A 45,894-nucleotide genomic window follows, 5' to 3' on the forward strand; every position below is an offset into this window, starting at 1 on the left:
TTTTAAATACCCGTCAGCGCTGCCCTTTGCCACACGATACCCATTTATACCCGTTATCTTTCAAGTTGCCTCTTTGTTGGCTGCACTCGCTCACTCCGGCCACATCGTTATCTATGCTCCCGGGGATTCGCTCCCTTGCCGCCGCGATGCATCTTGAAATCCATAGGGTATATGTCAGTAATAATAGAAGGTGCTGATGGATAATTTTATGTTTAATAAGGCGTCATTTCGCTCCCTATAAATAAGAACAAAAATGCCGATCTTGAATATCGGCATTTTGCTGTAAAAGAGAAGATTAATTTAATGCTTTAACATTTCAATTTTATCCCGGCTCAGTCCGGTACTGGTGACAATAATGTCCAAACTCACGCCATGCCGTAATAAGGCACGAGCCGTTTCCAGTTTACCTTCCTCTCGGCCTTCCTCTCGGCCTTCTTCTCGACCTAGCTCAATACCTTGCTTGATACCTCGCTCAAGCCCTTTTTGTTCAAGCTCTTCTGCAATAGTCATCAGCATCGTTTCATGCTCCGGAGATTGTTCAATCAGTTGATGGACAAAGTGTGAGAGATCCAGCGTATGTCCATTCAGTAAAATATAGAGTAACACCACATTGCGCTGCTCAGTTGTATTATACCCCGCATTCAAGAGTTCCACCAATTGGAGGAGCCATTCCTGCATATCCCGGCAGCGAATATGTTTTTGCACCAGTTCCATCAGGGCTACCCCTTTATGTGTCAGGATCTCTTCATCGCTGAGCACACTGACGTCCACCAACGGAAACGCCTGACGGTATAAGCGAGCAGCCTGTTCAGGGAGCGTAAAACAATCCAGCCACCGGTTTGAGTAAGGATACGGCCGAATCTCACCATGATAAAACAGCAGAGGTGCCACCAACGGGAGTTCAGTATGGCCTTTTTTCAGGTGAGCCGCCATGGCTAACATGGCATAATACATCAGCCGCCAGGCCATTAACGGGTCAGGGGTGGACTGATGTTCAATCAGGCAATAGATATAGCCCTGTCCCCGGGCCGTTTCGACCGAGTACAACACATCACTGTGCAGTTGACGTAAATGCTCATCCACAAAACTGCCGGGCTCCAGTTTCAATGTGGCTAAATCACACAACAACTGGATTTCTTCGGGCAGATAAAGGGATAGAAACTCTCTGGCCATTTCAGGCTGCGTTAAAAAATATTTGAATAATCCGTCATGGTGAGGCCGTTTTTCTTTCTTTGCCACAATCTGTTTCTCTGTCTTATTTAGTTAGTCATTACCACTCATAGTATCTCTGGAAGACCCACAACCAAGTTACAAAAAACATTGTCTCAGATTTCCTCAGGCAAATCTTTACCGAATGCATTAATAGAAGAGCCTAAAGAATCAAATACCAGAAAAGAAAAAAAGAGAAAACATTATATTTACAACAATTACTTTATGAAAGCCATTCATTTAAATGAGTTTTTAACTTGCATTCGCATAATGATAATCCCTTTATCAAAATATCGATTATTTATATTTCCGTTAATCTTGGATGTTCAGATCGCAAAAATTGGACTGAGTTCCATCCAGATGATCTATTAGATATAAATGTTATTTATATCAAAGTATCAATTTATTAGAGTTGTATCCTTCGTGTCAATAACAATTAAGTTTTTATTTTTCTATCGTTATTAAATCAAGAGGTATAATGAGATTTCTCCACAGTTCAAGATAGAAATATAGTAAATTAAATGAAAGTGATTTTAGTGATATATTCATTGTCAGAAGCAAGAAACAAATTCTCTGTCTTTCTTCGACAGCCATTAATGTTCATACTTAATCAAATCGGGAATTAATTACTATTTTTAGGATTACAGAAAAGTTGAGAATTTATATTATTTTAATAACCTATTATGATGTAATTCATAAAATAATAATAAGGTAATTGAACTAGGGTAATTTTAGTATCATTTTCATTGTTAAAAATAAGCTACTAATCTTTAAGGATAAATTATGGCTGATATACTTAAATATGGCGATACAGTAAGAATATTAAATGGTTACAATAATTGGAATGGAGGATATCTCAGTACACATGGCAGTAATGACATCCCAGGCGCAAAACATAACGTATTAACTGTAGCTCCCTCCTTTTCTGATCTAGGGGTAATATGGCGAATACAGTCAGGAACAGGAAAAGCTACCGGCAGTGAAATAATTAATGATGATATTATTTTACTTCATAATCTGGCTTTCTGCGATGGTGGTTATTTGGGATATTATGATGGTCCAAATCAACCGGTACCAAGTGGAGAAATATATCCGGTAATCACATCAGATATAAATACTTATTCTCCAAAAACATTAGAGTGGATTATTTATTGCGAAACACCTCATTCTATAAAGGGAAATATCATAGAAGGAGCAATTATCACCCTACATAATCGATGGGGAAATAAAGGTTTCCTTAATAGTTATGGTAATGCCAACAAACCAAGCACGTTATATGGTGTATCTCTTTCTGGTAATAGCACTCGTAAAGTACAGAAGGTAGACCAGTGGAAAATGGAAAAAATCAATGATCCTTGTCTACCTACCAAACCATCCAATTGTGGTGGAGAATGTGGTACTAGCGACACCGGTAAACACTGTTTACAGTTGCCTCAAAGTATTCGATTTGGCTTGACAGCTTATAATAATACGAACATTCAGCAAACAGTAAAAGTGTATATTGACGACCTTCTGGTAGATACATTAACCAACAAAGGAAAAAATAATCCGATGGCGACTAAAATCTACACATCAGGTACAGGAAAAGTTTGCATTGAAATTGAAGGAGATGGCAAACCTAGCAAGCTGCGTTATTTCGATAACACCCTTGATGGAAAACCGGGAACAGCGATTATCGGCGCTGAAAATGGCACTAATGATAATTACAATGACTGCGTAGTCATGTTAAATTGGCCGCTGGTGTAAATTAAAAATACTTTGGTAAATTGCACCATAAACAAAAATAATTTTTCTATATTACAACGATATATGGGGCTAAGAAGAAAGCCCCTTTGTATATATCACACAAAATGGTTAAATAACCAGATTCCATATTAGAAATCTTGAAAAAATATCGCTCGATCAAATGGTGTTCTATAAAGAGAATTTTGTTGATCTATTGTGGTGGCATTAGAAGACATGCCAGAAATAATCCCTGTCTGACCAGACGTAAGATTTCCCGTCATCAGCGTGTTCATATTATATTGGCAAAGTTCTACTTTCCATTTATCTGCCACAGTATTATACCACTCGACAATTAATGTACCGTTATTTGCCGCAAGCAATCCAATTCGCCAGCGTGACCAAGTATTTTTTGGCCATTCATAACTCAGTGGAACACCAGAAGGAGTACTACCTAGTGTCGGTTGTCCTTTATAAATACCATCCGTTTGTTTACCAACAAAATTGACTGACTCAATCAAATTAGCCTGAAGATTCCAAACCATGATATAAGGCGTTGCAGTGTCAATCGAAGTACCTAACGAAATATTTGATGGCATCCATTGAGTCTTACCTTTATACCCGCCAGTCAAATGAATCGCCATATAGCCGTAACCAATATTTTGATATGTACCGCTTGCATTGGTTTTCTTGGATAGCACACACAGTGTAATGTCAGGGTATGGATTACAAAACAGGTCAAGCTCACAATAGCAATGTCTGGCATCAACAGGTGTATCTGTCGCAATTCCGAAACAGTGGCTACCGACATTGCCAAATTTAGACAAAGTTTGTGCCTTGAAAGCTTTCCTTCCCCCAATATTGACGATATCCCAAGCGCTAGTCCCATAGGCTGAGTCCTTAAACAACACGCCAGCTCGCGGTGTTGTCGCATCTATCCATCGACCTTCAGGATATAAATTGGGTTCCCATACCGTTATTGGAACAGAATGGGAATTAGATGAACTTTCAATTGAAATTTGATGTTCATGCTGTTCTAATTTCATGACTAAAATATCTCCTATAAAAAATACAATGACACATTAATCTTGTATTTTATATCTCAATTCAAGTTTATCTTTCATTCTTAAATAAAGTAAGTCACACAAAATACAGTAATATTAAATCCATTACTGAGTTATTAATATATAGTCTTGCTTATCACTCATTAATAGCATTAATTTCTCTGCGCACTAACACAGGCAATAAATATGGAAACATTAAAGCGAAACAATATTAATATCTCTTTTACTCTATTTTAGTTGTAAAAAACAAATTTAAACAACATATTAAACCAAAATCACCAACAAGGATATATATAAATGAATACATCAAGTTATCTTTTCCTTGGTTCAGAAAATATTAGACACAATCAGAAATCGTATGAGGCAGACATTGGTTATCCCCGGCCTATAAATAATGATTGGCCTGATCTTCCTATTGAATTTCAAAGACATATTGATGACGTCATTAATTTAAATGGCTTTTTGTATTTTTTTAAAGGCTCACAATATCTTAAATTTAATATCGCAAAAGCACAAGTGATTGACGGACCAAAACCTATTATAGAAGGATGGCCTGGATTAGCAGGAACGGAATTTGAAAACGGGATAGACGCCGCCACAGAATGGCCTTATTTAGAAAAGGCGAGTATGACAGATGTCGTCTGTTTCTTTAAAGGCAGTGATTGTATTGATTATACGGTGAGTTCACATACTATTAGCAAAAAAACTATCGCAGACCGATGGGGAATAACAGAGCAATACTCAGAATTTAGTGAAAATCTGGATGCCGCTATTCTATGGAAAAATATTGGCAGCCCTTTTCTTTTCCTGTTCAAAGATAATTCGAACATCAGGATTCATCTGAAATCGAATACTATTGATGGCCAAGCCCCCATTGGCGCTAATTGGCGTGGCGTGACCTTCGAAAGAGTTCAAGCTGCGGCGCCAATTGATATGGATTTATTAGGCAGCCATATAGGCGATGACAGTAATACAAACACCTATTTCTTTCTTAACACAGAAAATATTAAATATAATGACCCACTAAATAACATAGATATAGGTTATCCTCAACCTATCCGTAACAATTGGCCTAATCTTCCTATTGAGTTTCAAAGGCATATCGATGATGTAATTAATTTAAATGGTGCTTTGTATTTCTTTAAAGGCTCGCAATATCTTAAATTCGATATTGCAAAAGCGCAAGTGATCGATGGACCAAAACCTATTATTGAAGGATGGCCGGGATTAGCAGGAACGGAATTTGAAAACGGGATAGACGCCGCCACAGAGTGGATAGATGCAAAAAAAGATATCGTTTGTTTTTTTAAAGGCAAAGAGTGTATCAATTATACCGTTAGTTCACATACCATTGATAAAAAAACCATTACAGAAAGATGGAGAATTACCGGGGAATATGCGAAATTTAGCGCGAATTTAGATGCCGCTATTTTATGGCGGAATACCGGTTATTTTATTTATCTTTTCAAAGGCAATGAATATCTCCGCTTACATCTAATGTTGAATAGTATGTATGGTGAACCCGACCTTATTCAAACTAAATGGAAAGGCATCACTTTCAATAAAATTCAAGCGGCAGTGTCAGTTGATCCAAATGCATTAGGTAGTGATATCAATATAAAATGCGGCGGAACATGTGGAATTAATAACACTGGTAAACACTGTTTCCAATTACCCCAAAGTATTCGATTTGGCCTGACTGCCTACGTAAATACTGATATTCATCAGCAAACAATAAATGTATATATTGACGATCTATTAGTCGATACGTTAACCGGCAAGAAGATAAGTCACATAATAAATGTCAAAACTTACACATCAGGCACAGGAAAAGTCTGCATCGAGGTTATAGGAGATGGTAAACCATGCAAACTCCGTTATGCCTACAACACGCTCGAAGCAAAACCGGGAACCGCCATTATCGGCGCCAGCAATGGTGCCAATAATAATTACGACGATAGTGTGATAGTGTTGAATTGGCCTTTGTTATAAGATAACAAACGTATCGACCATAATTATCAATAAAAAGAGAATAATTTAACAAATAAATCAAAAGAACATTCACTTTAACGCTTATTAAGGATATATCTCAATGAATTCAAACACCTATTTATTTCTTAACTCGGAAAACATTAGATATAACGACTCAAAAAATCAAGCCGGTACGGGTTATCCCCAATCTATCAGTAGCGATTGGCCTAGCCTCCCTATAGCATTCCAGAGAGACATTGACGACGTAGTCAATTTAAACGGCTCATTATATTTTTTTAAAGGTTCTCAATACCTTAAATTCGATATAGCTAAGGCTCTGGTGGTGGATGGGCCAAAACCCATTATAGAGGGGTGGCCGGGATTGCAAGGTACTGGATTTGAAAACGGGATAGACGCAGCCACAGAATGGGTGGATACCAAACAAGATATTGTCTGTTTCTTTAAAGGCAGAGATTGCATCGATTACACTGTCAGTTCACATACAATCAATAAAAAAACTATTTCAGACCGATGGGGCGCTACCGGGAAATATGCAGGATTCAGTGAAGATCTCGATGCTGCTATTTTATGGAAGAATACTACCGGTTCTACTATTTACTTTTTCAAAGATAGTTATTACATCCAATACAATACAAAATCTCAGGTTATCGATGGTGAACCCTCCTTCATTCAAGCTTACTGGAATGGAGTCACCTTCAAAAAGGTTCAAGCCGCTGTATCGGTTGATATAGATTCGTTAGGTAGTGAGCATAGAAACTGTGGCGGAATATGCGGCAGCAATAACACCGGTAAACACTGTTTCCAGTTACCTCATAATATAAAGCTTAGCCTGTCAGCCTACGGTAATACGACTCATCAACAAATGATAAAAGTGTATATTGATGATCAGCTAGTCGATACATTAATCAGCCAAGGAGTCAATAGTGTGTTGGGCTTTAAAACTTATTCATCAGGAACAGGCAAAGTCTGCATTGAAATTATCGGCGACGGCAAACCCTGCAAGCTCCGTTACGCCTATAACACCCTTGACGAAAAGCCGGGAACCGCCATTATCGGCGCCAGCAATGAGGGCAATAATAATTACCATGACAGCATAGTCGTGTTAATTTGGTCACAGGCGTGAATCAAAAACTAAAATACACCACTCTGGCAACGCCAGTAGAGATAACATCTATCAGTAAATTAAAGCGGTAATATGCCGCTTTTTTCTGTACATCACAACAGATATGTCAAAAAGCTAAATACAGAAATTATACAATTTCAATCTACAAGTAACATAATAAAGGCCAAACCAGACCATTCTCAAAATAATCCACCATCCGATAAAAATTAATTTTTTAATCTTTTCTTTTCCTATCTCCCGTTGCTATCAATATTCATCAGTACAGGAATTCGTACCTGTTTTAAGTCCACCCGGGATTACATAAAAGGCGAAATAACCTGTTAATTACGATAGCCGAATCCTGAAATGACGTCAGGCGTTATGCAGCAATAGCATAATTGGATGAAGAGTAATTTCAGAATGGTATCAATTGTTCGAAGAAAGATAATACATTTGTCGAGGAAACGATGGATAATGTACTTAAATATGGCGATACCGTGACAATATTAAATAGCTACAAGAACTGGAGCGGTGGGTATCTCAGCGTATTTGGCAACGGTAATAAACCGGGTACAAAATACAGTGTGGTAACCGTAGACGCATCTTTAGCTATTTATGGCGGCGCCTGGAGAATTGAGTCAGCAACAGGAAAATCTGTCGGAAGTGAAATAATCAACAATGATATTATTTTACTTCACAATCTGTATTACTGTGATGGTGGTTACTTGCGATATTATGATGTAGTGGATCAAAATGAGCAATTAACGGAAATACATCAAGTCTACACTTCAGATATCCGCAAAAGAGCGACATTAGAATGGATTATTTATTGTGAAACCACACCGCCAAATGAAAATATCAGAGAAGGCGATAGTATTTCTCTCTATAATCGATGGGGAAATAAAGGCTTTCTTGATACCCATAATCATGCCGGCGATACAGGCTCGTTATATCAAGTTTTTATGTCAAATAATGCTGCCCGTAAAAGCCATACCGGTTTATGGAAAATGGCAAAGGTCAATGATCCTTGCCCTCCCCCTGATGTGTTAACCAATATCATGCCATTGTGGCGCAAGATGCGATAATAACCAGCCTCTCTATCGCTCAAATGAAGCTGGCAAAAGCAAACAAAACAGGTTGTTGTGTGTTTTAGCCAGCAAATATATGTGGAAGGAATCTATTCACCCAACACAACCAAAAATGACCGACAAATTAACCGGTAAAGACCACCAGAAATATCCCGATAGATGCAAGTCTGATTATTTTCAGACTGAAACTGTTACGCAACTTCCTTACCGCCATGATTAAATTAATTTTTTATTCCTACATTAATAAAAATTAAGCTTAACATAATAAGCTTCCGCGCTATAAAGTCATGCATCCATCAATTAACAACTCTTACCAAATAGTGAAAATGATTCTAAATACCTAAGATAAATGATGTGCCAGCCTATTATCATAAATTATTTTTCATTTTTATAACACTTTTGCTATCAGCACCTTGGATGAAATTTCTCATACTGGTTGTTTTGTTTATCTCTGTATCACCTTAATTGAACCAGCAATAAACAAACAGAAATAAAAGGAATGTTTATGAATTGTTACACCAAGAAAGCTAGCTCGATTTTCGAAACTAACCCTCCAAGATGTTCTAATTCTAAACCATGTAATGGTGACTGTTATGCAAAATAAAATATCATTTTTATCAGGCACATCCGAACAGCCCCTGCTTGATGCTGGTTATCAAAACGTATTTGACATCGCATCAATCAGCCGGGCTGCTTTCGTTCAGTCCGTTCCTACCCTATCCGCCAAAGAAGCTCGTACAGTCTATCGTCAGGCGCGGCAACGCGCAGAAAATCTTAAGTCCCTCTACCGAGCCTGGCAATTACGTCAGGAACCGGTCATTAACGGACTGACTAAACTTAACGCACAATCCAACCTATCTGTGCTTAAAGATGCTTTGGTGGAAAATATCGGCGGTGATGGGGATTTCAGCGATTTAATGAATCGCGCCAGTCAATATGCCGACGCGGCCTCTATTCAATCCCTGTTTTCACCGGGTCGTTATGCCACCGCGCTCTACAAGGTTGCTAAAGATCTGCATAAACCAGATTCCAGTTTGCATATTGATAATCGCCGAGCTGATCTGAAAGACTTGATATTAAGCGAAACGACGATGAATAAAGAGGTCACTTCCCTCGATATCCTGCTGGATGTGCTACAAAAAGGCGGTAAAGGCATTGCTGAACTGTCCAACGCGTTCTTCCCAATGACGTTACCTTATGACGATCACCTGTCGCAAATCGATTCCGCTTTATCGGCACAAGCCAGAACTTTGAACGGTGTATGGAATACGTTGGCAGATACCACGGCACAAGCAGTTTCAGAGCAGTCTGATCAGGCTAATACACGCAAACTTTTCGCCGCTCAAAATGATAATAAAGACACATTTTTTGCCGGCGAAAAGTTTTATTTCAAAGCGGTAGGATTCAGCGGGCAACCAATGGTTTACCTGTCACAGTACACCAGCGGGAGTGGTATTGTCGGCGCACAATTGATTGCAGGTAATCCAGATCAAGCTGCCGCCGCCATCGTCGCACCGTTAAAACTCACTTGGTCAATGGCAAAACAGTGTTACTACCTGGGAGCTCCCGATGATACAAAGATGGGCGACGGTAATGTTATAACCGGCTGTTTCTTAAGAGGTAACAGCCCAACCAACCCGGATAAAAACGGTATTTTTGCCCAAGTAGCCAATAAATCAGGCAGTACTCAGCCTTTACCAAACTTCCATCTGCCAGTCACACTGGAACGCAGCGAGGATAAGGATAAGTACTATCTGAAAACAGAGCAGGGTTATATCGCGGTAGATAGTTCCGGTCAGTCAAACTGGAAAAATGCGCTGGTCATCAATGGGACAAAAGACAATGGGCTGTTATTAACGTTTTGCAGCGATAGTTCAGGTACCCCGACAAACCCAGATGATGTTATTCCTCCCGCTATTAACGATATTCCATCGCCACCAGCCCGCGAAACCTTGTCACTGACGCCGGTGAGTTATCAATTGATGACCAATCCGGCACCGACAGAAGGTGATATTACTAACCATTACGGCCTTGGCGGCAGTAGCTTACAGGAAACGACATCTTCGGCCTCCGCGTTAACTACGGCATTAAATTCTATCGAAACCTTCTGTGAAAAAACCCGGTTAAACTTCAATCAGCTAATGGCTCTAACCGCTCAGCAATCTTATAGTCAAAACAGCTCTGATGCGAAAGCCGCCAGCCGCTATGTTCGTTTTGGGGAAACCGCCCCTACCCGCGTCAATGTCTACGGTGCCGCCTATCTGAACAGCACACTAGGAGCAGAGGCTGATAGTCAATATCTGTGGATAAAAACCGATGGCAAGAGCCTGAATTTCACTGACGATACGGTAGTCGCCTTAGCCGGCCGCGCTGAAAAGCTGGTGCGTTTATCATCCCAGACCGGGCTGTCGTTTGAAGAATTGGACTGGCTGATTGTCAATGCCAGCCGTAGTGCGCCGGACCACCACGACAAAATTGTGCTGGATAAGCCGGTTCTTGAAGCACTGGCAGAGTATGTCAGCCTGAAAAAACGTTATGGGCTTGATGCCAATACCTTTGTGACGTTCATTAGCGCAGTGAATCCCTACACGCCAGACCAAACACCCAGTTTCTATGAAACCGCTTTCCGCTCTGCCGATGGTAATCACGTCATTGCGCTAGGTACAGCAGTGAAATATGCAGAAAATGAGCAAGATGAACTATCCACAATATGCTGCAAAGCATTGGGTGTCACCAGTGATGAATTTTTCCGTATTGGTCGCTATTGTTTCGGTAATGCAGGCAGTTTTACCTTGGATGAATATACCGCCAGTCAGTTGTATCGCTTCGGCACCATTCCCCGTTTGTTTGGGCTGACATTTGCCCAAGCCGAAATTTTATGGCGCTTGATGGAAGGCGGAAAAGATATCGTGTTGCAACAGTTAGGTCAGGCAAAATCCCTGCAACCGCTGGCGATTTTACGCCGTACCGAGCAGGTACTGGATTGGATGTCATCTGTGAACTTAAGTCTGACTTATTTGCAAGGGATGGTGAGTACGCAATGGAGCGGCACCGCCACCGCTGAGATGTTCAATTTCTTGGAAAACGTTTGTGGCAGTGTGAATAGTCAAACTGCCGCTAAAGAAACAATGGATTCAGCGTTACAGCAGAAAGTGCTGCGTGCTCTAAGTGCCGGTTTCGGCATTAAGAGCAATGTGATGGGTATCGTCACCTTCTGGCTGGAGAAAATCACAGCCAGTAGTGGCAATCCTTTTACACTGGCAAACTACTGGCATGATATTCAAACCCTGTTTAGCCATAACAATGCCACACTGGATAACTTGCAAACCGACACTTCTCTAGTCATTGCTACTCAGCAACTTAGCCAGCTAGTGTTAATTGTGAAATGGCTGAGCCTGACCGAGCAGGATCTGCAATTACTGACAACCTATCCTGAACGTTTACTCAACGGTATCACTCATGTTCCTGCTCCCAATCTGGAACTATTACTCACGCTATCGCGTTTTAAACAGTGGCAAACTCAGGTCACCGTTTCCCGTGATGAAGCGATGCGCTGTTTCGATCAATTAAATGCCAAAGGTATGACGACTGAAAATGCAGCTTCACTTATCGCCACATTGCATGAGATGGATAAAGGTACGGTAGCGCAAGTCAATACCTTGCTATTAGGGGAAAATAACTGGCCGAAAAGTTTTACATCACTCTGGCAACTTCTGACCTGGTTACGCGTCGGACAAAGCTTGAATGTCGGTAGTACCACTCTGGGCAATCTGTTGGCCATGATGCAAGCAGATCCTGCCGCCGAGAGTAGCGCCTTACTGGCATCGGTAGCCCAAAACTTAAGTGCCGCAATCAGCAACCATCAGTAACCGGATAAGAAGGAATTGATTATGTCTGAATCTTTATTTACACAAACGTTAAAAGAAGCGCGCCGTGATGCATTGGTTGCTCATTATATTGCTACCCAAGTACCCGCAGATTTAAAAGAGAGTATCCAGACCGCTGATGATCTGTATGAATATCTGTTGCTGGATACCAAAATTAGCGATCTGGTTACCACTTCACCGTTGTCCGAGGCAATTGGCAGTCTGCAACTGTTTATCCATCGTGCGATAGAAGGCTATGACGGCACACTGGCTGACTCAGCAAAACCCTATTTTGCCGATGAGCAGTTTTTATATAACTGGGATAGTTTTAACCACCGTTATAGCACTTGGGCTGGCAAGGAGCGGTTGAAATTCTATGCCGGGGATTATATTGATCCAACATTGCGATTGAATAAGACCGAAATATTTACCGCATTTGAACAGGGTATTTCTCAAGGGAAATTAAAAAGTGAATTGGTCGAATCTAAGTTGCGTGATTATCTCATTAGTTATGACACTTTGGTTACCCTTGACTATATTACTGCCTGCCAAGGTAAGGATAATAAAACTATCTTCTTTATTGGCCGTACACAAAATGCCCCCTATGCATTTTATTGGCGGAAATTAACTTTAGTCTCTGATAGCGGTAAGCTGAAACCGGATCAATGGTCAGAGTGGCGAGCAATTAATGCTGGGATTAGCGAGCCCTATTTAGATACGGTAGAATCCTTTTGGGAAAATAATAAGCTGCATATCCGCTGGTTTAATATTACTAACGAAAATGATCACCTATCTAAAACTGAAAATGTCTGGGTTATGAATAGTGACTATAACTGGACTTCAAAGAAAAAGGAAAAAAGCACTCAGCTTATTTTTACCAATTACACTAGACAGGGAGCAACCGGTTCATCAAGCACAACTGAAGTAAGCTCACAATATGGTTCTGATGCCCAGTTAAATATTTCAGAAGATGGAAAAGTTCTTACTTTACAAAATACTGGTGGAGCTACCCCAACAACCGGAGTAACATTATGTTATGACTCATCACAGGCGGTAATTAAGAGTCTGACTAATACAGGAAGTGCAGATTTACCTTCAAAAGATTATTTAGACATTAAGTTACGCATGTGTCATGGCATAAGCTATAACAATAGCCATTATTGTAGTTTTAATCTTACGGCATATATATTTACCTCCTATGGCACATTCTCATCAGACGGCAAGCAATTTACACCACCTTCTGGTTCCGCCATTGATTTACACCTTCCTAATTATGTAGATCTCAACGCGCTATTAGATATTAGCCTTGATGCACTACTTAATTATGACGTTCAGAAACAATCTGGCGGATCTAATCCGGTCGATAATTTCAGTGGCCCCTATGGTATTTATCTGTGGGAAATCTTCTTCCATATTCCGTTCCTGATTGCGGTCCGTATGCAAACCGAGCAGCGTTACGAAGACGCGGACACTTGGTACAAATATATTTTCCGCAGCGCCGGTTACCGTGATGCTAACGGCGAGCTCATTATGGATGGCAGTAAACCACGTTATTGGAATGTGATGCCATTAGAACTGGATACCGCATGGGATACCACACAGCCTGCCACCACTGATCCAGATGTGATCGCAATGGCAGATCCAATGCATTACAAGCTGGCGATATTCCTGCATACCCTTGACCTGTTGATTGCCCGCGGCGACAGTGCTTACCGTCAGCTTGAGCGTGATACTTTAGTCGAAGCCAAAATGTACTACATTCAGGCACAACAGCTACTGGGAGCGCGTCCTGATATCCATACCACCAATACCTGGCCAAATCCGACGCTGAGTGTAGAAGCAAACGCCATTGCCACGCCAGCATTACTTAGTTCACCGGAAGTGATGACGTTTGCCGCTTGGCTAAGCGCAGGCGATACCGCCGATATTGGCGACGGCAATTTCCTGCCACCGTACAATGATGTGCTGCTCGGTTACTGGGATAAGCTTGACTTACGTCTGTACAACCTGCGCCACAATTTAAGTCTGGATGGTCAACCGCTAAATTTACCCCTGTATGCCACTCCGGTAGATCCGAAAACCCTGCAACGTCAACAAGCCGGAGGAGATGGTACAGGCAGCAGTCCGGCTGGCGGTCAAGGCAGTGTTCAAGGCTGGCGCTATCCATTATTGGTAGAACGCGCCCGCACTGCCGCCAGTTTATTGACTCAGTTCGGCAGCAACTTACAGGCAACATTAGAACGTCAAGATAACGAAAAAATGACGCTATTGTTGCAGACTCAACAGCAAGCCATCCTGAAACAACAGCACGATATACAGCAAAATAATCTGAAAGGATTGCAACACAGCCTGACCGCATTACAGGCCAGCCGTGATGGCGCGTCACTGCGCCAGAAACACTACAGCGACCTGATTAACGGCGGCTTGTCAGCAGCAGAAATCGCCGGTCTGACACTACGCAGCACCGCTATGATCACCAATGGCGTTGCGACAGGATTACTGATTGCCGGCGGAATCGCCAACGCTGTACCTAATGTCTTCGGACTGGCTAACGGTGGATCTGAATGGGGAGCGCCATTAATTGGCTCCGGGCAAGCAACCCAAGTGGGTGCCGGTATCCAAGATCAGAGCGCCGGCATTTCGGAAGTGACAGCAGGTTATCAGCGTCGTCAGGAAGAATGGACGCTGCAACGGGATGTTGCTGACAACGAAATAACCCAACTGGATGCCCAGATACAAAGCCTGCAAGAGCAGATTACGATGGCACAAAAACAGATCACGCTCTCTGAAACCGAACAAGCGAATGCTCAGGCGATTTATGACCTGCAAACCACCCGCTTTACCGGACAGGCGTTATATAACTGGATGGCTGGTCGTCTCTCCGCGCTCTATTACCAAATGTATGATTCCACTTTGCCAATATGTCTCCAGGCAAAAGCCGCATTAGTACAGGAGTTAGGCGAAAAAGACAGCGACAGTCTATTCCAAGTTCCGATGTGGAATGATCTATGGCAAGGGTTGCTAGCGGGAGAAGGTTTAAGCTCAGAGCTACAGAAACTGGATGCCATCTGGCTTGCACGTGGCGGCATCGGTCTGGAAGCCATCCGCACCGTGTCGCTGGATACCCTGTTTGGTACAGGGACGTTAAGCGAGAATATTAATAAAGTGCTTAACGGCGAGAAAGTACCTGAATCCGGTGGCGTCACTCTGACGCTAACAGGGGATATCTTCCAGGCAACACTGGATTTGAGTCAGCTAGGTTTGGAGAACTCTTACAACCTGGGTAACGAGAAGAAACGTCGCATTAAACGTATCGCCGTCACCCTGCCAACACTTCTGGGACCCTATCAAGATATTGAAGCCACGCTGGCAATGGGCGCGGAAATCGCCGCCTTATCACACGGTGTGAATGACGGAGGCCGGTTTGTTACCGACTTTAACGATAGCCGTTTTCTGCCTTTTGAAGGTCGAGATGCGACAACCGGTACGCTGGCGCTAAACATTTTCCATGCAGGTAAAGAGGGATCGCAACACGAGTTGGCTGCTAATTTGAGTGACATCATTGTGCATCTGAATTACATCATTCGAGACGCATAAATTTCTTTTCTTTTTCGATTACAGGTCCCTATTAGGGGCCTGTTATTAAGGAGTACTTTATGCAGGATTCACCAGAAGTATCGATTACAACGCTGTCACTTCCCAAAGGTGGCGGCGCTATCAATGGCATGGGAGAAGCACTGAATGCTGCCGGCCCTGATGGAATGGCCACCCTGTCTCTGCCGTTGCCCCTTTCGACCGGCAGAGGGACTGCTCCTGGATTATCGCTGATTTACAGCAACAGTGCAGGTAACGGGCCTTTCGGTATCGGCTGGCAATGTGGTGTCATGACCATTAGCCGACGTACTCAACATAGCATTCCACAATACGGTAATGACGACACATTCTTATCCCCACAAGGCGAGGTCATGAATATCGCCCTGAATGACCAAGGGCAACCTGATATTCGTCAAGACGTTAAGACGCTGCAAGGCGTTACCTTGCCAATCTCCTATACCGTGACCCGCTATCAAGCCCGTCAGATCCTGGATTTCAGTAAAATCGAATTCTGGCAACCTGCCTCCGGTCAAGAAGGACGCGCTTTCTGGCTGATATCATCACCGGACGGCCAACTGCACATCTTAGGGAAAACCGCACAGGCTTGTCTGGCAAACCCGCAAAATGACCAACAAATCGCCCAGTGGTTGTTGGAAGAAACCGTGACGCCAACCGGTGAACATGTCAGCTATCAATACCGAGCCGAAGATGAAGCCCATTGTGACGACAATGAAAAAACAGCTCATCCTAATGCTACCGCACAGCGTTATCTGGTACAGGTGAACTACGGTAACATCAAACCTCAAACCAGCTTGTTCGTACTGGATAACGCCCCTCCGGCACCGGAAGAGTGGCTGTTTCATCTGGTTTTTGACCACGGTGAGCGAGATACTTCACTTCATACCGTACCGGCATGGGATACAGGTACAGCGCAATGGTCGGTACGTCCAGATAGCTTCTCTCGCTATGAATACGGTTTTGAAGTGCGTACTCGCCGCTTATGTCAGCAGGTGCTGATGTTTCACCGTACCGCGCTCATGGCCGGAGAAACCGGCGCTAATGACACGCCGGAATTGGTCGGACGATTGATACTGGAATATGACAAAAACGCCAGCGTCACCACATTGATTACCATCCGTCAATTAAGCCATGAACCGGATGGTAGCCCAGTCACCTTGCCGCCACTGGAATTAGCCTGGCAGCGGTTTGATCTGGAAAAGATGCCGACATGGCAACGTTTTGATGCATTAGATAATTTTAACTCGCAGCAACGTTATCAATTGGTTGATCTGCGGGGAGAAGGGTTACCGGGTATGCTGTATCAGGATCGCAGCGCCTGGTGGTATAAAGCTCCGCAACGTCAGGAAGGCGGAAACAGTAATGCCGTCACTTACGACAAAATCGCCCCACTGCCTACCCTACCCAGTTTGCAGGATAATGCATCATTGATGGATATCAACGGAGACGGTCAACTGGATTGGGTCGTCACCGCCTCCGGTATTCGCGGATACCATAGCCAGCAGCCCAATGGAAAATGGACGCACTTTACACCAATCAATGCTTTGCCCGTGGAATATTTTCATCCAAACATCCAGTTTGCTGACCTTACCGGGGCAGGCTTATCCGATTTAGTGTTAATCGGGCCGAAAAGCGTGCGTCTGTATGCCAACCAACGAAACGGCTGGCATAAAGGACAAGATGTGCCCCAATCCACAGGTATCACCCTGCCCGTCACTGGGACCGACGCCCGCAAATTGGTGGCTTTCAGTGATATGCTCGGTTCCGGTCAACAACATCTGGTGGAAATCAGCGCTAATCGCGTCACCTGTTGGCCTAATCTGGGACATGGCCGTTTCGGTCAACCACTAAACCTGCCAGGATTTAGCCAGCCCGAAAATAGCTTCAATCCCGAACGGCTGTTTCTGGCGGATATCGACGGTTCCGGCACCACCGACCTTATCTATGCGCAATCCAGCTCTTTGCTTATTTATCTCAATCAAAGTGGTAATCAGTTTGATGCCCCACTGACATTAGCATTGCCAGAAGGCGTACAATTTGACAACACTTGCCAACTTCAAGTCGCCGATATTCAGGGATTAGGGATAGCCAGCCTGATTTTGACTGTGCCGCATATAGCGCCACATCACTGGCGTTGCGACCTGTCACTGACCAAACCTTGGTTGCTGAATGTGATGAACAATAACCGCGGCGCACATCACACCCTGCATTATCGCAGTTCCGCGCAATTCTGGTTGGATGAGAAATTACAGATCGCCAAAGCGGGCAAATCCCCGGCTTGTTACTTACCGTTTCCAATGCATCTGCTATGGCATACCGAAATTCAGGATGAAATTAGCGGTAACCGGCTTACTAGCGAAGTCAGCTACAGCCACGGCGTCTGGGATGGTAAAGAACGGGAATTCAGAGGATTTGGTTGTGTTAAACAGACCGATACCACAACGTTTTCCCACGGCACCGCCCCCGAACAGGCGGCGCCGTCACTGAGTATTAGCTGGTTTGCCACCGGGATAGATGAAGTAGATAGCCAATTAGCCACGGAATATTGGCAAGCAGACACTCAAGCTTATAGCGGATTTGAAACCCGTTATACCGTCTGGGACAACGCCAGCCAGACAGACCAAGTATTTACCCCCAATGAGACACAACGTAACTGGCTGACGCGGGCACTTAAAGGCCAACTGTTACGCAGTGAGCTCTACGGTCTGGACGGAACGGATAAGCAAACAGTGCCTTATACCGTCAGTGAATCACGCTATCAGGTACGCTCTATTCCGGTAGATAAAGCAACCGAATTATCTGCCTGGGTGACCGCCATTGAAAATCGCAGCTATCACTATGAACGTATCATCACTGATCCACAGTTCAGCCAGAGTATCCGGTTGCAACACGATATCTTTGGTCAATCACTGCAAAGTGTCGATGTTGCCTGGCCGCGCCGCGAAAAACCGGCAGTAAATCCCTACCCGCCTACCCTGCCGGAAACCCTGTTTGACAGCAGCTATGATGACCAACAACAACTATTACGTCTGGTGAGACAAAAAAATAGTTGGCATCACCTGACTGACGGAGAAAACTGGCGATTAGGCTTACCAAATGCACAACGCCGTGATGTTTATACTTACGATCGAAGCAAAATTCCGGCCGAAGGGATCTCTCTTGAAGTCTTGCTGAAAGCCGACGGCTTGCTCGCGGATGAAAAAGCCGCCGTTTATCTGGGGCAACAACAGACGTTTTATACCGCCGGTCAATCGGAAGTCACACTAGAAAAGCCCACACTACAGGCACTGGCGGCGTTCCAAGAAACCGCCATGATGGACGACATCTCATTAAAAGCTTATGAAGGGGTGATTGAGGAGCAGGAACTGAATACCGTACTGACACAGGCCGGTTATCAGCAAGTCGCACGGTTGTTCAATACTGGTTCAGAAAACCCAGTATGGGTAGCACGGCAAAGCTATGCCGATTACGGTGATGCCACACAATTCTGGCGGCCTCAGACTCAGCGTAACTCGTTGCTGACAGGGAAAACCACACTGACCTGGGATACCCATCATTGTGTAATAATACGGACTCAGGATGCCGCTGGATTAACGACACAAGCCAGTTACGATTATCGTTTTCTAACCCCGGTACAACTGACAGATATCAATGATAATCAACATATTGTGACACTGGATGCGCTAGGTCGCGTGACCACCAGCCGGTTTTGGGGTACAGAAGCCGGACAAGCCACAGGTTATTCGAACCAGCCCTTTACCCCACCGGACTCCGTAGATAAGGCGCTGGCATTAACTGGCGCACTCCCCATTGCTCAATGTTTAGTCTATGCCGTGGATAGCTGGATGCCGTCGTTATCTTTGTCTCAGCTTTCTCAGTCACAAGAAGAGGCAGCAGCGCTATGGGCACAACTGCGTGCCGCTCATATGATTACCGAAGATGGGAGAGTATGTGCGCTGAGCGGGAAACGGGGAGTTGGTCATCAGAATCTAACGATTCAACTCATCTCGCTATTGGCAAGTATTCCCCGTTTACCTCCACATGTATTGGGGATCACCACTGACCGCTACGATAACGATCCGCAACAACAGCACCAACAGACGGTGAGTTTTAGTGACGGTTTTGGCCGGTTACTCCAGAGTTCAGTTCGTCATGAACCCGGTGATGCCTGGCAACGTAAAGAAGACGGCGGATTGGTTGTGGATGCAAATGGCGTTCTGGTCAGTGCCCTTACAGACACCCGATGGGCCGTTTCCGGTCGCACAGAATATGACGACAAAGGCCAACCGGTGCGTACTTACCAGCCCTATTTTCTGAATGACTGGCGCTACGTTAGTGATGACAGCGCCCGAGATGATCTGTTTGCCGATACCCACCTTTATGATCCATTGGGACGGGAATATAAGGTCATCACCGCTAAGAAATATTTGCGAGAAAAACTGTACACCCCGTGGTTTATCGTCAGCGAGGATGAAAACGATACAGCATCAAGAACCCCATAGTTTTACCTATTTTATCTGTTGCCCCGCAGTATATTGCGGGGCAGTATCTAATCAACTATGAAAATTCAATATTTCCGGTAAGTTCCAACGTTCTCTTTAAATATTAACGTCAATGTTCTCTCTTGGTAAAAGCCGGATCAGGTGTCGGGACAGAGCTATCGCAATTATAATGCTCTCCTGTCAGCCCTATTTTTTTGCAAGCCGTCGACAAAAGATAATTAGGTGTTGCCCACTCATCTTTCCAGTTACTACCGTCATAACGTTCATTCTTAAATAGATCCCACATAATGAGACCCGTTTTACCATATTTGATCGTACCATCTAATATGCTGTTGAGAGCTTTCTTGGTGAGCGGTAAATTACCGGTTGCGGGTTTACCAACTTCAAACCCAACCGTAATAGGCGGCAAAACCAATAATTTTTGCGGTTGAATTGATGCCTGAGCGTAGTTACGCGCCCCTTTCAGTTTGACATGGAAGGTAACAACTTCATTGCCTGATTTAAGCCAGTTAATATATTGACCATAATAATACTTAACTTGCCCAGGAAGGTCACAAGGAATATATGTTTCACCTCCGCCAATAAATCCACAATCTTTTTCACTTAAATCATAGGTCATTACACCAATATAACTGAGTCGGTTGATTAAATCGGGATAATTAAGAGCGGTATTATAAATCAAACCATAAAGATTGCCTCCCCACCAAGCGCCGCCATAAATATCACTATTCCTCGCATTGGTTCCCCAGTTAGCGGACATATTCGGGATACCTCCCGTTGCAGGACCTGCGGTACTTAGCTTAAGCGATGGTTTAACTGCATTAATTGAAGTGTAAAAAGATTTTAAAATAGCGGCGAATTTATCCACGGTTGCCGGCATTGCACGGGGAATTTTTTCTGCGCCAGGAACAATATTCATTGATGCATCATAAACATAACCGCCTAGTCCCTTTGTTATTAAAGTTGATGTAATAAGCGTTTCACTGTTATTAGGGGGAACCCTGATTGAGTCAGGGGTTAATTTCCAGCTTTTTGCATTAATATCAGCATGCCAGAATTCTTCATAATCAACATCAATTCCCTCTACCCCCAAATCAGCAGCTAAATTGACAATATTTCTATATGCCTTATCTGCTTCTTTACCCGTAATAGTACTGTCAAATCGAGGAATTTTGGTCAGGGGATTAGGGAAGATATCATAAACCGCACCGGGTTCATTACCACAGGCATCTTTTTTGCCCGCGGTTATATCATAAATTTTCGGATAACAACTAAAGTTCCATCCACCTACGGCAATATAAGTACTTATTCCATGAGATTTTAAATCAGCGATAGCACTTTTTAATGCCACAAAATCAGCCCTGGCATTTTCAGCTTCTTTTATGCTAATACTTTGACCAGAAGTACAAATATGACCAAACAGTCCTGAACATTTCAGACTGTTTTTTTCATAGTTAACAAAACCAGGCTGAACAAAAGACAATACCAACGTATTAAAGTTACTCTTGTTCTTAGAAATATCTCTACTTAATTTTTTAAAGTTATCAAGGCTGGCATAATATTCTTTTGTATCAACCTGCGCAGCAGGCCCACTCAGATAATATGCAGATATTTTAGGATTGGCGGCAATAACATTTCCTGATATGAAAAAACACAATACAGAACTCGCTAATAAATATCGGTTTAATTTGTATTTAGACATATATCTATCTCCACTTGGTTAACATTACTTTTCCGATTACAGCCAATGAGTTATCATGACAGCTCATTGCCTTTTCATCATGAACGGTATAAGTTTTTCCCTAATAGAGCGTTAATATGTTCAGTCTGTTATTATAGACTGTGATGTAGTTACTAAACTGTTATACCCGTTATCTTTCAAGTTGCCTCTTTGTTGGCTGCACTCACTCACCCCGGTCACATAGTTCTCTATGCTCCCGAGGATTCGCTCCCTTGCCGTCGCGATGCATCTTAAAATCCATTGGGTATATATCGGCATTAATTATTTCAATGCGCCAATTTCATAATAGTGTAGTTTTCACCGTTGTCCACAAAAGACCTAGAAATTAGTTTTAATAATATTTCTCTCTAATCTATCTAAATAAAAAACAATATTATTATATGATAATTCCACTAGATTATACTTATGTTAATTAATTACTACAGGTGTAACGCTTTAAAGATAATTATTCCCTTCTGAAATTGAATGAAAATTACCATCAAATATAACTTACAACCTCCACCTAATATATATCCAGAGCCTCAGAAAGATTATTTTAATGAATATAATTGAAATTAAACAAATAAATCATTTCACCAAAAACATAAATAAATTACGTTTATTTTATTTTCATTAAGAACATCATTAGTTCCTATAAGCTATAAATAGTATACAAGCAGACTCGCAATAATAATTAATTACAGCTTGTGCAAGCCTGCTTATGAATGAATAGTGAACACGAACAACGCGCCAAACCCGGAGTATACATGTTAATAGAAAACCCATTGCTTTAAATAAACGCTCTCTATTATCAGGCAAATTATGCCCAAAAACTTCAACGGTTCTTCAACGAATTATAAAAACCTATAAAAAGGCATTATCTTAAATTGCTGAATTAATGATCAAGCCCGTATACTCACTGTGCGTTAAGACAGATCTGGAATAACACGTAGCTTAGTTAGTTGCTCAAAATGTATTCCAGCAAATGAAACAAAGTTAAAACACAGGAAAATTATCATGACACGTTTAGGCTTATCTATAACTGTATTATCACTGTTATTCTCTGGCGCAGTATTGGCTGCACCTAGCACCCCCGTAACCCAATCTTCGGATACCAAAGTGACTTCTTCCCATACGGCAAATACCAAAGCAGAGAAGAAATCGGGTAAAACTACAGCTAAACAGCACTCACACCAGAAGGCAGCAAGCAAAGAAGCAAAGAAAGCTCACTGAGTTTTTCAGCATGAAGCCACTACACGCAGCAATAGTTATGACACAAGTTTGACAGCGTCATAAACTGTAAATTCAGGGGGGAAATCCCCCCCTCAACATATTAAAGTGAAAAGCTTAACAAGTGCCTTCTGTATCTTCATCACCATAATATTTAACACCAATCCTGATAATATCCCGCGCCTGAGATTTACGGTGTTTATTCGTATCACGCAATGAATAGATACAACCACAATATTCCTGCTGATAAAATCTTTCCCGTTTGCTAATTTCAATCATCCGGGCTGAGCCACCTTGCTTACGCCAGTTGTAATCCCAGTATTGAATTCCCGGATACTGACTTGCCGCTCGTTTTCCACAATCATTTATCTGCTGCATGTTTTTCCAACGGGAAATACCCAACGAGCTTGAAATAACGCTGAAATTATTTTCATAAGCATACAAAGCAGTACGCTCAAAACGCATATCAAAGCACATGGTGCAACGAACCCCTCTTTCTGGCTCCCATTCCATACCTTTAGCGCGTTCAAACCAGTTATCGCTGTCATAATCCGCATCCACAAACGGCACATTATGTTGCTCCGCAAAGCGAATGTTCTCTTCTTTGCGAATTAAATATTCCCGTTTTGGATGAATATTCGGATTATAGAAAAAGACGGTGTAGTCAATTCCAGAGGCATGCAGCGCTTCCATCACTTCACCAGAGCAAGGAGCGCAACAAGAGTGCAATAATAACCGTTCCGCATTATCCGGTAGCGTTAAAACAGGGCGAACATAGTTTTCCATTTAGCAGGCTCCATATAATTATAAGAATTAATTATAGAATATAGTTATTTTTAGCTTCAAATTTTTCGAATGAAATTCATCATGACTGACTTGTTTTTACGATCCTTGTCTTTGTGATCCTTACCTTTGTAATCCTTACCTTTGCAATCCTTACCTTTGCAATCATAGTAAATTACTTGAAATTCTGGCAGGTTTTACCGTCATATTGTCGTCATCAAAGTTTGTACGAGGAAGTTCACTACAGATAAATTTGTTTTACGCTGATAGTTAACTAAATTATAGCCAAATTCAGATGCTTTTAACCAAAATAATTTAAATGGAGACCACGATGCGCCATGCAATTTCCCTGAGTGACCTCTCTTTTCCGGCCATCACCGCCGGATTTGTCGCTGTTTTAGTTGGATATACCAGTTCCGCAGCCATTATCTTTCAAGCCGCTGAAGCTGCCGGCGCCACCCCCCTACAAATCGGCGGCTGGCTAAGTATGCTAGGATTTGGGATGGGTATCAGCTCGCTGGGACTATCGCTTTATTACCGCATACCCGTCCTGACCGCATGGTCAACACCGGGCGCGGCGCTCCTAGCGACAACGCTGCCAGGAACATCAATCAACGAAGCCATTGGTATCTTTATCTTTGCTTCTGCACTGATCTTACTGTGTGGTATCACCGGCCTGTTTGCCCGGTTGATAAACTATATTCCACAAGCACTTTCCGCCGCTATGGTGGCCGGCATTCTATTACGCTTTGGTTTGGATGCCTTTTCCTCATTTTCAATCAACTTCGTACTGACCGCCGGCATGTGTTTAACTTACCTTCTGACACGCAGATATTTATCCCGCTATGCCATTATCTTAACACTATTATCAGGGCTGATTATCGCCGCTTTACAGGGAGATATTCACTTTGAACAACAATCCACAGTCACATTTGCCACCCCTGAATTTATTGCCCCCAGCTTCACACTCTCTTCGCTATTGAGTATCGGTATCCCATTTTTTATCGTCACGATGGCATCTCAAAACGCGCCCGGCATCGCCACGCTGAAAGCCGCAGGGTATCCCGTTTCTGTTTCATCATTGCTAAGCTGGACTGCGCTCATTTCACTCATTTTGTCACCTTTTGGTGGTTTTTCCGTCTGTATTGCCGCTATTACAGCCGCAATTTGTATGAGTCCGGAAATCCACTCTGACCCAAATCGCCGTTATATGGCCGCTGCCGTGGCAGGCGTGTTTTACCTGATAGCGGGCCTGTTCGGCGGCTCAATCAGTATGTTATTCAGCGCTCTACCGACTGCGCTTATTCATGTTATCGCCGGATTAGCATTGCTTGGAACCATTTCTGGCAGCCTGCTACAAGCATTACAGAATGAAAAGCAACGAGACGCAGCAGTAATCACATTTTTGATCACCGCTTCCGGCGTGACGTTACTTGGCGTAGGCGCTGCATTCTGGGGATTAATAGGTGGCGTAATAACCATGATGCTTCTATCTTTGCCTGAGAAAAACAAAGCTGCTCATTAAACATACAGCAAAATTATACTTTTCAGCATCTTATGATATTTCTTATCTATAAGAGTTGTGCTAATTTGCCGAGTTTGTTGCGCTTTAAATATTACGGTGAGAAATCAATAGCCTTAAATGAAAACTTTAATTTCCCTACTAGCAAAACCGAGCTTCCTATTATGAAATTTTTTGACATAAAATTTTCTGATATTAGCAAGTTAGCTGTTCTTTCATCATGCTTGGCAATCCCTTATAGCTACGCTGATGACCGCCCAATTCTTTCTCTCTCTGTCAGCCAGTCCGGCGGAAACCAAACGACTGCTGATGGTAGTTTATCCAGAAAACCGAATAAGCAAGAATCACGGGTACTCCCAATTTGGGGTGATGAAGCCAGAGCTAAAGGTTATGACCTACCGGAACCCTTTGGCGCCAGTTATGGTTATATGAATATGCGGCAGAATATCATTGTAGATGATATTAAAATTTTTATACCAGACAACCCTGGCTTTGAAAAAATGTTAGATATCCAGACAGGGAAAACCAGAGAAAAAAATGAATCACATATGCTTAAGCTGGATACCTGGATTCTGCCTTTTCTGAATGTTTACGGCGTTTATGGCTGGACAAAAGGCACATCCCAAACCAACATCGAAGGTATCAACATTAACTTTGGTTCTGTTCCTGTTCCTTTTCCTATAAAAGACGCCCCTTTCAAATTGGATTTTAAAGGAAATACCTATGGCGGCGGTTTTACCCTAGCCGGAGGCTACAACCAGTTCTTTGGTACGTTTGATACCAATTATACCTACACCAGCTTAGATATTTTAGATGGTAAAATCAGTGCGTTAGTCGTCACTCCACGAGTAGGTTATGAATTTATATTCCAACCAATCATCCCAGGGCAGGGAAATACCAAATTACAGATCTGGACTGGTGGTATGTACCAGAAAATTACTCAGGAATTTGAAGGTGATATCGATAGCCTGAATTTATCGCCTGAGTTCGCTAGGTTAAGAAATGAATTAGACGAACCAGTTCTGAAATTCAAAGTAAAACAGCATGTTGCATCTCGCTGGAATAATACCGTTGGCGCAAGGCTGGAAGTCACACGCAACTTCAATATGCTGACCGAAGTTGGCTTTAACAAACGTAACAGCTTCTATATTTCAGGTGAGTTCCGTTTCTAATGAACATCCGCTGTACCTTACATGGGCTGGCTCTAGTCAGCCTTTTTATTTCTGATTCCTCATATGGCGAAGCACTACTCAGCAGGGAAAAAATCGATGGCTGGCTAGAAAAACTAGGTGGCAGTAATACCTATGACAGCAGTAAAGCGATTGACTGGGGCGTTTTACCCGGCCCTTTTTATACGCCAGAGTTAGGTGCCGGTCTCGGCGTTGCTGTCGTTGGTCTTTATCGACCAGATGATAATGATCATACCAGCCAAATCTCTTCCCTTTCCCTGAATGGATTTGCCTCTTCAACGGGTGCTTTTGGCTTCACATTTGATAACTACAGTTTCTTTGCTGATGATCAATGGCGGTTTTTTCTTTCCGGTACCTTGAACAACGTTCCCACCTATTATTGGGGAACAGGATATCAAGCAGGTAAAGTAAATGATCACAAAGAAAAATATCACTCGCAAGAACTTCGCCTGCAACCCAGAGTTCTCTATCGAGTTGCTGATTCTACCTATTTAGGCGCTGGCTGGAATTTTTCATCATTACACGCCAAAGACCCTGATAACGGCGCTAAAAAACTTTTCGCAGCGGAAAACGATGGACAATCCATATTGAGTTCGGGCGTCAGTGCCTATTTCAGCTACGACACCCGGGATTTTCTGCCTAATGCTCATCAGGGGAATGTTCTTGATATTACCTATACCCATTTTTCTCCGGCATTAGGTAGCGACCGTCGGTTTAACACCGTTGATATGCAATACAGCACCTATTATCAATTAGATGAAAAGTCCGTACTGGCATTTGAGAGTTATGGTCGTTTCACTGACGGACAAGTGCCTTGGAATATGCTGTCGATGCTAGGTAATAGCAACCGGATGCGCGGATATTATGAAGGTAGATACCGGGACAAAAATGTTATCAGCACCCAATTGGAATATCGGCGCAAATTGAATTGGCGACATGGATTTGTTCTATGGGCAGGAGCGGGAACCCTAAGCCATTATGCAGAAGATATTGGCTCAAAAAACTGGTTACCCACAATCGGCGCCGGCTATCGTTTTGAATTCAAACCTAAAATGAATGTCAGACTGGACTTTGGTATTGGTAAAAAAAGCAATGGATTTTATTTTCAGGTGGGAGAGGCGTTTTGAAATTGCGTTTATGGATTGCTGCTTTAACGTTAGTTGCAGGATGCCAAGGAACTTTTTCTTCAATCGCACCGGTACAACCTGACTTAAATAGTGAAACAACCGCCGAAGCAACCCGCGCATGGCCGGTTCTTACTCCGATTCCCTCTCCCGAAGGATTAAGGGCTTGCTGTGCTTTTGGCTATAATTTAAAAACTGAATTACTGACCATTCCAGTACCTTTTTATCACATAAGTAATGTGCTGGATGCCGATAATCTTGGCACACATAATTATAACAACAGTTTTTTCGGTACCGTTGCTTCATTAACAGGGATCAGTAATGAAAAAGTGGGGATGATATATACCCGCCGGGGCGGATTTATTGATATTTCCCATGTACGGGATACCGCCGATAATGCGGTTTTTCTGTTCAGTCAAATCTGGCCTCGTCTTGGAGAAGAGTGGCAAATAGAACTCAGTAGCGAATTGGCATTACGCCGTATCCAATTCTATCAATTCACACCACCAGCAACGATGGAACAACGCTATACCCTAAGTGCTTATCTAGCCGTAAAATTGGCTTTTGAACTTGCTGCATGGCATGAAATCGCCCAATGGTATGGTTATCAATCTGTACCGGGATTTTCTGAAAAAGTATCTGCGTTCTCTCCTGAAGATCTCTACTCTAATCTATTAGGCGCTCGCCTTTCCCTCTCTTTAATACTGGCAGGGCAAGTGCCGTCAATGAAACAATATCGTCTATCAATGCAAGCCATTCTGCCTCCGGCACTACGTGAACTGGAAGCCTTATCCCCCGATGAAACGCGGAAAATGTTTGAACAGGTTGATGGTATCTGGTGGGACAGCAAACGCCGTATACCTGATAAACGCTTAATCCTTCAACGTGATTTCCATATTCACAGCGATCGCACACCTAATATGGCGCCAACAGAACAGCAATTTCCACTCAGGCTTACCCTGCCACAACAATATATTGGCTACAAATTATCTGAATTGGCCGAATTACAATTGTGGCCTAGCCGCCAAATGAAAGATCTTCCTGTACCAGAAAGTTACTGGATTGCCCTTGATTTTCCGCAGTTGGCAGAAAAAGCGAAAGAACAACAGGAGAATTATTGATTCATATATTTTCAATGAAAGAATGAATATAACACTATGAGTTAAAGTATATAAGAGACTTTAAATTACTATTTCCCAAATAATAATCCAATTGAAATATCATCAATTATTATTTATTATTCCCGCAATGTTACATTATAATATAAACTCAACATTACCTATAATAAAACTAAACTATACCGACTGTACTTAAATTAAATCATAAAGATAAAGTCACATTATCAAGGCATTATTTCACCGGATAAAAAATTTGTATTAAAATATTTACAAAGATAAAAAACCAATAAACAACTGATATAAAATAATTAATATTACACAACATATAAAAAATAAATCAAAAAGTCACAAAAACATTAATCAACCAAACAGACTAAAAAAGAAATAAAATCTCAAAAAGACAAAAAAATCAGAATATAATTCCAAACTATACTCATAAACTGTGTATTTCACTTATTTTTATCGAAAAGACAGACATTCACTCTTAATTTAACTTAAATAATAAAAATCCCTTCTTAAATAGGTTTAATCGTCTATAATATATGTTTCCAAGTTATAAACATGTATAAACAATAACACCTTTATCTAAGTGAAAAAATAATAACTTATATTGGCAATAATTAGATTTATTCAACCAAAACTCAAGTTACTAAAATACTTTCAATTGTATAATATATTGATTTTTATTTTAAATTTACAATATCAAATCAATTTTGAAGATAAAAACTAACATTGTTTTTTAATTTTTATGATGTATCGGGGGATTCAGGGCCCCTATCTTTACCCCCCTGATAAAGCCAATTAAGATATCCCTACTCCTGGAGAGGAAAAATGAATAAACTAGCGTTATCAACCACCGCCGCACTTATTTTTGCCACAGGCTCTGCTGTTGCAGTAGATAAGTCTGCTGGCGGCACATTACATTTCTCTGGCGCTGTTACTGATGCCACTTGTACTATTAACGGCGGTTCTTCAGCGAATCTGTCGATTATATTGGAACCGATCTCAGTCACTCAAGCCGGTCAAAAGGAAGGCTTAATTGATCATGGTAAGAAATCATTTTCACTGGAATTTTCTAACTGCCAGTCCAATGCCGCCGGTTTTGACCCGGCAACCTCGATGTTGAAAATCCAGTTCTCATCATCACACACCATTTCCAATGATGCGAAATATCTTATAAACCAAGAGCTTCATGCAAATGGCAAGCCGAAAAACGTCGGTATCGCGATTGTTAAACACACCGACGAAAACACGCCGATTATGCTGAATAAAGCGTTTGATACAGGAATCAAAGGCTCTACGCCAACAACTGAACTTGTTGATTTCTACGCCAAATACTACAAAGTAGGCACTGCTGATGCAGATCCAGGTAAAGTAATAACGATGGTTACTTATCACGTTACTTATCTATAATTACTTACTACAATAAACAAAGCCTATTTATTTAAATAGGCTTATTTAATTTGGCAAAAATAACGTTATGAAGAAATTATTTTTAACTATATTATTAGGGATAACGACTTTATCGGCTCATGCCAACATCGTTATTAATACAACACGTGTTATTTATCCAGCCAATAATAAAGAGGTATCGGTTCAATTATTAAATGCAGGAGACCAACCCTCTCTGGTACAATCCTGGATAGATGATGGCGATCCTAATTCAACGCCTGAAACAGCTAAAGTCCCCTTTTTACTCACCCCCCCAGTTGTCAAAATTGATGGCAATAACGGGCAACAATTAAGAATTAAGTACATCAACAGCAACCTACCTGCTGATCGTGAATCGCTATTTTATTTAAATGTTCTGGATATTCCGCCCGTTGCAGAAAACATTGGCGACAAAAACATTATGCAGATTGCTATTCGTACCCGGATAAAATTTTTCTACCGGCCTGATAAGCTGTCTATTTCGCCGAAACAGATCCAACAACATATTGCATTAAAACGTGAGGGTAACCAATTAAAATTGGAGAATTCATCCCCCTATTTTATGAATGTCGTCGGCCTTAAATCTGCTGACACTCAACCTAACTTACTAAATGAAGGAACAATTATAAAACCGTTCTCTTCTCATTCATTCAGTACCAATGAAAAAGTAAAAGCCGGGGACAAATTAACTCTGGCTATTGTTGATGATTTTGGTGCTATAAATAAATTAACTTTACCACTTCAATAGTGAAATTATTGGCATAGCATAGAACATGATAAAAGAAAAAGTTAGTCCGTTAATTCTGATAATAGGCATAATTCTGTATACAGATTGTTTATGCTATGCCGCAACATTTAATACCGATTTTCTGGTCGGCGAATCGGCAAAAGCGGATTTATCCCGATTTTATTCCACGTCAGAACTGCCCACCGGCCGTTACGATATTGACATATATCTGAATAATGACTGGAAAGGAAGATTTGATATTAATATCCAGAACGATGGCAGAGATATCTACCTGCTCAATGAAGATCTTCCCAGGTTAGGTATAAAAATTGATAAAAACCAATTATCAGAATCAAACTTATCCAAAGATGAGATTCTTCTTACTAAAATAATACATGAAGGAACCGCCAATCTCGATGTTCCTAAACTTAGTCTGCATCTGGTTGTCCCACAAGCGTATATCAAAAACGAACTAAAAGGCTATATCGATCCTGCATTCTGGGACAGAGGTATCCCCGGCGCTATGCTGTCTTATAATGCCAACTATTACCGTACTCAAAATAGAAATAAACAGAACCGCGACCGTGAAAATGAAGATAATGCTTACGTGTCACTCAATAGCGGTTTGAATCTATTTGGCTGGCAATTACGCGATCAATCCTCTTATCATTACACACGTTCAAATGGTAATAAATGGAGTAACAATACCCGTTATCTGCAACGGGGAATTTCATCAATTAATTCAGAACTTCGCATTGGCGATAGTTATACATCAAGCGATTTATTCGACTCTTTCCGCTTTCGAGGTATCAATCTGAAAACAGATATGCGCATGTACCCCGATGCCTGGCAAGGGTTTTCCCCTATCGTCAGGGGAGTTGCGCAGACTAACGCCCTGGTAAAAATTATCCAAAATAATGTTGTTATTTATCAAGGTAATGTACCTCCGGGGCCGTTTGCCATTGATACTATTTTACCAACAGGTTCAGGTGGTGATTTGCTCGTTGAAGTGACGGAAGCAGACAGACGTATTAACAGCTTTATCGTCCCCTTTTCATCCGTCCCTAATATGATGAAAGAAGGTCTTGGCAAATATGATATCAGTGCTGGCAAAACACATATTGCCAACAGTCGTTATAAACCAAACTTTTTTCAAGCCAGCTATCAATATGGTTTTAATAATATCCTGACCGGCTATACAGGCACCACTATCAGTAAAGATTATTACTCGCTACTGTTAGGCAGTGGTTTTAATCTACCCATTGGCGCTATCTCAATTGACGTTTCACAGTCCAGCGCCAAATTTGATAATAGCCCCACCATGAAAGGCCAAAGCTACAAATTAGCTTATAGCCGCTATGTTCCACAAACAAAAACAAATTTCTCTCTGGCGGCTTATCGTTATTCAACTAAAAATTATCTTACCCTAATTGATGCGATTGATCTGCATGACTGGATAAGCAACGGATATAATCAACAATACTATTCTCATCAAAAAAACACTTTCAATATCAATTTGAACCAACATCTTGGCAGTCGTGCAGGTTCGCTTTTTCTTTCGGGAACATTCCGTGATTACTGGGGAACCCAGAATAAAAGTAGAGAGTATCAAATGGGGTATTCCAACAGTCTGGGTAAAATCAATTATTCCCTGACAGCAAGCCGTGTTCGGTACAATATCAATGAAAAAGAGAGTAAAGAGGAGCAGCGCTATTATCTGATGTTATCTATTCCTTTTGAGTTGTTTGACTACCCTGCCTATCTGACCAGTAATGTCTCAATCAATGAAAGTCACTATAACAACAGTGACTTGGGATTAAGCGGTAGCGCAGGTCCAAACAACCGTTTGAATTACCACTTCAATATTTCAGATCAGAAAAGCGGGTCGACAACAACTAGTGCAAATTTGACCTATAAGACATCCGTTTCCACATTGAGTAGCTCTTATAGCCAATCCAAGGAATACCGCCAAATCGGGCTTGGCGCAACCGGTAGTTTAGTTGCTTATCAAGGCGGAATTTTGGCTGCTAATCAGATTGGAGAAACTTTCGCCATCATTGATGCGCCAGGCACAGCAAACGCTTCTGTGAATGGTGATAAAAGCATGGTGACAAACAACAGCGGTAAGTTGCTGATACCTTATCTTTCTCCTTACCGTAAAAACGCCATCATGCTAGATACCAGCGAAGTGCCGGAAGATGCCGCTGAACTTATCGGTAACATCAGAGATGTTGCGCCATATTCCGGTGCAATTACCCATCTCGGATTTAAAACAGACCAGCGGAAGACCTTTATTTTCTACGCTGCTCAAGCTGATGGTAAACCTTTACCTTTCGGTACTGAAATTGTCGATTCAAAAGGTAACAGCTTGGGATACGTTGGTCAGGGCAGTATGGTTTTCCTACGAGCAGAAAAATTACCATCGCAAGTTTATGTCCGCATCGGTCAGCTAGGCGAAAAGAACTGCATAATAAACAATCCACAACCTGAAATGGGCTCAACCGCCAATATTTGCCGTTAAGGGAGAAGATAATGAAACTTAAGCCATTTTATCTTAAATCATTGTATCTGGCGGCTATAATTAGTCTGAGCAGCAGCCTAGCTTATGCAGATTGCCAGCCCAAATACGCGATAACGGCACCGGCAATCACGGTTGATATGACAGATAATCTCACCCTGAACAGTAATGCAACTTGGATACTCAACACCCAATATTCCGGCTACTTTACATGCACAAGAAATTCATTATGGAAACAAAACTCTGTTGCCAACGGTTCGCCGTTTACCAAAAACAAAGTCGTCTTAGGATTCAATGGCGGCAAAGATTATGCCGAAGTGACTATTACGAATCTTTCTCCCGGCAACACTATTAATCTGGGAAACAGTAACGACACATATCCTGCCAGCAAATTGCAAGCCCAATTTACGCTTAATGTAAAGCTACTGAGCGGCAGACCCGGCGGTAGTAATATTCATGTCTTTTCCGGCAATTCTGCAACATTAAAAACCGCTGTCATTGCAATGGATACCACCAACTTAGGACTCCTTGATGCCATTCTCCGTTTCGCTACCGATTTCCTAACTTTTGTTCTTACCTGGGAGTGGCCGACGCATTCTGAAGATATCTATTACCAACCCGTCACAATGATTTTTAATCACAGAGATACAACTTGTCACTTCTTAAATGATGGATTAACTGTGAATCTACCAAAAGTCAACCGCATTAGATTGCTTAACGGAACAGATAGAGGAGAAACACCTTTTACCCTCAACTTTGAATGCAAATATCTCCAAAACGGTAAAACTTCACGTTCAGTTAAAGCTTACCTGAGCAGTAATAATTTGCTGCCAAATGACAATCGAACTTTAATTGATAACAAAGCTGGCGCCGCTAAAGGCGTTGGTATCCGTGTCTCTCAGTCAGGTAATTCAACACCTATAGTTTTCAGTGCTTCGCAATCCTCATCCCACGGTGCGACACTGTTATTTAGCAAAAACTCCGGGAATGTCATCGATAAAAACTTTGCCATTGACCTTAATGCTTACTACCACGTTTATGCTCCCCAAAGCATCGTAACAGGGGAACTGAAAGCAACTTCCGTTCTGAACTTTGAATACAATTAACCAATAGGAAAATTAACCAATAGGAAAATTAACCAAGAGGCAAAGGAGATGCCTCTTATTTTCTCCATCCGAATTAAGAATTTATGTTTCAATAAGTAATAATTTGTAATAAAGTGTTTCTGGAGAAAAATTCATTTACATTTATAGCCTACCCTGAATTGGCGTAACACAATGATAATCCTAGCATTAAGTAATTACGCAAACTCAATTAATTTCTTAATAAAATAGTGTAATTCTACGAAAAATAGAAAAAACATACTTACACTTATCAATAAAATTAAGAAAACAATATCAACAAGAATATTAAAAAACCTTATTAAATAATAAACAAAAACAATAATCAACCAGAAATAAAAATATATTTCAACGAGAAAATACGACAAAAAATCATATAAAAATAAAATTTAAAATATATAAAAATACTCAATTTTCATTAATTAACAATGAAAATAATTCATTAAAATCAATAACATAAAAATAAAACTAAAATAAAAACCAGAGTAATTGATATAATTACACACAATGCAAAAATGTAAGAAACAATTTAACCCAACATAATAAAAATATAATTTTCCATCCCAAAAAACACCTTTAATATAAAAATAAAAAGATAAATTTTTATATTATCAACAAATAAATTATTAAAATTTTTTTATTCTTATATACACCTATATTATTACCCACTAACAATATCACCCGGAGTAAATATTTGTAACACATTGTTACTTATTTTAACTTAACATTTAGAACCATATCGAATATCCTGCACCGCACCAATAACAATAGATATATTATAAGATTAGATTAAGCCTGACAGATACGACTTAATTTTAACTCACAGAGGAAAGAGACCATTTCGGTAACAGGTTACCTTTTTATGAAAATGATACTTATTCTTATAACGGCAATATTAATATCAATTAGTTTATTACTCGCCGCGGTGTTCTTACGATTAGCAGTACTATAATTAACAGTACTATATAAAACTAAGTTAAATCACTTTCGATATTATACTAGCTGGTTTACAAATCACTTTTCTGTTGAGAAAGCGACTTACAGGCACACAATTAACTAAAAAACCATGATTATATCTGATGAATAATTCAACCCAGACAGGTAATATTTTGTACACAAACAGCACATAACCATATATAAATTAATAAAAAACTACAGAGCAAACTAGCAAAATAATAATTTTTATTACAGAAAATATATTTATGAATCGCTAATAACTCTGGCTATGGTGGATTTATTTTGCTAACATCAGCTTGTTTTTTATTCAGAACAAACGAGGAAAAGCAATGCCCTCTCAAACGATGAGGACAACTGCCATCTTCGCTTTCTTTATCTCACTATTGTTTTCCGCTTTTAGTCACGCCTCAACCAGCACCGCTAAAAGCATAGAGTATTCTCACAATGACATGCAAAGCAGTTTGCCGGATTTGCGAAAATACCCTTCGGGCACCCTACGTAAGAAAGCGTTTTTAAATGTTGTTGTCCCTGTGATTGATAAACACAATCAACAAATTATGCAGGAACGGAAATGGCTATTGGAACACCAACATGCCAAGCATTGGTCCATACAAGATACCAAGCGCCTGCACCAAATTTGCAAAAACTACAACGTGAGCTGTAGCAGTTCGCCTAAAAAAGTTAACTGGAACAAGCTACTAAATCGTGTTGATATCATCCCGACCCATTTTGTCGCCACTCAGGCCGCAACAGAATCTGGCTGGGGAACATCTAAACTTGCACAACAGAATAACAATTTATTCGGTATGCGTTGCGGTAACAACTGTAAGAAAACCCAAGGTAAAATAAAGGGTTATTTCTCTTACCCAACCATCAATGATTCTGTCGAAGCCTATATGAAAAATATGAATACTCATAACGCTTATGAATCATTACGTGTTTCACGCGCCAAGCAGAGAAACCTTCAAGAATCACTAAATACCAGCAAATTGATTGATAATCTTGAAGGGTATTCACAATTGGGTTCAACTTACAACAACTACCTGCACAAAGTATTTAACAGCAATAAAGGGCTTATTACTCAGGCGCAAAAGTTAGCTAAAAACGACCATGACTAAGGGCTTAAGTAAACCATTATCATGAATATTTTGTGCTAAATACCAATATCATCCGTTACCATAGCTAACAATGGGACGGATGATTTCCTTATGTCCATCAGTTTGTTCTTTTCATTGATAGAATGTTTAGATTAGATACTATAATATCAATCAATATTAACCTATATCGAGACAAAATGATTGGCCAGAGTTTAATATGAATTTCTTTTCTTTTGAGTTTCTTGGTTCCTTTGTTGCCTTCTTTCTCTTGTATTGGATGCTACAAAAAAATGTGAAAACACAAAACTATTTGCTAATAATTGCAAGTTATCTGTTTGTCTTTTCCTTTAATCCACTTTTCGCCGGCATCCTATTTGGCTATACGCTATTTATTTATCTTTTAACAAACATAGCCAGTAAATTTCTATCCAATCGCATCACGTTTACGATCCTGACGATAGGTATTCTGGGGTGCTTCACTCTATTCAAATATTATTCCTTCTTTCAGGAAAGCCTCCAACAAGCATTTGCCGAATTTGGCTTATCCATAGATTTACCTGTACTGACACTACTCGTCCCTTTGGGTTTATCTTTCTATGTATTTCATTCCGTCAGCTATGTCGTCGCTGTCGCAAAAAAAGAAATGCCCAAAGCATCATTTCCTAATGTCGCTTTATATCTATGCTTTTTTCCAAGTATTGTTGCCGGGCCAATCAACCGAGCTAAAGATTTCCTGCCTCAAATCGAGATTTCATCAAGAGTAATCCTTGAACCATCAAAAGCCATATTACTCATTGCACTAGCGATAACCAAGCTATTCTTGTTCAGCTCTTACTTATCCGAGAATTATGTCAATCCGGTTTTTGATGATCCTGCCAGCTACAATGCGGGGCAAATTCTGGTTGGTATCTATGCCTATGCCTGGCATATCTATTTTAATTTCTCTGGTTATACCAACCTTGTTACTGGATTAGCGCTACTCCTTGGTTTTAGGGTACCTAAAAACTTCAATGCCCCTTATCTGGCTGAAAATTTACAAGCCTTCTGGCGCCGTTGGCATATCAGTTTATCCGAATTTATCCGTGATTATGTCTATATTCCTTTTGGCGGCAATAAAAAAGGATTTGTACGTAAAAATCTTAATTTATTTGTTGCTATGGTAATCTCCGGGTTATGGCATGGAGCCGGAATTAACTTCATGATCTGGGGAGCTATTCATGGACTGGGATTAATAATCCTCAATATTAAATATCAGTTATTTTCCTCAATTGACAAAAAAAATCAAAATATTCCCCAAAATCTAGTCATCCTATTTTTATCCAGAATTATCACTTTCCACTTTGTCTGTCTGGCATGGGTTTTCTTCCGTTGTCCTACTCTAGATGATGCACTAACACTATTAAATCAATTGATATCATCAGATTTATTTCACTCGATAATAGCCAACAGTGGGCTGTTACTGATGTTCTGGGGACTTTTTATTATTTATCCGTGGTTGATTAATCTAAAAATAGTGATCAAAAAAATACATTCTCAGATTTCATGGATATACTACCCAATACCATTAGCGATTATTCTGACTTTGGTATTTATGCTTTCACCACAAGGAATACCAGGATTCATTTATGCCAATTTCTGAATTCAAATCTAACTTAAAAACAGCCGGACAAGTCACTTTTACCGTAATATTAACTAGCCTACTGTTAATCTGGCTAAATCATCGTTCACTGGATAGATTCTGGCAACAGGAATATCACCAACAAAGTTTTTGGGCAACTTTACAAGGTTATCCGCTCTGGGATTTCGGTGATAACCTAGAACAAGGCGCGCTCGCTGCCGGGGAAGCTTTTATGTCACATATTATCAGCAATAACCATCAGCAAACTCTTCAAGAAACTAATATCACACTACCCGCGGATTTTCAGATCGGACTAAGGCTTCTGAGCGGTTATCCCTCTTCTGTTACAAATCTGCCTGCAACTTTCCCTGAATTATTACAGCAATCTCCCCATTCGAATCCCGTCAATTCATCAATTCCCCATAATTCAAGGAATAACGTTTCCCCCAGTATGGTTATCGCTAAAACCAACGTGACACTGACAGCCAAAGATAAAGTGCTGTTTGCTGGAGATTCTATGATGCAGGGTATTGCTCCCCATCTGAAACGTCGGCTCTATCAAGATTACAGTATTTCAAGTATTAATCTCAGCAAACAAAGTACTGGGCTTGCTTATCCCAGTTTTTTTAACTGGCCGGAAACTATCAATAAAACACTGGAAGCCAACCATGATATCAAGCTAATCGTTATTTTTTTAGGGCCAAATGATCCCTGGGATATGCCGCCAAAACATGGAAACATCTACCTGAAATTCGCCACTCCCGATTGGGAAAACCTCTATCGCCAACGTATCGACGCGATCCTCACTGAAGCACGTAACCACGGTGCTGATATTATCTGGATTGGCCCTCCCAACATGCGGCAAAAAAAACTTTCCGCCAACATGGAATATCTGAGTTCCTTGTATCAATCGGAAGTAATGAAAGCTGGAGAAATTTACGTTTCGGTTAATGATATTTTTAAATATCATGCAAATGACTATTCCGATTATATTGGCGACAATAGTAACAAAATTAAACTCAGAAGCGGTGATGGTATACACTTTAGCTTGAAAGGCCAGCAAACTATCTCAGACAACATATTTTCATTGATTAAATTTATTCAGGAACCTGCCAAACAAAATGGAACCAAACAAAATGGAAATAGTTAAACAACTCCGTCGGCAATACCAATCTGTCGGCATTGGCTTGGTCATCATACTCTCTTTAAGTTTGATATCGTGCCATAAACAAACACCAGAGCCATTGCCAATACAACAGCCTGCAAAAAACCACCAGCTAATAGACTTTGGTGAACCGAATTTAGCCCTACTGGCAAATAAACTGCATAACAGTGGTCATAATCAACTGCATTTTGTTCAGATAGGAGATTCTCATACCGCCGCAGACTTTTTTACTGGCAGGCTTCGCTCTTTATTGCAACAACGTTTTGGCGATGCAGGGATTGGTTTTGTTAGCCCAATGAATGTGCCAGGCCAACGCAACGCTATGGTCAATATGACCGGTAATAAACAGCAATGGAAACTCACTACCAGCCGTAAAGATAATCGGCCTGATTTTCCTCTCGGCGGTGCAATTGCAGAACCTAATAGCCAAATAAGTCAATTAATTCTAAGACTGTTTACACCATCTCATAATCGCTATCAACTCGAGACATTATACCAAGCATCGGGTGATGCTCAGATTCTGGTTCAATCTGCAACCAAACGAATACTGAAATTACCGGCAACCCACGGTCACTGGCAATTTTCTACTGAAGAATCAGTTACATTCCCAGTTAATATTATGGCGATACAAAATAATCAATTAAAATTAGGCGGCTGGTTTATCAAACGTAAACAATCAGGTATTATGTTATCTGCCTTGGGTATTAATGGTGCAACTATTAATATGATGGATAAGTGGCAGCCAAACTGGATTGATACATTAGTTCAAATGCATCCTGATATGGTAATCCTCGCTTATGGCACAAATGAGGCATTTAATCATTCCCTTGATTTATCAAGCTATCGCCAGCAACTGGAAACCAAGATAAAGCAGATTCGTAATCAGTTACCACAAGCAGTTATCCTTATTATTGGGCCGAGTGATTCTTTGAAAAACAACCAACTTACAAGTTGTGCAGCACAACAACCAACAATGTTAGATAATATCATCCATATTCAACAACAAGTCGCTCAAGATCAGCACACACTATTCTGGAACTGGCGTGAATATATGGGTGGAAAATGCTCAATTAGGCGCTGGGCACAACAAGATCTTGCTCGCCCTGATTATGTTCACCTTTCAGCCGCAGGTTATGAACGCAGCGCTGAAGCTTTATATCAACAATTAATAAATATTCTCGATCAATAAGCAACAAGAAAGCTTGGTTGGGAATAGTACTAAATACTTATTCTGTTTTTAGTGCAGAAAAACTAAACTTATAATCTTAGATTTACAATATGTATGAGCTCACAAGAAACCCATTTAATAAAGACAAATCATCTTTTTTGTTGTATTTAATACGTTGAAAAATAAGTTTATACCATGCGTAAAACATAGCGTTAAAAAGAGTATTTAAAATATGATTTTTCCAAAAAAGTATCCTCTCAGCTCTATAAAAAGGCTCATCTCCGGCTGGAAAGAATGTAGTTTCGAACGTTATCAACAAGCGTATTCTCTTTATGGTGGTGGAATATCTACCCATCCAGATATTGTACGCTTTTTAAATGAAAAATTTGGCAATAGCTTTATCTTTTACGTCAAAGAAAATCCACAAATAGAAAACGTTATCGAAGGGGCATACTTTACATGTAAAGATCATCATCTGGCAGCAAGTCACCAAAAGGACTACCACTTCTTCACCTATGATGAAATTATCTTTCCTATCGCCAAACACCTAAAAACCATCATCCCAGGGAAATCTAAAACCATATCGCCCCTGCACAAAGAAAACTTTGTCAATATCTATTATGGCCGATTAAACAAGCGAACAATATGCCTTGCTAAAGAAGATTTCTCTTATAAAACAAGAAGAAATCGGAGTAATGAAATTAATAGATTTAAACGCGCAGGCGGAGAAATACATCAAATTGATGATTTCACCTGCCAGGAATTTGTTGATATTTACACCATACTGTATGAAAAACGGTGGGGGGAAAAACACAGTGAAGCAGAAAAAGGAAAATTAATCGAATTATACATCGAACTCAAACAGCATCTGTACGGATGTGTATTAACTATCAATGGAACCCCAGCAGCCTACGATTTAGTTATAAAATCAGACAGCCCTCAATGGATTTCATTCGATGCAGTAAATGGTGGATACGATCCTGGATACGCTAACCTCAGCCTTGGAAGCATTGTTATGTGGTTAAATATTCAAAATGCTTCAGCGCTCTGCCAGCAGCATCAAAAAACGATGCGCTATTCTATTGGCAAGCCTACTTTTGCTTATAAAGATCGCTGGTGCCACCGTCACCCGTTAGCAAGAACACTATTTTAATATCACCAATATTTCCAGATAGCCGCCTTCTAAAGAAGGCGGTATCAATCTAATACAATCCCTGAATTTATATAAATTACAACATGGCAAAGAAAACCATTCCAACAGCCGCGCCTGTTGTTCCAAGAATAGTTTCCATAATCGACCAAGTTTTCAGCGTCTGAGATTCTGTTGCACCAGTAAATTTACCAAATAACCAAAAGCCTGAGTCATTAACATGGCTCAATACCAAAGAACCACCTGCAATACAGATTGAAAGGGCCGCAAGCTGGGCGCCAGAATATCCCAAAAGATCAACAACTGGCAAAATCAAACCAACAGTTGTCAAACAAGCAACGGTTGCAGAACCTTGAATAATACGTACTGTACCAGCCAGGATGAAACACGCTAATGCAATAGGCAACCCCGCCCCAATCAATGCGTTCCCTAAAGCGGGACCAACACCAGAATCCACCAATACTTGTTTGAATACACCGCCAGCCCCCGTCACCAATAAAATAATGCCAGCCGGTTGAATAGCCGAAGAACAAATATCCATCACCTTTTCTTTACTCATCCCACGGCGAATCGCCAAACCATAAATAGCAATCAAACAAGCAACCAAAATCGCAGAAAATGGATGACCGATAAATTCAAGCCACTGATACAACTCAGAACCCTGTTCAACAAAATTCTCACCAATAGCCTTTAATCCAACCAAAACCAAAGGGAATAGAACCAGTGACAAACTCAAACCAAAAGATGGCATCTTACCTTGACCAAGACTTGGCTCATTTATATCGGTGGGTAAATCCAAAGTAACATACTTACTGATAAAACTACCGAAGATTGGCCCTGCCAGTAACATCCCAGGAATCGCTGCACTGATACCGATCAAAATCATCCAGCCAAAGTCAGCATTCATCTGTGAAGCCAACAGCATCGGTGCTGGACCAGGTAACAAAAACGCTGCGGCGGCGGCAACACCAGCAAATAGAGGAATAACTAGCTTCACTACATTACCGCCAGTACGACGCGCTACTGCAAACGCCACGCCAATCAATAAAACAATCGCTACATCAAAGAACAACGGCAAAGCACAAACCAAGCCAGCGATCCCCAATGAATAATGAGCATTCTTTTCACCAAAACTATTTAGTAATTTAACCGCAATCTGATCCAGTGCGCCTGTTTCATGCAAAACTTTACCAAACATCGCCCCCAGTGCGACAACAATAGCCAGAAAACCTAACGTTCCTCCCATTCCTTCTTGCATTGTTTCAGCAATTTTATCCAGTGGCATACCAGAAAAAACACCCGCTCCCATAGAAACCAGTATTAACGCAACAAAAGCGTGTATTCTGACTTTCATCACCAGAAACAATAGTAAGAGAACAGAACCCACCGCAGTCAGCACTAAGGTTAAAGTACTCATTATTTTTCCCCTGAAATGACACTATTAATTATTCTTATCGAGTGATTTATCACTTCATCAAGAGATGATCTAATGTCAACTAGATAAACATCCTGTTCATCACTCCCCGGCTCTTCTAATGCCTCAAACTGAGATACCAACATTTGAGGTTTAAAAAAATGATCTTTACGTGCCTTCAATCGACTTTCAATTAAATCAAAGTCACCTTTCATATAAAGAAATGATAGATTCTTATTATTATCACGCAGTATATCCCGGTAATGCTTTTTTAAAGCAGAACAAACAATCAGGGAAACCGGGTTTGTGCGTTGCATAGCAAAAATTGCATGGTTCAGTGATTTCAACCAAGGCTTACGATCTTCATCATTCAGTGCGTAGCCTTTAGCCATCTTATTAATGTTAGATCTTGGGTGTAAAAAATCACCATCTAAAAAAGCAGAATCCAATTTATAGGCCGCAGCACTGGCAACAGCGGATTTACCACTACCGGATACCCCCATAAGCACAAAAACATGATTCGAATGCTGGGTATCGCTCATATAAACTCCTTAACGTAGATATTTTATCCACAAAATGTTACCGGTAACTGTTATCGGTAACATTATCAGAAGTAGAGATGAAATTAGCAACAACACGGAATATTCAGGAAATATAAATGTGACATTTATCACAAATGAGCTCAAAAAAATGCAAATCCAGCAGACCGATTAGATACTCTCTCCCAAAGATAACTGAAAACCGATATCAATCATTTTTTGCGGTAAATGTTCGCCCCTCAGCCGAGCCATTAATAATTCAGCAGCCCTCCGCCCCATTAAGTCACGAGACGTCAATACACTGGCAAGTTTTGGTGTCATCGCCTGACCAACATCATGGCCATGAAAGCCAGCTATTGCAATATCATGTGGTACAGCTATCCCTTGACGTTGGCACTCAAAAATTGCTCCGATAGCCAAGTCATCGTTAGTACAGAATAGACCATCAACATCAGGATATTTTGCCCGAGCTTCATTCAGTAACTGCCCTCCCAATGTGTAAGAAGAGCTGTCTGGCGTCATTACCTTACCCAGCGGTAACCCCGCACTTTTCATTGCAGCCTCATAACCCTCCAGACGAATAATTGTCCTTTCATCTTGCCTTGCGCCAAGATAAATCACCCGCTGGCAACCACGTTCAATCATTGCCATTGTCATCTGCCGAGCTGCTTCAAAGTTGTCAATGCCGACTGCCGTATCAAAACAAGGAGAAATACAATCCATCAGCTCAACAACAGGGATACCAGCCGTTTCCAACATCTTCAAAGTTCGTGGAGTATGAGTTCGTTCTGAAAGAATCAAACCATCAATATTATAGGAAAGTAAAGAAATCAAACGCTCTTCTTCCTTTTCTGAGCGATAGCCATAGTGAGCTAACATAGTTTGATAACCATGATTATCCGTCACATATTCGATACCACGGATAACTTCCGCAAAAACCTGGTTAGTTAAAGAAGGCAATAAAATACCAATAGCATGACTAGTGGAATTTGAAAGAATATCCGGCACTTTATTTGGAATATAACCCAACTCATCTAAAGCATCCGCTATTTTCTTTCGCAATTGCTCAGAAACTTGCTCAGGATTACGCAAGAAACGACTTACCGTCATTTTAGTGACACCAACACGATCAGCAACATCTTGCAAAATAGGACGTTTTTTCTTCATATTTCAATGCAATATAGAATTAGTAAAGTTAGGATAATAAACGAAGTGTTATGACATATTTATACACTGTAAGGATACATTTTTTTAAACTTAGTCTGGTTGTGAAACTGTAACCCCAATTTATTCAATATACCGTAAAATCTCATCCTTTAGAGCGGAAATATAAGACATGGTTTTGTTAACCAGAAGGATTTATTACCAAATGATCGAGAGGCAATGCACCACAACAATCAGCAAGAACCAAACCACAACAATAACTAAGATGCCAAACCTATCAAAATCAGAGGCACAGACATTAAGTCAGCTTAGGAGAAATGTCCAGACGAAATTAATCATTCGATATTAGCTCAAGGTTGATATGAATTACATTGTTAGCTTAAGTACAAGTCGGTATGCAATGCAATTAGGATAGAACTCTCATTAACCTATACCAATTAAGAAAAAGCTACGTTATAAAGTGCTCAAAGCCAATATTGAAAACAACCTGTTAATCAACTAAACCATGAGCATACACTTAATCATCAGAATGTTGAAGGCATACGAACGAATCCCATTCCCTATAATTTGGTTCATTTAGCGATAATATTTAACGACATGAACTCATAGTGCAAACGCTAGTCCCATTAAATGCACTATGGCTTATTTAAGCAGAGTTTTTTTACAGCGCATGAGACAAAATCCCAAAGAAATTTCAATGATTACAGGAAGAAGGGAGACTATATTATCTAAAGAAGTGCGGAAAAAACTTTGCTCAAGGCAAATTCCAGTCAGAGGAAACAATGATATACCGCTAAATACAAAGCTGCCTGCAATTACGCAGGCAGCACGACAAATTTATGTACTTTTTCAGTTGACGAACGACTTTCCTGCCGTTTGCCTTTCGGGCCGTCGCGACTCGCGACGTTCAACTCCGTTCCCGACGGATTTATCCTACTTACTGCTTTTTTGCCTTGTGCTGCTTTCAACGCCACACAACGC

General features: G+C 40.9%; 28 protein-coding genes. 21 read left to right on the top strand and 7 right to left on the bottom strand.

Annotation, left to right across the window (positions count from 1 at the left end):
- Positions 1 to 300: 300 nt before the first annotated feature.
- Complete coding sequence (locus OO184_RS17535; protein ID WP_265380280.1) at positions 301 to 1,239, bottom strand: Rpn family recombination-promoting nuclease/putative transposase; 939 nt, start codon at positions 1,237 to 1,239, stop codon at positions 301 to 303.
- A 753-nt stretch (positions 1,240 to 1,992) separates the two neighbouring features.
- On the opposite strand from OO184_RS17535, the gene OO184_RS17540 reads away from it, so the two are divergent.
- Positions 1,993 to 2,955 carry a fucose-binding lectin II gene (locus tag OO184_RS17540; RefSeq protein WP_265380281.1) on the top strand — a complete coding sequence of 321 codons (963 nt, stop codon included), beginning with the start codon at positions 1,993 to 1,995 and terminating at the stop codon, positions 2,953 to 2,955.
- A 128-nt stretch (positions 2,956 to 3,083) separates the two neighbouring features.
- Here OO184_RS17540 and OO184_RS17545 read toward each other — a convergent pair whose 3' ends face one another.
- Entirely contained in the window at positions 3,084 to 3,977 is an 894-nt protein-coding gene (locus tag OO184_RS17545; protein WP_265380282.1) for a hypothetical protein, read from the bottom strand.
- A gap of 315 nt (positions 3,978 to 4,292) precedes the next feature.
- Between OO184_RS17545 and OO184_RS17550 the strand changes: the two genes are divergently transcribed.
- From OO184_RS17550 to tcaC, 6 genes are all read left to right on the top strand, one after another.
- Positions 4,293 to 5,987, top strand: coding sequence for a hemopexin repeat-containing protein (locus tag OO184_RS17550; RefSeq protein ID WP_265380283.1), 1,695 nt, complete (start codon positions 4,293 to 4,295; stop codon positions 5,985 to 5,987).
- Positions 5,988 to 6,087: 100 nt separating this feature from the next.
- Complete coding sequence (ppxB, locus tag OO184_RS17555) at positions 6,088 to 7,110, top strand: photopexin PpxB (RefSeq protein WP_265380284.1); 1,023 nt, start codon at positions 6,088 to 6,090, stop codon at positions 7,108 to 7,110.
- Positions 7,111 to 7,556: 446 nt separating this feature from the next.
- A complete protein-coding gene (locus tag OO184_RS17560) occupies positions 7,557 to 8,174 on the top strand; it encodes a hypothetical protein (protein ID WP_265380285.1) in 618 nt (205 codons plus the stop codon).
- A 584-nt stretch (positions 8,175 to 8,758) separates the two neighbouring features.
- Positions 8,759 to 12,046: an insecticidal toxin complex protein TcaA gene (gene tcaA / locus OO184_RS17565; protein WP_265380286.1), complete on the top strand. Its 3,288-nt coding sequence runs from the start codon at positions 8,759 to 8,761 to the stop codon at positions 12,044 to 12,046.
- A 21-nt stretch (positions 12,047 to 12,067) separates the two neighbouring features.
- A complete protein-coding gene (locus OO184_RS17570; RefSeq protein ID WP_265380287.1) occupies positions 12,068 to 15,640 on the top strand; it encodes a Tc toxin subunit A-related protein in 3,573 nt (1,190 codons plus the stop codon).
- A 59-nt stretch (positions 15,641 to 15,699) separates the two neighbouring features.
- Complete coding sequence (tcaC, locus tag OO184_RS17575; protein WP_265380288.1) at positions 15,700 to 20,157, top strand: insecticidal toxin complex protein TcaC; 4,458 nt, start codon at positions 15,700 to 15,702, stop codon at positions 20,155 to 20,157.
- Between the two features lie 109 nt (positions 20,158 to 20,266).
- Here the strand turns inward: tcaC and OO184_RS17580 are convergent, their stop codons facing one another.
- Positions 20,267 to 21,859 (bottom strand): glycosyl hydrolase family 18 protein, encoded by a 1,593-nt coding sequence (locus OO184_RS17580; protein ID WP_265380289.1) that lies wholly within the window; start codon positions 21,857 to 21,859, stop codon positions 20,267 to 20,269.
- Between the two features lie 1,035 nt (positions 21,860 to 22,894).
- Here OO184_RS17580 and OO184_RS17585 point away from each other — a divergent pair.
- Complete coding sequence (locus OO184_RS17585) at positions 22,895 to 23,110, top strand: hypothetical protein (protein ID WP_265380290.1); 216 nt, start codon at positions 22,895 to 22,897, stop codon at positions 23,108 to 23,110.
- Between the two features lie 114 nt (positions 23,111 to 23,224).
- Here the strand turns inward: OO184_RS17585 and OO184_RS17590 are convergent, their stop codons facing one another.
- Entirely contained in the window at positions 23,225 to 23,893 is a 669-nt protein-coding gene (locus OO184_RS17590; RefSeq protein WP_049584551.1) for an epoxyqueuosine reductase QueH, read from the bottom strand.
- A 328-nt stretch (positions 23,894 to 24,221) separates the two neighbouring features.
- Between OO184_RS17590 and OO184_RS17595 the strand changes: the two genes are divergently transcribed.
- From OO184_RS17595 to OO184_RS17655, 13 genes are all read left to right on the top strand, one after another.
- Complete coding sequence (locus OO184_RS17595) at positions 24,222 to 25,415, top strand: benzoate/H(+) symporter BenE family transporter (protein ID WP_265380291.1); 1,194 nt, start codon at positions 24,222 to 24,224, stop codon at positions 25,413 to 25,415.
- Positions 25,416 to 25,591: 176 nt separating this feature from the next.
- A complete protein-coding gene (locus OO184_RS17600) occupies positions 25,592 to 26,584 on the top strand; it encodes a hypothetical protein (protein ID WP_265380306.1) in 993 nt (330 codons plus the stop codon).
- The gene (locus tag OO184_RS17605) at positions 26,584 to 27,729 is read left to right on the top strand and encodes a BamA/TamA family outer membrane protein (RefSeq protein WP_265380292.1); all 1,146 of its coding nucleotides are present in this window, start codon (positions 26,584 to 26,586) and stop codon (positions 27,727 to 27,729) included. Before OO184_RS17600 ends, OO184_RS17605 begins: the two co-directional genes overlap by 1 nt.
- Positions 27,726 to 28,847, top strand: coding sequence for a DUF4056 domain-containing protein (locus OO184_RS17610; RefSeq protein ID WP_265380293.1), 1,122 nt, complete (start codon positions 27,726 to 27,728; stop codon positions 28,845 to 28,847). Before OO184_RS17605 ends, OO184_RS17610 begins: the two co-directional genes overlap by 4 nt.
- Positions 28,848 to 29,675: 828 nt before the next feature.
- Entirely contained in the window at positions 29,676 to 30,257 is a 582-nt protein-coding gene (locus OO184_RS17615) for a fimbrial protein (protein WP_265380294.1), read from the top strand.
- Between the two features lie 67 nt (positions 30,258 to 30,324).
- Entirely contained in the window at positions 30,325 to 31,023 is a 699-nt protein-coding gene (locus tag OO184_RS17620; RefSeq protein WP_265380295.1) for a fimbrial biogenesis chaperone, read from the top strand.
- A 25-nt stretch (positions 31,024 to 31,048) separates the two neighbouring features.
- Positions 31,049 to 33,523 (top strand): fimbria/pilus outer membrane usher protein, encoded by a 2,475-nt coding sequence (locus OO184_RS17625; RefSeq protein WP_265380296.1) that lies wholly within the window; start codon positions 31,049 to 31,051, stop codon positions 33,521 to 33,523.
- 11 nt (positions 33,524 to 33,534) lie between these two features.
- Positions 33,535 to 34,626, top strand: a complete 1,092-nt coding sequence (locus tag OO184_RS17630; protein WP_265380297.1) for a fimbrial protein — start codon at positions 33,535 to 33,537, stop codon at positions 34,624 to 34,626.
- Between the two features lie 1,301 nt (positions 34,627 to 35,927).
- Positions 35,928 to 36,716 carry a protein bax gene (locus OO184_RS17635; protein WP_265380298.1) on the top strand — a complete coding sequence of 263 codons (789 nt, stop codon included), beginning with the start codon at positions 35,928 to 35,930 and terminating at the stop codon, positions 36,714 to 36,716.
- Between the two features lie 196 nt (positions 36,717 to 36,912).
- Entirely contained in the window at positions 36,913 to 38,334 is a 1,422-nt protein-coding gene (locus OO184_RS17640; RefSeq protein WP_265380299.1) for an MBOAT family O-acyltransferase, read from the top strand.
- The gene (locus tag OO184_RS17645) at positions 38,321 to 39,463 is read left to right on the top strand and encodes an SGNH/GDSL hydrolase family protein (protein WP_265380300.1); all 1,143 of its coding nucleotides are present in this window, start codon (positions 38,321 to 38,323) and stop codon (positions 39,461 to 39,463) included. Before OO184_RS17640 ends, OO184_RS17645 begins: the two co-directional genes overlap by 14 nt.
- Positions 39,450 to 40,667 carry an SGNH/GDSL hydrolase family protein gene (locus OO184_RS17650; RefSeq protein WP_265380301.1) on the top strand — a complete coding sequence of 406 codons (1,218 nt, stop codon included), beginning with the start codon at positions 39,450 to 39,452 and terminating at the stop codon, positions 40,665 to 40,667. The genes OO184_RS17645 and OO184_RS17650 overlap by 14 nt, the downstream gene beginning before the upstream one ends.
- Before the next feature lie 211 nt (positions 40,668 to 40,878).
- Positions 40,879 to 41,799 (top strand): GNAT family N-acetyltransferase, encoded by a 921-nt coding sequence (locus tag OO184_RS17655; RefSeq protein WP_265380302.1) that lies wholly within the window; start codon positions 40,879 to 40,881, stop codon positions 41,797 to 41,799.
- A 76-nt stretch (positions 41,800 to 41,875) separates the two neighbouring features.
- Here the strand turns inward: OO184_RS17655 and gntU are convergent, their stop codons facing one another.
- The 3 genes from gntU to gntR all read right to left on the bottom strand — a co-directional run bounded on the left by gntU (position 41,876) and on the right by gntR (position 44,916).
- Positions 41,876 to 43,213, bottom strand: coding sequence for a gluconate transporter (gene gntU / locus OO184_RS17660; RefSeq protein WP_265380303.1), 1,338 nt, complete (start codon positions 43,211 to 43,213; stop codon positions 41,876 to 41,878).
- Positions 43,213 to 43,752: a gluconokinase gene (gene gntK, locus OO184_RS17665; protein WP_265380304.1), complete on the bottom strand. Its 540-nt coding sequence runs from the start codon at positions 43,750 to 43,752 to the stop codon at positions 43,213 to 43,215. The genes gntU and gntK overlap by 1 nt, the downstream gene beginning before the upstream one ends.
- Positions 43,753 to 43,920: 168 nt before the next feature.
- A complete protein-coding gene (gene gntR / locus OO184_RS17670) occupies positions 43,921 to 44,916 on the bottom strand; it encodes a gluconate operon transcriptional repressor GntR (protein ID WP_265380305.1) in 996 nt (331 codons plus the stop codon).
- Positions 44,917 to 45,894: the final 978 nt, after the last annotated feature.

The sequence above is a fragment of the Photorhabdus aballayi genome (genome assembly GCF_026153155.1).
Taxonomy (GTDB): domain Bacteria; phylum Pseudomonadota; class Gammaproteobacteria; order Enterobacterales; family Enterobacteriaceae; genus Photorhabdus; species Photorhabdus luminescens.

Coding starts and splice junctions, on each gene's coding strand:
- ppxB (WP_265380284.1), top strand. CDS start 6,088: ATGAATTCAAACACCTATTTATTTCTTAACTCGGAAAACATTAGATAT.
- OO184_RS17640 (WP_265380299.1), top strand. CDS start 36,913: ATGAATTTCTTTTCTTTTGAGTTTCTTGGTTCCTTTGTTGCCTTCTTT.
- OO184_RS17580 (WP_265380289.1), bottom strand. CDS start 21,859: ATGTCTAAATACAAATTAAACCGATATTTATTAGCGAGTTCTGTATTG.
- OO184_RS17655 (WP_265380302.1), top strand. CDS start 40,879: ATGATTTTTCCAAAAAAGTATCCTCTCAGCTCTATAAAAAGGCTCATC.
- gntK (WP_265380304.1), bottom strand. CDS start 43,752: ATGAGCGATACCCAGCATTCGAATCATGTTTTTGTGCTTATGGGGGTA.
- tcaC (WP_265380288.1), top strand. CDS start 15,700: ATGCAGGATTCACCAGAAGTATCGATTACAACGCTGTCACTTCCCAAA.
- tcaA (WP_265380286.1), top strand. CDS start 8,759: ATGGTGACTGTTATGCAAAATAAAATATCATTTTTATCAGGCACATCC.
- OO184_RS17635 (WP_265380298.1), top strand. CDS start 35,928: ATGCCCTCTCAAACGATGAGGACAACTGCCATCTTCGCTTTCTTTATC.
- gntU (WP_265380303.1), bottom strand. CDS start 43,213: ATGAGTACTTTAACCTTAGTGCTGACTGCGGTGGGTTCTGTTCTCTTA.
- OO184_RS17585 (WP_265380290.1), top strand. CDS start 22,895: ATGACACGTTTAGGCTTATCTATAACTGTATTATCACTGTTATTCTCT.
- OO184_RS17570 (WP_265380287.1), top strand. CDS start 12,068: ATGTCTGAATCTTTATTTACACAAACGTTAAAAGAAGCGCGCCGTGAT.
- OO184_RS17615 (WP_265380294.1), top strand. CDS start 29,676: ATGAATAAACTAGCGTTATCAACCACCGCCGCACTTATTTTTGCCACA.
- gntR (WP_265380305.1), bottom strand. CDS start 44,916: ATGAAGAAAAAACGTCCTATTTTGCAAGATGTTGCTGATCGTGTTGGT.
- OO184_RS17630 (WP_265380297.1), top strand. CDS start 33,535: ATGAAACTTAAGCCATTTTATCTTAAATCATTGTATCTGGCGGCTATA.
- OO184_RS17595 (WP_265380291.1), top strand. CDS start 24,222: ATGCGCCATGCAATTTCCCTGAGTGACCTCTCTTTTCCGGCCATCACC.
- OO184_RS17590 (WP_049584551.1), bottom strand. CDS start 23,893: ATGGAAAACTATGTTCGCCCTGTTTTAACGCTACCGGATAATGCGGAA.
- OO184_RS17625 (WP_265380296.1), top strand. CDS start 31,049: ATGATAAAAGAAAAAGTTAGTCCGTTAATTCTGATAATAGGCATAATT.
- OO184_RS17605 (WP_265380292.1), top strand. CDS start 26,584: ATGAACATCCGCTGTACCTTACATGGGCTGGCTCTAGTCAGCCTTTTT.
- OO184_RS17560 (WP_265380285.1), top strand. CDS start 7,557: ATGGATAATGTACTTAAATATGGCGATACCGTGACAATATTAAATAGC.
- OO184_RS17645 (WP_265380300.1), top strand. CDS start 38,321: ATGCCAATTTCTGAATTCAAATCTAACTTAAAAACAGCCGGACAAGTC.
- OO184_RS17650 (WP_265380301.1), top strand. CDS start 39,450: ATGGAAATAGTTAAACAACTCCGTCGGCAATACCAATCTGTCGGCATT.
- OO184_RS17620 (WP_265380295.1), top strand. CDS start 30,325: ATGAAGAAATTATTTTTAACTATATTATTAGGGATAACGACTTTATCG.
- OO184_RS17540 (WP_265380281.1), top strand. CDS start 1,993: ATGGCTGATATACTTAAATATGGCGATACAGTAAGAATATTAAATGGT.
- OO184_RS17550 (WP_265380283.1), top strand. CDS start 4,293: ATGAATACATCAAGTTATCTTTTCCTTGGTTCAGAAAATATTAGACAC.
- OO184_RS17545 (WP_265380282.1), bottom strand. CDS start 3,977: ATGAAATTAGAACAGCATGAACATCAAATTTCAATTGAAAGTTCATCT.